Genomic DNA, 57,320 nt, shown 5'->3' on the forward strand with positions numbered 1-57,320 from the left:
GGCCGACAAAAACGGCCTGCTGGTGGCCACCGGCGACAACTACCTTCTTGTCCGGGAAATCCAGCCTGAGGGCAGAAAACGGATGAACATCCAGGCCCTGCTCTGCGGCACGGATCTGCCGGTGGGCAGCCAGTTCTCCTGAGCCATTGCCGATCATGCGTATCGGATATCTCGATTGTTTTTCCGGCATCAGCGGCGACATGCTGCTTGGGGCCCTGATCGGCGCCGGGTGGCCGGAAAGCGAGCTGCACCACTGCGTGGAAAGCCTTGGCCTGGAAGAAGTCCGGGTCCAGGTTTCACGGGAAACCATCCAGGGACTGGGAGCGGTGCGGGTCCGGGTGGAGAGCGACAGATCCCAGCCGCTGCGCCACCTGCCGCAGATCCGGAAGGTTCTCGAGCAGTCGACCCTCCCGCTCCGGGTGCAGCGCAGGACCATGGACGTCTTCCACAGGCTGGCCGAGGCCGAGGCAGTCGTGCACGGCTGCGCCGCCGACGAGGTTCATTTCCACGAGGTTGGGGCCGTGGACGCGCTGGTGGACGTAGCAGCGGCCATGGCCGGCCTGGACCGGCTCGGGATTGAGCATCTCACCTGTTCTCCCCTGCCCATGCCCACCGGCTTTGTCCGCTGCGCCCACGGTGAATTGCCCCTGCCGGCCCCGGCGGTGTGTGAACTCCTGCGCGGAGTACCGGTCTACGGCGTGAACCTGGACCAGGAACTGGTCACCCCCACCGGTGCGGCCCTGGTGCGGGAACTGGCCCGGGAGTTTGGTCCCCTGCCGCCCATGTGCCTGGAACAGACCGGTTACGGCGCCGGCACCATGCAGCGGCGGGACGGACGGCCCAATCTCCTGCGACTCATGGCCGGCAGCGGTTTTCCGGCCCGGGAAGCGCAGCGGGTAGAGGTGATCGAAACCCACCTGGACGACTGGAACGGGGAGCTGTGGCCCCATGTGAGCCAGCGGCTCATGGACAGCGGCGCCCTGGATGTGAGCCTGACTCCCATGCTGATGAAAAAGGGCCGCCCCGGCTACCTGCTCCGGGTACTGGTCGAACCGGCCCGTGGCCCGCAACTCAGGCAACTGATACTTACCGAGACCAGTGCCATCGGCCTGCGCAGCCGGATGGAGGAGCGCACGACCCTGCCCCGGCGGAGCGTCATCCTGGAGACGCCTTGGGGACCCGTCCAGGCCAAGGAGATCGACACGCCGTCCGGCCCGGTCATCACCCCGGAATACGAGGCATGCCGCCTCCTGGCCACAGAGCACGGAATCGCCCTGCAGACCGTGTACCGTACCATTACCGCCGCAGCCGCCACCGGCCGGAAATATGACAAGGAATAAGGACCCATGGATCGGTTGTTCATGTTCATAGCCACCGGCGCCTGGACCGGCTACCTGCCCAAGGCCCCCGGCACCTGGGGTTCGGCCCTCGGGGTGGCCATCTGGCTTCCCCTGCGGACCCTGGGGTTGCCCGCCTATCTCGGGGTGACCGGTTTGCTGCTCATCGCTGGCACCATTGCCGCCGGGGCGGCGGAGAAAATCGTTGACCGGGGCGACCCGGGCCTGGTGGTGATCGATGAAATCGTCGGCCAGCTCATCGCCCTGGCCATGGCCCCGGCCCATCCGCTGGCTGCCCTGGCCGGATTCGCCCTCTTCCGGTTTTTCGACATACTGAAACCCTTTCCCGTAAGCTGGCTGGACCAGCACATCCACGGCGGACTGGGAATCATGCTCGATGATGTGATGGCCGGAATCTATGCCTTGCTGGTCCTGCAGATCGGGTTGCGCCTGGTGTCTCTTTTCTGATTTTTTTCTTCAAGGAACCGAAGGCAGCCTATACAATGAGCTTGGCGGCACAATCCTTTCCCCACCAGGAGACATGACCGGTATCATCGATTTCCACACCCATGCCTTTCCCGACCAGGTGGCCACCAAAGCGCTCCCGGCCCTGGAAAAACGCAGCGGCGTCAAAGCCTATCACGACGGAACCGTCTGCGGCCTGCTGGCCTCCATGGACCGGGCCGGTATCGACACCTCGGTCATCTGCTCCATTGCCACCCGTCCCGAACAGTTCCAGGCCATCTTCGACTGGTCAGCCTCTATCCGCTCGGAAAAAATCATCCCGCTGCCCTCTGTCCATCCTGCCGATCCCGAGCTGAAAAAACATATCTGGACCATCGGTAAAAAGGGTTTCAAAGGGATCAAGATGCACCCCTTCTACCAGGAGTTCGTCATCGACGATCCGGCCCTGGACTCACTCTACGAGGCCCTGATACGGGAAAACCTGCTGCTGATCCTCCACACCGGCCAGGACATCGGCTTTCCCGACTCCGACTGCGCCTCGCCCCGGCGCATCCTCAACCTGGTCACCCGGTTCCCTGACCTGCGACTGGTCACCACCCACCTCGGCGGCTGGAACATGTGGGACGAGGTCCGGAGGCTGCTCACCGGCCGCCCCATCTACATGGAACTCTCCTTTTCTCTGGATTTCCTCGATCAGATCCGCCTGCGGGACATGATTACCTCCCATCCGCGCGGCTATATCCTCTTTGGCTCTGACTCACCCTGGTCCGACCAGGCCACCACCCTGAAAATGCTTCGACGGCTCGACCTGGACGAAGATCTCTTCCGGGAGATTGTCCGGGAAAACGGGCGGACGCTGCTGGGAATCTAGAAAACTTCTCAACTCAAACCGTATTTTTTCATCCGTTTCCACAGAGTTACCCGGCTGATACCGATTAACTCGGCCGCCTTTGTCCTGTTGCCGCCGGTGGCTTTCAGGGCTCGCTGGATTCGGCTTTTTTCATCGTCACCGGCGAGCCGGGCCGATGACTTCTGCAGACTGGCGCCGCAGGCGCTGCGAGGCCTGCCATAGAGATAGGCCGGCAGATGGGCCACATCGATCTCTTCGTCGTGGCAGAGGACAAAGGCGTACTCAAGCACATTTATCAACTCGCGAACATTCCCGGGCCAGGGATGGGAGAGCAGCAGATCCATGGCGTTCCTGGTGATGCCGGAGATGGGCTTGCCGGTCTTGAGTTCAAGGCGGCGTATCAGATGCTTGGTGATCACCGGGATGTCGTCGCACCGCTCCCGCAGGGGCGGCACATGGATGGGAATAACCGAGAGCCGGTAGTAGAGATCCTGGCGAAAGGTCTCCTTGTGCATCATCTCCTCCAGGTCGCGGTTGGTGGCCGCTATCACCCGGACATCGATGGTTATGGTCCGGTTGTCTCCCACCCGCTCCAACTCCTGCTCCTGCAGAACCCGCAGCAGCTTGGTCTGGGTCGAGAGCGGCATGTCGCCGATCTCGTCCAGGAAGATGCAGCCGGTGTGGGCAGCCTCGAACCGCCCCTTGCGGGAACGGTCGGCCCCGGTGAAGGCCCCCTTGACATGGCCGAAAAGCTCGCTTTCCAGCAGACTCTCGTTAAGGGCGGCGCAGTTGACCTTGACAAAGGGGCCCTGCCGGCGGGGACTGAGGTGGTAGAGGGCGTCGGCCACCAGCTCCTTGCCGGTGCCCGACTCGCCGTAGATGAGCACCGGCGCATCCGACAGGGCGGCGCTCTCGATGAGCTGATACATGTTCTGCATGACCGTCGACACCCCGATCATGCCGTGGAAGCTGTCCTCGATCTTGAGCTGGCGCCGCAGAGCCCGAATCTCGGCCTCCCGGGAGAGGACCGGGGTAATGTCGGTCAGATTCTCCACCCCGGCGACGATGTTGCCGTCCTCATCCCGCAGGACCGTGGCGTTCTTGTACACCTGCACCCGCCGGCCGTCCTTGCACTTGAAGGCGCAGCGCAGGTTGCGCACCTTGCCCCTGGTGAACAGGCCGCAATGCTTTTCCCCGTTGTTCCTGCTCTCGTCAAAACAGCTGCTGCAGGCAAGTATTTCACAGGTATTACCCACCAGCTCCTCCTGGGAATACTGCAGCAGTTCCTGCAGGGCCTTGTTCACGTAGAGGATGGTCCCGTCGGTATCGACAATCATGAGTCCCTCGGTCATGGTGTCGATCACGTGTTTCCAGTTCTCGCAGAAGTATTCGGTGATCACGACAGCTCCGTTCCTGGTTTTGAAAAGTTCATCGGCCGACCAACACAATGTAAAGGTTAACAAGAAACGTTAACCGAAACAATACCGAAACATACCTATTAACAGAAAAGACCGTCTCCCTGCAAAGGGCTCACCCTCTCCTGCCAGGTAACCACATGATATTCAAGATATTTTTCTGGCCACTGTCCTTGTCGCCTTCTGGCATCATCCTTGCTTCTTCAGGCAAGACGAGATTGAAGACAACACATTGTATCTTTTTATAGAATGCAACAAAGGAGGAAAAGATGAACAAGATGTACAGAACAACGCTTACCGTTTTTTCCGCAGCTCTGCTCATGGTTGGTGGCCAGGCCATGGCGGCGGAGGTGCCGGAAGATCACGCTGAAATCAGCGGCCCCTTTGCGACCCCCATGGACGTGACCCGGGCCTGTCTCGAGTGCCACGAGGACGCGGCCAGCGAGGTGATGCGGTCCTCGCACTGGACATGGGCCAGGGAGCAGGAACTCGAGGGCAAGGGCAAAGTGGTACGGGGTAAAAAGAACGCGATCAACAATTTCTGCATCTCCATCAAATCCAACTGGCCGCGATGCACGAGCTGCCATGTCGGATATGGATGGAAAGATGATACCTTTGACTTTACCGATGAGTCGCGGGTTGACTGTCTGGCCTGCCACGATACCACCGGCACCTACAACAAGGCCAAGGATGCGCCGGCCGGCGCCGGCATGCCCGCCGGATACACCGGCAATCCAAAATTTGACAAAAAACCGGTAGACCTGGTCAAGGTGGCGCAGAATGCCGGAAAACCGAGCCGCTTGAACTGTCTGATCTGCCATGCCAATGGCGGTGGCGGCAACAATGTCAAGCATGGAGACATCGACATGTCTCTGGTGAAGCCGAGCAAGGAGATCGATGTCCATATGGCTGCCGACGGAAACAACTTTGCCTGTCAGGAATGCCATGCCACCGAGCAGCATAATATCAAGGGCAATGCCCTGCTCGTTTCGCCCGGCGGTGACAATCCGGTCAACTGTACAGACTGCCATGACGCCGCACCGCATAAAAATTCACCGGTTCGCGGTACCCTGAACAAACATGCCAAGCGGGTGGCCTGCCAGACCTGCCATATCCCGTTCTTTGCCAAGAAAGATGCCACCAAGATGTCCTGGGACTGGTCCAAGGCGCAGGATCCCAAAACCCTGCCCAAGGATAAGCGGATTATCAAGGAACACGGCCACAAGGTCTATATCTTCAAGAAGGGCAAATTTGTCTACGAGCAGAAGGTTATGCCAACCTATGCCTGGTACAATGGTAAAGCCGGTGCGTATCAGCTGGGCGACAGGATTGACCCCACCGTCCCCACCAAGCTCAATTATCCGCTTGGCTCCAAGGATGATCCGGATGCCAAGCTCATGCCGTTCAAGGTACATAAGGGCAACCAGATCTATGACACCAGGAACAAGTACCTGATCGTGCCCAAGGTGTGGGGTCCCAAGGGAGATCCGGATGCCTACTGGGTGAATTTCGACTGGAAAAAGGCTGCTGCTGCAGGCATGAAGGCTGCCGGCCTTAAGTTCAGTGGCGAGTACGGTTTTGCCCCGACCCTGACCTACTGGCCCATCAACCATCAGGTATCTCCGGCCAAGGACGCCCTGCGCTGCAGGGATTGCCACGGTCCCGAAGGACGGATGGACTGGAAGGCGCTGGGTTACGAGATGGATCCCAAGGACGCCAAGCTGAAGCGTAAATAGGCAGGTCAGATTCTGCCGAAATACAACAGGCCCTGCTCCGCGATGCGGAACAGGGCCTGTTGTTGTTTGAACATGCAATTCGAGGCCGTCCTCCGGATACGGACGTCCCTGCAAACAGTCCTACGCCAATGCCTGCCGGATACGCTCCATGGCCCGGGCCACATTTTCATACGAGTTAAAGGCGGAAAGACGGATGTAGCCCTGGCCGCATTTACCAAAACCCGCACCCGGGGTGCATACCACACCGGCCTTGTTGAGCAGCAGGTCAAAGAACTCCCAGGAATCCCGATCTCCCCATATCCAGATGTAGGGTGAATTCTTACCACCCACATATTCAAATCCCAGCTCTCCAACAGCCTTGGCAATCAGATCGGCATTATTTAAATAATAGCCGACCAGCTCCCTGATCTGGGCCTTGCCCTCATCGCTGTACACCGCCTCTGCAGCCCGCTGCACCGGGTAGGAGACACCGTTGAACTTGGTGCAGTGCCGCCGGTTCCACAGCGGATGAATCGGCTGCCTGTTGCCCTGGCTGTCATAGGCCACGCATTCCCTGGGCACCACGGTATAGGCACAGCGGGTGCCGGTGAAGCCGGCATTCTTGGAAAAGGAACGGAACTCGACGGCCACCTCGCGCGCACCCTCGATCTCGTAAATGGAATGGGGCAGGGAGTCATCACGGATAAAGGCCTCGTAGGCGGCGTCAAAGAGAATCAGTGCCTTCTCCTCCCTGGCATAATCCACCCAGGTCTTGAGCTGCTCTTTAGTGATGGTCGAACCGGTCGGATTATTGGGAAAGCAGAGATAGATCAGATCCACCGGTTCGGAGGGCAGCTCCGGAACATAGTTGTTCTCTTTCGTGGAATCGAGATACACCACGCCCTCGTAGCGGCCATCACGGAACTCACCCGTACGGCCGGCCATGACATTGGTATCGAGATAGACCGGATACACCGGGTCGGGAATGGCCACCCGGGCGTCAGTGGAAAACAGCTCCTGAAAATTTCCGGTGTCGCACTTGGCACCATCCGAGACAAAGATCTCATCAGCCGAGATATCCGCCCCCCGGGCCTGGAAATCATGTTTTGCAATGGCCTCGCGCAGAAAGGCGTAGCCCTGTTCCGGGCCATAACCGTGGAACCCGGCGTCGGTGGCCATCTCATCCACCGCCTTGTGAAAGGCGGCCACGCAGGCCCCGGGCAGAGCCCGGGTCACGTCACCGATACCGAGTTTGATGATATCCATGTCCGGGTTGGCATCCTGGAAGGCTGCCACCCGCTTGGCGATATCGGAAAAAAGATAGGACGCCTGCAGTTTCAGGTAATGTTCGTTAATATGGAGCATAATCCCTTCCAATACATTGTTTTTTTCGGTTTCCGGCGGCATTTCTGACCCCGGGCGGAGAACCTCAGAAATCCACCACCACCCGGTCAGAAAAATCATACCAGCTCGCCACCAGGTCGTATTCCATCCGCCCGGCCCGAAGGGTGAAATCCGGGCTGGTTATCTCCACCTCCACCGGGCTGATCACCATCTTGGTGTCATCATAGTAGTGGAGCAGGTCAGTCAACATCTCTTCGCCGCGGGCCGGTTTCTGCAGGACCACATTGTCCTCCAGAATCAGATGACGCCGGGAGATATGATAGGTGCCCTTCCTGCTGGTTATTTCCATCTTCTCGCCGTCCCCACCGGTATAGACCGCCTGAACATCGACCATGAGGATCTCGTTTTCGTTTTTCCCGGTCCGGGCCCGGCTGGCATGGATAACCCAGTCCACCCGGCCCTGGCTGGCCAGGGTGATGGCCACGGAATCCATGGTGAAGTTCTGGCTCACCCCGGGGCCGGTTCCTTTGACCGGGGTGGCGGTCACCCGGGGCTTGAGAAAGGCAGTGACTGGCGGTTTCCACAGCGGAGCGGTCAAAAAGAGGACCAGCGGCAGCAGCCAGAGCAGGTTGCGTGGATTCCTGACCAGCCGGATCATATGTATTTCCTGAGGAACCGGGCCAGATCGCCACGGGCCTCGAGAATCAGGTCACAGACCTCGCGGACCGCCCCGTGACCGGCCGGCCGGTGGGTAACGTAATCAACCCGCTGGCGCACCTCGGGAACCGCTGTGGCCGGGGCGGCGGCAAAGCCGACCCGGGTCAGAAGCGGCAGATCCAGCCAGTCGTCTCCCATGTAGGCGGTCTGCTGGGGACGCAGGCCGGTGCGGGTCAGGATCTCCTCATACACCGTCTGCTTGTCCCCCCGACCCTGGTAGACATGGGCAAAGCCCAGGTCCCGGGCCCGCCGGCTCACGGCCTCGGAACTGCGGGCCGTGATCACCCCCACCTGGATGCCGGCGTCCTGCAGCATGCGCAGGCCAAAGCCATCCTGGGTATTGAACCCTTTGGATTCGCCGCCATCATGGGTATAGATGATGGTCCCGTCGGAGAGAACGCCATCCACATCCAGAAGCAGCAACTCCACCTGCCGGGCCCTGGGCAGGGCCTGTTGCCAGGCCTCGTCCCGCTCCACGGGCCGATTCTTTTCCCGGGCCCGCGCCAGCAGGGCCGCGGTCAGGTCGCAGTCCGAGTAGCCGCCGGGGCCGGTGGGGCAGGAACCATTATCCATTCTGATCCTCGTCAAGGGCCGCCCGGATGGCCAGCAGCTGCCGCAGGAGCGGCTCCACCTGATCCAGGGGCCAGCTGTTGGGCCCATCGCACAGGGCCTTGTCCGGATCCGGATGGACCTCCATGAACAGTCCGTCGATGCCGGCCGCCATGGCTGCCCGGGCCAGGGTGGGCACAAATTCCCGCTGGCCGCCGGAGCTGCCGCCGGTCCCGCCCGGGAGCTGGACCGAGTGGGTGGCATCAAAGACCACCGGACAGCCGAAGCCCCGCATGACCGGCAGGGAGCGCATGTCCACAACCAGGTTGTTGTAACCAAAGCTGGCGCCACGCTCGGTCAGAAGGATCCGGTCGCAACCGCCGTCACGGAGCTTGCCCACCGCGTGTTCCATGTCCCAGGGCGAGACGAACTGTCCTTTTTTCAGATTGACCGTCTTGCCGGATTTGGCCGCCGCCACCAGCAGGTCCGTCTGCCGGCATAGAAAGGCGGGAATCTGGATGATATCAAGCACCTCGGCCGCCATCTCCACCTGGCCCTGTTCGTGGACGTCGGAGACCACCGGCACCCCGACCTCCTCACGGATCCGCCCCAGCTGGCGCAACCCCTTTTCCAGGCCAGGCCCACGGAACGAACGCAGCGAGGTGCGATTGGCCTTGTCAAAGGAGCCCTTGAAGACGTACGAGATGCCGAGCCGGGCGCAGATATCCTTCATCTCCCGGGCTATCTCCCAGCCCAGTTCCCCGGACTCCAGGACACAGGGTCCGGCCAGGAGCAGCAGTGGCTGGCCCGGGCCAACCGTAATGGTCCTGCCTTCCGGCAGATTATTGAGGGTAATGGTCTGCATGAGTGGGTACCGATTCCTGCCAGGGCAGTGTCCTTACTTTTTCCTAAATTGAGCGATTTTCATTTGCAGATGGGTGAAACGCTCAATTTAGGTTTTTGTTTTCAAGCGAGGCCCGGATAAATTCCCGGAACAGCGGATGGGCCTTCATGGGTTTGGATTTGAACTCAGGATGGAACTGGCAGCCAAGGTACCAGGGATGATCCCGCAGTTCGACAATTTCCACCAGTTCGTCGTCGGGCGAGGTACCGCTGATCACCAGACCGGCCTCCTGGAGCTGATCGCGAAACTGGTTGTTGAACTCGTAGCGGTGCCGGTGGCGTTCGCTGATCTCGTCCTGCTGGTAGGCGTCATGGGCCAGGGTTCCCTTTCTCAGCTTGCAGGGATAGGCCCCCAGGCGCAGGGTCCCGCCCATGTCGGAGTTCTCGTCCCGGATCTCGGTCTTGCCGGTGCGGAAATCGTACCACTCCTTCATCAGATAGATGACCGGATAGGACGTCTCCCGGTCAAGCTCGGTGGAATGGGCCCCTTCCATGCCGGCGATGTTGCGGGCGAATTCGACCACCGCCAGCTGCATGCCCAGGCAGATGCCGAAAAAGGGAATCCTGTTTTCCCGCGCATAGGTGATGGCCCGGATCTTACCTTCCATACCGCGACTGCCGAAACCACCGGGCACCAGCAACCCGTCGCACTCCCTGAGCAGGGTCTCGGGATCGTCCTCCTCCAGGTCCTCGGCACTGATGTACTTGAGCTCCACCCTGGCGTCGTTGGCAATGCCGCCGTGGACCAGGGCCTCGTGCAGGCTCTTGTAGGACTCCTTGAGATCGACATATTTGCCGGTGATGCCGATGGTCACGGTGTGTCTGGGATTCTTGATCTTCTCGACCAGCTCCTCCCAGGGCTGAATATGCGGAGCCCCGGTCCAGATGCCGAGCTTTTCCAGGATCCGGTCGTCCAGGCCTTCCTCATGCAGCTTGAGGGGCACCTCGTAGATGGTGTCCACGTCAATGGCGGTGATGACCGACTCCGGCTCCACGTTACAGAACAGGGCGATCTTTTCCTTCAGCCCCTTGTCCAGCGGCACCTCGGTACGGCACATGAGGATATCGGGCTGGATTCCCGAGGCCAGCAGTTCCTTGACCGAATGCTGGGTGGGCTTGGTCTTGACCTCGCCGGCGGTCTTGATGTAGGGAACCAGGGTCAGATGGATGAACAGCGTGTATTCGCGGCCGAGATCACCCCGCAGCTGGCGGATGGCCTCGACAAAGGGCAGCCCTTCGATATCACCGATGGTGCCGCCGATCTCGATGATAGCCACGTCCACGGTGCCGTCGAGCTGGAGGACCGCCGCCTTGATCTCGTCAGTGATATGGGGGATGACCTGGACCGTGCCGCCCAGGTATTCACCCCTCCGCTCCTTCATGATAACCGAGTAGTAGATCCGGCCGGAGGTATAGTTGTTGATCTGGGCCATGACCGCGTTGGTGTAGCGCTCGTAATGCCCCATGTCAAGATCGGTCTCGGCGCCGTCGTCGGTGACATAGACTTCGCCATGCTGAAAGGGATTCATGGTGCCGGGGTCCACATTGATATAGGGATCCAGCTTCTGGAAGGTCACCGTCATTCCCCGGCTTTCCAGCAAGGCACCGATTGCGGCGGCGGCAAGCCCTTTTCCCAGCGAGGAAAGAACGCCACCGGTAATAAAAATAAACTTGGTTTTCTTGGTCGGTTGTACTTTCATGCCACCACCTGTACTGCTGGAAAAAGAAAATGGCAGCACCAAGCTGGTGCCGCCTCCCGGAAACCGGGTAAACTATACACCATCAAGTAGACCTTGACAACGAAATCCACAATCCCCTCCGGCTGGATTTCCCGGCAGGGACAGGCTATAGTGGGGCAACGATTCTGACCCTGTCACCCCGACATCTTACAGTGCGGTGACCCCGGAGAACCACCACCATGCCCGTACAGAAAAGAAAGACCAGGAACCTGGTCGGCCTGCTCGTCATGCTCTGCGGCCTGCCCCTGCTCTCATCCTGTGGACGGCAGGCCCACCCGCCCGCAACCCGCATCCCGAACCAGGCCCAGACGCCCCCACCGGCCGGGAGCGACGCCGCACCCCTGGCCACGATTCCACAGAAAACCATCGTGCCCGGGAGCAGAAAACATGCGGTACCTCCCCTGATCAGGCTCACGGCCACCAGGACCAAAAAAACAGTTTTCAGGGAGGCAAAGGAACCTTCGGCTGAAACAGTGGTGATCGATGGCAGAAGCTATGCGGTGCCCATCGCCTGGCTGGGACAGAAAATCGAGGAACCCGGCCCCGCACCGGCGGAACTGGCCCGGGTTCCGGCCCACCTCGTTCATGACGGCGGGACCATCTACCTGGCCAGGGCTGCCCGCGACGCCCTGGTGACCATGGCGGAAGCGGCCCGGAAGAACGACATCCTCCTGACCATCGATTCCGGCTATCGCTCCACCTGGTACCAGAAGAAAATCTTCGCCCGCCAGCTGGCAAAAGGCAAAACCTTTGCCGAGATTGCCCGGTTCGTCGCCCCACCCGGCTATTCCGAACACCGGCTCGGCACTGCGGTGGACTTCAGCCCCAGCAACTGGCGCTTTGCCGGAACCCCCCAGTACCAGTGGCTCCGCCGGCATGCCGCCTTCTTCGGCTTCACCGAAACCTACCCGGAAAACAATCCCCGCCACCCCTGGGAACCCTGGCACTGGCGATACAGGAGCCCAGCCGAAAATCCCGATATACAGACAGCGACAGCTCTGCAACGGCAAGAAGATATGCGCAAGGCCGGGAAGACACACCCCCCTCAAGAAAGGAGCAAGGATTGAAGTAACAGCGTCAGGCCGTTGACGACCTCCAGGCTGGTCCGCCACCCTGAGCCGCATGGCCTGATGGCGCTGCACATCCGGTGAAAAAGAAAAAGCCCGCTATCAGTGACCGATAGCGGGCTGCAAGGACCCGGACAAATTTTTCGTGTAAAAACTGGCGGAGGGACAGGGATTCGAACCCTGGGTGGGCGTAAACCCACAACGGTTTTCGAGACCGCCCCGTTCAACCACTCCGGCATCCCTCCGTATGCAGGCAAAAGGTACCCTCTCTTGCTTAGAACGTCAAGACAGACCTGTCCCATTGACAGCCGGCCTGCAGCTGTTTACAATCCAGGTTCCCTCACCACCCAGGAGAGTCCCACATGATCACCCCGCAACAACGTTATTTTTCCCGACACCTTTCCCTGGTTCTCGGCCTGGTGCTCCTGGCAGGATGCGCTGCCGTGCAGTCCGGACTGAGCACCCCCAAAGTCAGCCTGGCCGATCTCAGGATCCAGACCGTCCGCCCCCTGGAAACCGTTTTTCTTGTTGAGCTGCGGATCATGAACCCCAATGATTTTCCCCTGAGCATCGCCGGCATCACCTGTGATCTGGAGATCAACGGCCGCCATTTCGCCAGCGGCATCAGTGACGGCCAGATCCGGATTCCCGCCTTTGGCGCGGCAACGGTGCCGGTGACCGTGTACGCTTCCATGGTGGACGTCTTTTCCTCTGCCTTCAAAGCGCTCCAGGGTGTCAACCGCCCGGCACCCGAGGCCAGACCACTTCGGTATGTGCTCAAAGGCAAGGTGCGCCTGGCAGAAAGCCTGAACCTGTCCGTACCCTTCAGCACCGCAGGGGAAATCCCGCTGACCGATACCATGCACCGCCCCTGATCCACACCTCCGGGAGGTCGGGCCGGACACGGAGTGCAGGGCTGTGCCTCCGGATCAATTCAAGTCAAGTTGACACGGCAACATAAGGACATAATGTTTTTATCACCAGGGATACCTTATGATGACGGTAGCGGTTCAAAGCCGCCTCAACGGTGAAAAACCAACAGGGGAGGGCAAGCCATGCTGACAGAGAAACAGGGCCAGATCTTGCTGCGACTGGCCAGACAGACTATCATGGAGCGGCTCGGACTGCCGGTCCGGAAACCGGTGAGCGCGGATGAACTCAGTGATCCGGCCCTGCAGGAAAAACGCGGAGTCTTTGTCACCCTGAACAAACATGGTATGCTGCGGGGCTGTATCGGCAGCCTGGTGGGCACCGAACCCATTGTCGTGGGCGTGGAGCGTAATGCCATCAATGCGGCCTTTCATGATCCCCGATTTCCGCCGGTGACGGCCGACGAGGTGGATGAGCTGCAGATCGACATCTCGATCCTCTCCCAGCCCCGAGAACTGACCTATACCGACGGCAAGGACCTGATTCGCAAACTGCGGCCCGGCGTAGACGGGGTTATCATCCAGGGTGGGGGAGCCAGTGCCACGTTCCTGCCCCAGGTCTGGGAACAGCTGCCGGCCCCGGAGCTCTTTCTCACCCATCTCTGCCGCAAGGCAGGGCTGCCGGATAACGCCTGGATGAGTGGCGAGCTGACCGTGCTCACCTACCAGGTACAACATTTTGAAGAAAACCGGTAAGTACGGACCGGAACGGATCTGCTTATGAAGGAAATTTTTCTCCCGCCCGAACTCTCAAGTGAACTGGCCGATATCTACGCCAAAATGCAGGAAGGCTATGATGAAGTGGCCCGCCGCATAACCATGACCTGCACCGGTTGTCCGGACAACTGCTGCGATTCCTGGTTCCAGCACCACACCTACAGCGAGTGGGCCTACCTGTGGGAAGGCCTCCGGGCCGTGGACGATGACCTGCTGGAGCGTATCCTCAAACGGGCGGAGGAATACGTCCGGGAAAGCAAAAAAATCCTCGCCCGGGGCGAACGTCCCCAGCTCATGTGCCCGCTCAACGAAAATGGATTGTGCGCCCTCTACGATCACCGGATGCTGATCTGCCGCATGCACGGAATCCCGGCAACCATGACCCGGCCCGACGGACAGCTCCTGCGCTTCCCGGGATGTTTCCGCTGCCAGGAAATCGTCGAAAAGCGGTATGAGGACGAAAATGAGGCTCCGGCCATGGACCGCACCCCGCTGCTCAGGCGGCTGGCCGCCCTGGAAAACGAGCTGCTCGGCAACCGCCGCCACCTCTACCCCAGGGTCAAGAAGACCATTGCCGAGATGATCGTTGAAGGACCACCCCGGATTCCCAAATCCCACTGCGAAAAATAGTCCGAAAATGGCCCTGGCGACCTTGTCCCCCCCACCCGTGAGGAATGCGCATGCAGTCTCTTGTTGATATCCGTGAACAGCTGATCCACGGCCAGGAACTGGACCGGGAAACGGCCCGGCGCCTTGGCCACACTCCAGACCCGCAAGCCCTGCACCAGCTGGCCGATGATATACGCCGCCATTTCATGGGCAACCGGTTCCACCTCTGCTCCATCATCAACGCCCGCTCGGGCAACTGTTCCGAGGACTGCCGGTTCTGCGCCCAGTCGGCCCGCTACCGGACCGACATCCAGCGCTATGACGTGGTAGCCATGGACACGGCCATGGAAATGGCCCTGGACAACGATGCCCACGGCGTGCACCGCATCTCGCTGGTCACCAGCGGCCGGAGCGTCAACGACCCCGCCCTGGATCGGCTGGCCACCATCTACCAGGAGATGGCCCGCAGGACCTCCATGGACTTCTGCGCCTCCATGGGGCTCCTGGACAACCACAGGGCCCGCCGCCTGCGGGAAATGGGCGTAAGCCGCTACCACTGCAACCTGGAGGCGAACCGCGCCTTTTTCCCCACCGTCTGCACCACCCACAGCTGGGAAGAAAAGGTCGAAACCCTGCACCATGCCAGGGAGGCCGGCATGTCGCTGTGCTCCGGCGGTATCATCGGCATGGGCGAAACCATGGAAGACCGCATCGAGCTGGCCTTCGAGCTGCGCGAACTGGGGATCAAGTCCATTCCCATCAACATCCTGACACCCATTGCCGGCACCCCGTTCGCCAGCCTTGAGCCCCTGCCCCTTACAGAAGTGCTGACCACCATCGCTCTGTTCCGGCTGATCAACCCGAACGCGGTCATACGCATGGCCGGCGGCAGACAGCAGCTGGAGGAGGAACAGTACCGGTGCTTTACCGCCGGGGCCAACGGTGCCATTGTCGGCAACTACCTCACCACGGCCGGGCCCTCGATAAGCGACGACCTGGAGCGGCTCGAAGCGCTGGGATATACCTTTGCAGAGCCCGCACCCAGTCCCCGGTGATCGGCAGTCCATGAAAGTACTGACCGTTGCCGACCGGGAAATGCCCGAACTCCTGGAAAAACCTGAACTCACCCGGGGCGTCCGGCTGATCCTCTCCTGCGGCGACCTGGCCCCGGAATACCTGGCCCGGCTCCGGAGCTTCATCAATGCGGATCTCTACTACGTGCCCGGCAACCATGATATCCGCTACCAGCAGTCCCCGCCCATGGGCTGCACGGACCTGTCGTGCAAAATAATCACCACCCACGGGCTGGCAATCCTGGGCTTACCCGGCTCACGCTGGTACAATGGCGGTGTACATCAGTACCATGAAAGCGAAATGCGCAGCATGATCCGGCGGATCTTCATCTCTCCGGCCAATTATTTCGCCCGCTGGAGGAAACCGCTCGACATTGTCTTTGCCCATGCGCCGCCCCGGCACATCCACGATGCCGAGGATCGCTGCCACCGGGGCTTTCGCTGCTTCAACACACTGATAAAAAAATACCGGCCCAGATACTTCATCCATGGCCACATCCATGCCCTGTTCGGCCGCAACGCCGACAGGATAACCGATGTCGGACCCACCCGGGTCATCAACAGTTATGGTTACCATGTTTTCGAAATCGAGCCCGTCTCGCCTGAGCAGCCTGCTTGACTGCTTCAAAAAAGGGATAGGAGCCGGACAACCGTCCCGGGAAGCCACTGATGGCCCCAAACGGTTCAACGAGGTATGCGAGGCCGAACAGGCCCATGAGAGTGTGGATCGGGGCACCTCCCAGGTCGAGGTGGCCCGCATCGTGGGCACGGTAGGCCGCTACCAGGACTTTGATGCCACGTTCAAGCTCAAGGACCGCGACGGCAACGCCCGCTACCAGGCCATCCTCCGGGCCATGCGCGACGGCAAGCCCATGCCGCCGGTGGCCCTGTACCTGATCAAGGACGAGTACTACATCCTGGACGGGCACCACCGGGTCATGGCGGCCCGGGAACTGGGACGCGACCGGATCAGCGCCCGCATCGTCGAGCTCCTGCCCTCCAGCGAGACCATCGACAACAAGCTCTACCTGGAGAAGATAGAATTCCGGGACAAGGCCGGACTCATCGATTCCATCCAGCTCACCGAACCGGGCCAGTACCACCACCTGGAAAAGCAGATCTGCCGCCACCAGCAGTTTCTTATCCAGGAAAAGGGCCAGGAGTACACCTACCAGCAGGCTGCCGCCGACTGGTACCAGACCATTTACCAACCCCTGGCCGCCCTGATCAGAAAGAGCGGCCTGGCCAAGTCCTTTCCCGGCCGGACCGTGGACGATCTCTATCTCTACATCTCGGTCCAGCAATGGGAAAAAGGCGCGGCCCGACATTACGGCATCGGGATCGACAGACTGATCCCCCGTGACATGGAGGCATTCCGGAAAAAAATGGCTGACCTGAAAAAAAACGAATACCCGGACATGAAGTACAGGATCACCTTCTTCGTGCTCCTCAACGTGGATGGCAGACAGGAGCGGCGGATCATCGACCGGCTCATGGCCATCGACGAAGTGAGCGAAGTCCACTCGGTGCACGGCGCCATCGATCTCATCATCAAGGTGACCCTGGAACGGGACCTGCTCTCCTCGGATGCGGAACTGATCTCCCAGTTCACCCACACCAACATCCGCACCCTCAAGGGCGTCCACTCCTCCCAGACCCTGATCCCCGGCATCTCCAGAATCAAGGGCCAGGACACCCTGGCCCCATGACCTCCATGCCCTGCAGTCCGGTAGAAAGAATGGACCAGGAACAGCTGCTGGCGTTCGACCGTAACCATATCTGGCACCCCTACACCTCCATGACCGATCCACTGCCGGTTTACCCGGTCCGCTCGGCCTCCGGGGTCCGGCTGCGCCTGGCCGACGGCAGGGAACTGATCGACGGCATGTCGTCCTGGTGGGCCGCCATCCATGGCTACAGCCACCCGGTACTCATCCAGGCCCTCCGGGAGCAGGCCGACGAGATGGCCCACGTGATGTTCGGCGGCCTGACCCATGAACCGGCCGTGGCCCTGAGCGAGCGGTTGGTCCGGATCACCCCGGCCCCCCTGGACCGGGTCTTTCTCTGCGACTCCGGCTCGGTGAGCGTGGAGGTGGCCCTCAAGATGGCGCTCCAGTACCAGCATGGCCGCGGCTGCCCGGAAAAACACCGGATGCTGACCATCCGCGGCGGCTATCACGGTGACACCTTCCACGCCATGTCGGTCTGCGACCCGGTGACCGGCATGCACACCATCTTCTCCCATGCCCTGCCCCGCCAGCTCTTCGCCCCCCGGCCCATGTGCCGTTTCACCGACCCCTGGGACCCGGAGGACATCGTCGAGACCGTGCGCCTGGTGGAAACCCACCACCGGGAAATGGCGGCGGTGATCGTCGAGCCGGTGGTCCAGGGCGCGGGCGGAATGTGGTTCTATCATCCGCAGTATCTCAAAGAGCTGCGGGCCCTGTGCGATCAGTTCGATCTGTTGCTCATCTTCGATGAAATCGCCACCGGCTTTGGCCGGACCGGCAAACTCTTTGCCATGGAACACGCGGCCATCGTCCCGGACATCCTCTGCCTCGGCAAGGCCCTGACCGGCGGCACCATGACCCTGGCCGCAACCCTGACCACCGGTGAGGTGGCCGAGACCATCTCCAATGCCAGCCCCGGCGTGTTCATGCACGGCCCCACCTTCATGGGCAATCCCCTGGCCTGCCGGGTGGCCGCCGCCTCCATCGACCTGCTGCTCGATACCCCCTGGGAAGAGAAAATCCAGGCCATGGAAGAACAGATGCGAGCCGAACTGGCCCCGGCCGCTGATCTGCCCGGAGTCGCCGATGTCCGTGTCCTGGGCGGGATCGGGGTGGTGGAGATGGATGAGGCCGTGGACGTTGCCGTCCTCCAGAAGTTGTACGTGAAAGATGGAGTCTGGATCCGTCCCTTTGGCCGCCTCATCTACCTCATGCCGCCCTATATCATCGAGCCGGAGGACCTGCGACGCCTGACCACGGCCCTGGTCCGGAGCGTCGAATATCTTCACCACCGACAGGATGGGTGACCAATGAACCGAGAACTCGTCAACAAAACCGTACTCCTGGCCCTGGTTCTCACCATCTCCGGCCTCTTTCTCAACATGATCAGCCAGTTCCTGATGCCCATCTTCCTGGCCGGCCTGTTTTCCGCCCTGGCATCCCCCATGTACCACTGGCTGGAAGACCGGCTGGGCGGCCGCTCCAGGCTGGCCTCCATACTGACCATCCTCGGTATCGTCTGCCTGATCCTTCTGCCGCTGGGAGCGCTGCTCGGGGTGGTGGTCACCCAGGCCATCCACGTGGGCCAGTCGGTGACCCCGTGGGTCCAATCCTTCCTCCAGGAGCCCTCGGCGCTTTCCCACTACCTGGAACGCCTCCCCTATTACGAGGAATTTCTTCCCTACCGGGACCTGATCATCCAGAAAGGCGGCGAACTGGTGGGCCACGTGTCCACCTTTCTGGTCAACTCCCTGTCCTCGGCCACCCGGCTGACGGTCAACGCGGTGGTCATGACCATCATCATGCTCTATGTGATGTTCTACTTTTTAAGCGACGGCTACCTGCTGCTGGAAAAGATCCTCTATGCCCTGCCCCTGGAGGACCATGACGAAAAACGACTCCTTGAACGTTTCACCTCGGTGACCAGGGCCACCATCAAATCCACCATGATCATCGGCCTCATCCAGGGGGTCATCTGCGGCATTGGCTTTCACCTGGCCGGGATCCCCAGTCCAGTCTTCTGGGGCACGGTCATGGCTGTCCTGTCCATCATTCCGGCGGTGGGCACGTCCCTGGTCTGGGGTCCGGCGGTGGTCTTCCTGGGCCTGGCCGGCGACTGGACCGGGGTCGCCATCCTGGTCATTACCTGCGGCGTGGTCTCCGGCAACATCGACAACCTGCTCCGGCCAAGACTTGTGGGCAAGGACACAGAGATGCACGACCTGCTGGTCCTGTTCGGCACCCTTGGCGGAATCGCCATGTTCGGCCTGCTGGGCATTATCATCGGCCCGATTATTGCCGCGCTCTTTGTCACCATCTGGGAGATTTACGCCGACTCGTTCAAAGACTACCTGCCCGAGGTCAAATCCATCCTCGGCGAGCGAAAAGGCCGCCCCGGAGATGACGACCGCTGACATCCCGAAACCGCCCCCGCCAGGTCAGGTCCCCAGGGAACGCTGCTCTTTCGAGTTGTCCGTTTTCTCTCCCGCCGGCAACGATTATTGCACACTCCTGCCTGTTTTTGCGTTTTTTCCTAACCCGCATATTTCACAATGATCGTGGCGAAAGGCCTGAAAACGCAGTGAATGCAAGGAACAGCTTCAAAAAGAGCCGCAGACATATTGAAATATTTCGAGGACTCTTTTTGAAGCTGTGACGCAGCAGGCGAGGTGTTTTCAGGCCTTGCAGTAGATCGCTTGTGAAATATGCGGGCTAAACATTTCTCCTTGGCCATCCGATCAGATCGATAAGGAATATACCGTCACGGAGGACGGTTATTTCACAGGTTCACCGTTTCACCATTCGACCAGGGAGGGTCCGCCATGATCATCACCGATTCCGCTATTCTCATGTCCAGTTCCCGTACCGCTGTAGAGCGCGATAAAGAAGAGGAGTCCCTTGTGTACTGGAAAAAGGGACGGGATTCAGAGCGACTTCAGCATCATGGAGGGGAAGGAAAATTAAAAAAACTTGCCGAAAAAATTACTGAAAACGAGGCGGTCCAGGTAAAGATTTCCCAGGAGGCCAGGCATCGGAAAGCGGTCAGGGGCGAGGCCGGGTCGCTGGACCCTGAAGACCGGTCCATGTATGACCTCAAAACCCAGCTTCTCAAGGCCCTGATAGAACGGCTAACCGGTCGAGAAATCAAAATTTACGAGCCTGGCAACCTGGTATCTGAAGGTGAGGTTCCAGATGATGTCCCGGCTGCCGTGCCTGAAGAAGACGCGGCAATGGCGTCGGAAGGATGGGGCCTGGAATACCAGTACCTGCAGTCCCACTATGAATATGAATCCACCAGCTTCACTGCCTCCGGAACAATCAGGACCGCGGACGGCCAGGAAATCAGCTTTGATCTGAGCCTGAACATGAGCCGCGAGTTCTACAGTGAACAGTCCCTGTCCATCAAGGCAGGAGACGCGCTCAAGGATCCACTGGTAATCAACTTCAGCGGTACGGCAGCCCAGCTTACCCAGACCAGCTTCCAGTTTGATCTGGATATGGATGGCAGCGAGGACCAGCTCCGTTTTGTCGGCCCGGGATCCGGTTTTCTGGCGCTCGATCGCAACAATGACGGGATCATTACTGATGGATCGGAACTGTTTGGCGCCCGTACCGGCGATGGGTTTAACGAACTGGCCGCGTTTGATGAGGATGGCAACGGCTGGATTGATGAAAACGATGTCATCTACTCCCGCCTGCGTATCTGGAGTCAGACCATGTCCGGAGAGCGGCAGCTCTTTGCCCTGGGCGCAAAAAACATTGGCGCCATCTACCTTGGCCACGAGACTACTCCCTTTACCCTCAAGGACGAAAACAACGAGACCCAGGGTCAGATCAGAAGCACTGGTGTCTTTCTCGGCAATGACGGTCAGGTCGGAACCGTTCAGCAACTGGATATGAAAATCTGAGAACAGGCCCGAAGCGCCGCCCATCATCCGGGACACCGCCGGGAAGCGTAGAGCGGCCTGGTCCCGAAGCCAGGAACCTGAAACGCCCGGGCGTTCCCATGTTCAGCGGCTGCCGGGGAGATGCTACTGGCTGAGCTGTTTGAAATTTTCGTCGGTTATTTCCGGGACACCGAAGTTCTTGAAAACCACCCGGCCACTTTTGTCCGTGACGATGATGGTCGGTACGCCCTGTACCCCGTACTGTCTCGAAATCGTCCCCTGCTTGTCAAAGAGTACCGGGTAGTTCATACCGGTGGATTCCATGAAAGCACGGGCCCGTTCCGGGGAATCGTTGAACCCCACGTTTATCCCGAGAAAATACATTCCCCGGGACCCGTATTTCTCCTGGAGCTCGTTGACCCTGGGCACTTCCCGTTTGCAGTTGGGACACCAGGAGGCCCAGAATATCAGCATGATCGGCTGTTTGCCGATTACCTGGCCCAGATCCACCTGACGGCCGTTCATGTCGGTGCCGGTAAAGGGCGCAACGGTATCGCCCACCTTGATCGCCCCGCTGGCCGTCAATGGCAGCAACAGGAAACAGAGAGAAAGAAAAAGAAAAGGTATGGATCGTCTAAGCATCTGGTCCTCCGTTAGAAAAAAAAATATGTGATTACCATCAAAGCTCAGCTGTCACCGACAGGAGGGATAACATCGCTTCTTCTCTCTACCTGTGGAACAACTCGTGATCACCGCTTCCATGAGAAGGCTTGTCAAGAAAAGTTCGACGTGGCGAACCATTTTTTTTATAAATCCCTGTAACGTCAGGCTTCCATTCGCATTCATATAAAGAGCTCAGCCATAAGCTCGATGCATCGTACAATCCGTCGTGGAAGCTGCAACCTCCGCGGCGGTCTTTGAATATGTCACTGGCTGATGACGGACCGAGCGGTGTCACGCAGTCTTCCGGACGGGACGTTTTTTTGAGGGAGATATTAAAAACTCTCAACTGCCTTTGGAAACAGAAGGAAAAACATCCTTTTTTCCCTTTGTTCACTCTCTGGTTCAACCGGGTTTTCTACGCAGCCTTTGCCAGGGGGCGAGATTGCGGTTTGTAAAAAGGGTCATATATCTCACCGTGCTGCCAGAGGCGATGCATGAGTACCGCCAGTTTTCTGGCTACGGCAACCACGGCACGACGCTTTGCGTTTTTACCTCCCCTGGCTGCCAGGCGAAGACCAAATCTTCGTAAATTGCAATCCTCTCCAAAAGGTCCCAGGATGTACTGGGCCGAACCGACCAGTAACCTCCGCAGATAGGGGTTGCCCGCTTTGGTTATCCGAAGCTGCCTGTCGGTTTCTCCTGACTGGTCGCGGCGGGGAGTCAGGCCAAGAAAACATCCAACCTGTCTACTTTTGCCAAATCGTGCCGGGTCTTCCACGATTAATAGAAAGGCCAGGGCCGTCAGAGGACCAACTCCTTTTATGGCCCGCAATAATTCGGTCTCCGGGTATCGCTCCGCACTGATACGCTCTATTTCCCTGTCAAATTCTTTGATCTGGGACGTAATCTGGCCGATAATTGTCAATACAGGCTCCAGAGCGCCACGTAAGTCTTCAGGAAGATGTTCATCTGCCTGCCGGTGAAAACTGTCTGCGCTGCATCCCGGCAGGCGATATCCCAGCGCCTTGACACTGCCACGAACATGGTTGATCAGGCTGGAGCGGTTCCTCACCAGGACATCCCTGGCCTGCAATATCTCCAGATCAATCTGGGCCTGTTCGCCCCTGTGGTTGACCGGATAGAGCAGATCAGGATCCATCCGGGCTATGCGGGCCAGCATTTCAGCGTCTCTGGTATCTGATTTATCGTTGCTGTCCCAGATGGCGCGTAATTTACGAGGGTTGCCAACCAAAACATGGCAGCCCAGCCTGGATAACAGCCTGCTGATCCAGGCCGAATGGGTACCGGCTTCAAGGGCAACAGTTGCCCCTTTATGGGGTGAGAAAAACTCACTCAACGCCTCTCTGGTATTAGTAACCGTATCTCGACGCACGATTCGGCCTGCATGATCAACAATACAGATAACATGATTTTTATCGCCAAGGTCCATTCCGATTGTTACATTGTGCATGGCTGGTTCTCCCAGGTTGTGCAGCATTCGACTGCGGTTATTCTTGAGCGTGTTTATAACACAGCTCGCGGGGAATCAGCCTTCTCATTTTACCTCCGCGGTGTCACGCAGGTGACCGGGTAGCCGACGAAGTGGCGGCAGGCCATGCCCCGCTCTGCGGGGTAATGCCGGAAACAGGTGCCGGAGCAACTGGTCTCTGCGATGGTTGTCTGCGGGCCTTGCGAACCATGGGCCATCCCTGCCAGGTACATCAGGGTACCGCGGGAGCGGTACCTGGGGTGATGGAACGTTCACCGCAGGAGCGGAGGAACGAGAAGTCCGGGCGGTTTTTGTTGCTGCCCGGCTCCGTGGCTCGCAGGCGATGGTATCTCTTCTTCAAGCTGAGGTTCGGTGGTAATCACAAAAAAATAAGATTTTCTGGTGTCTGCATCATCATCTCAAAGAAACATCCTGCCGGCCTGGATCAGGAAATACTCAGCCAGGCCGATCATGAAAAAGCCCATCACCTTCTTGATCATCACCATCCAGGTCCCGGAACGGGGAATACTGGCCAGCACTCCGGAGAAGGTTCCCACCACCAGCAAAATGGCGCCCATTCCAAAGGAGAAGATAAAGAGCAGCGAGGCGCCGAGAATCAGGTTGCCGGTGGTGGCCACGTAGGCCAGCAGGGCCCCGAGCACCGGCGCGGTGCAGGGCCCGGCGATCAGGCCCGAAGCCATGCCGACAGCGAACACCCCTGGAACACCGTTGATCTTCGTGGTTATCCTTGGCGCAAAGGTCGGCAGCTGAAAGACATCGAGCATACCAAGGCCCAGAAGCAGAATAATGTTGCCGACCAGGAAAAAGGTCCAGGGACTGGTATTGATGGTGCCAAAGAACCTGCCGGTGGCAGCGGCAAAGAGCCCGAGAGCGGCATAGGTGCAGGCCATGCCCACCACATAGGCCATGGAAAGCAGGAACCCGCGCCCCCTGGAGCCACCCACATTGGCATTACCGATCACCCCGGCGGTGATGGGAATCATCGGGTAGACACAGGGGGTCAGGCTGGCCAGCAGGCCACCGACATAGGCCGCCACAAAGGCCAGCAGCATGGAACCCTGCAGGTAGCTGTCTATCTGGTTAAGAAACTGTTCCATAAAAGCCTGTATCGCAAACTCCAGGTTGTATGAAGAATTATCTGGTGCATCCTGTCCACAGGCCCTGGAATCGGCCCGCCTTTCGGCTTGACGGCCGGCCCGCCAAACATATGATCAGGTGTTCATACGCTAATACCATCAGCAGAAATTGCAACGTCCTTTTACCACTCCATGGTATCAGCTACCGGGCAAAAAGCCCTGCCAACCCATGGCAACGCCTCATTTTTTCGTAATTTTCCCGGCCAGGCACACAGCCTACACCTGCCCGGCCCTCTCCTCAGCCATTCCGCACCCGGCCTGGCCGCATTCTTTTTTCTGTTTGCCCGGTACGGTCCGGGAACGCAATAAAGGTCTGCGCAAAATATTGACAACAATGGCCCTGGTGTCAATTGTCTTCACTAAGAGCTACTACTCCCTGAATCCGTGAAGCTGGAGTTTCGTCTGTCTTCGGCACACTGCCGCATACGCAGGTAAGCGGAGACTCCGGGGAAGAGGCCCATTGACTGGAGTGACGCTCTGACAATCGTTGATGACGCAGCGGATGCGGTGAAAGTACAGCTTCACGGATTCAGGTACTCGCGAGACGGGCAGCTCAGGAACGACTTCTTTTACTACCAGGAACAGGAGGTACTGAAAATGGCAGAAGTTGAGATCAACAAAGTGATCATCCCGGTCGACTTTTCAAGCGTTACCAACAAGGTGGTCGACTATGCCACCGGTGTGGCGGAAAAGCTGGGCGCCCATGTTATCTTTTTCCATGTGGTCAGTGACTTCAAGGGATATGAGATGATGCTGGTCCACCCCTCTTTCAACCAGATGATCGAGGATCTGAAGAAGGCGAGCAAGGCAAAGATTGAGGCCCTGGTGGAAGATCACAAGGACCTCAAAAAAGGAGCGGAAGGCAGGGTCGCGGTCGGTGATGCGGTGGAGGAGATCATCGCCCTGGCCGAAGCGGAAAAGGCCGACATGATCATCATCGGCACCCATGGCACCAGGGGACTGGAGAAAATCCTCATGGGCAGCACCGCGGAAAAAGTGGTGAAGAAGGCACCGTGTCCGGTTCTCACCTTCAACCCGTTTAAATAACCCCGATATAACCCCGCCACCCAGCCCGTGGTTCACCATGAAAATCACCGCATCCGGTCGTCAGGGACGGATCGCAGCCGGGGGTTTTCATGATGAACCCTCCGGGTCTGATTGTTTTCCCCTTTGCCCCCTTTATTTCCGACTTCCTATTTTGGCGCATACTTGTAGAGCTTTCTCTGCAGGGTCCGGCGATGAATGCCGAGCTTCTTGGCCGCACAGCTGATATTGCCGTTGCAGTCCGCCAGGACCCGCTGGATGTGCTCCCACTCCACCCGGGCCAGGGACGGGGGCAGGATATCTTCCGGCGGCGTCTCCAGCTCCACCCCGCTGTCTCCGGAAAAAGCTTTCAGTATTTCATCGATATCAGCCGGTTTTGCCAGATAGGACACCGCACCGAGCCGGATGGCCTCGGTGGCCGTGGCAATGGAACCGTAGCCGGTAAGGACGACGATTTTCAGCTCGGGAAGCCGGGCCAGGGCATCCCGGACCAGCAGCAGACCGTTCTTTCCCGGCATCTTCAGGTCGATCACGGCCATGGTCGGTTCCTCCCGGCCGATGAGTTCCATGGCCTCGTCGTAACAGGAGGCCGTACAGGTGGCATACCCCCGCCGGACAAAGGCCCGGTTTAACCGGTCCCGGAAAAAATCCTCGTCATCAACCAGTAAAACTTTTTCCATCAGTCCTGCTCCGATCTATAAAAATACTTTTTTTGGTGTCGATTCAGGGCGCTGTCCCGCAGACAGGCCTGGTCCGGACTGGCCGCCCTGAAGAGGGCGAATAAAGGGATCCGTCAATTCTTCCGGATCTTTTCCAGGGCCAGGGTCAGCACCACCCGCGTTCCCTGCCCCTCAAGCGGCTCGATGGTCAGCCCGCCGCCAAACTGCTCAGCCATACTCCTGGCGAGAAAGAGCCCGAGTCCCAGGCCGGAGCCCTTGGTGGTAAAGAAAGGCTCGGTGACCAGGGAGGCCATCTGGCTGTCGATCCCGTCACCCTGGTCCCTGACCTCGACCCCGAGATGCCGGGTCGTGGTGAACCAGTACATGGTCACCGGCCGGGGGTACGGCGAGGCCTCGAGACCATTTTTCACCAGCCCCTTCACGGTCCGGCACAGGGAACGGAAGGGCATGGTGATCTTCAGGTTGCCAGGTTCGATGGTCACCACCACCCGCTCCTGTTGTTCCGCTGTCAGTTCGGCAAGAATCTGCTGCACCGCCTGCTCGATGGTAAACTCCCGGATTTCCTCCCCCAGGTGCTCTCCAGCCCCGGCAGCCATCTGGTAGAGGATCTCCTTGCAGTCCGCCACCTGCTTTCTGATCAGCCGGGCATCCTCGAGCAGTTCGCCATCCTCTCCCTGTTCTTCCAGGGCGTGGATCATCTCGCACGACACCACGGCCACCGTACTCAGCGGGGTGGAAAGCTCATGGGCCGCGCCGGCGGCAAAGGTGGCCAGCGAGGCCAGCCTTTCATTGCGTTCCCGCTCCTTTTCCAGGGCCTGGAGCTCGATCCGGTGCCGGGTGAGGGCCTTCTGGATCTTGCTGACAAAGAAGACGATAAACAGCGAGGTAACAATGAAGGCTCCACCCATCCCCTTGAGATGCAGCTGAAAGGAGCCGATCAGGCAGTCAATGCGCTGGATGTCCGCCGGATTGTCCATGTTGCGGGAAAGGGCCAGGGCGGTGATGAACGGGGAGGGAAAGTAGAACAGCAGGCTGTAGCAGAGCAGAGTGGTTGCGGTGATGAGCCAGGAACATCGCTCTCGGAGGATAATGGCCCCGGTGACGATATGAATCAGGTAGAGAAAAACAAAGGGATTGATGGCCCCGCCGGTGACATAGAGAAAACCGGTCAGAAGGAAGGTATCCAGCAGGAGAATGACCAGAATCATCAGGTTGGACACCTGGAAATTATGGTGATGACGGTAATGGAGGTAGAGGTTGGAGATCACTTCAAAGAAAATTATGGCGGAAACCGGCAGGATGGGGACCGCAAGCCCCATCACCAGCCACACCGCAACGATCAGGACGATCTGACACAGGACCTCCCCCCAGCGCAGCATCAGGAGCCAGGGCAGGGCCACATCCACCTGCTCTATGTGAACGTGACGAAACGGTGATCTGAGTCGGGAAAAAAACATGGGGCGTCTACTTGCTGTCAAGGGCAGGTCACAGGCATATCGGTCCCACCAGGAGGGAGTCCGAAGTGCTCTTTATGTTGCATGGCAGCATGCTATGCTATTTTTTAAAAAAAGTAAAATAAAATCTTGTAGTTACCAGCATACCCCTCCGTTCATCGGGAAAATTTTACCAACGTTTTTCACCAGATGCGACAATATGCCACATTGTGTGGCAACAAACTTTACGATATGTTCATACCGTCAATGAAGGTACATGTGGGGATCTGCCCTGGGCGATTCCCCAAAAAACGCACCAGCATGTGGAGGAGGAATATTATGGAAAGACCGGATAAAAACTGTCAGAGCCCTTCCCGTCGTCAGATGATGATCGGAACCGCCGGAGTCATTGCCGCAGGAACGGCCCTTACCCAACTCGAGGGACTGTTCAACTCGGCTCAGGCGAAAGGCGGACCCACTGAAAAGTGGCCGTGGCCCTATGAAAAGCTCGATCCGGCCAAAACCGCTGAAATCTGCTACAATGAATGGTACCGTGTTTTCTGCGGCTGCGCGGTGATCAACTCCATATTCAGCCAGCTCCGCGAAAAAATCGGCGAGCCTTATACCTCGTTCCCGGTTGACGCCTTTGTCTTCCTGGAAGGCGGTCAGGTAGGCTGGGGTACTATCTGTGGTTCTCCGGCCGGGGCCAATATCGTTGCCAACCTCATCATCGGTCCGCGGATCGCCGGTTCCCCCGTGGGTCACCAGATCTCCGCCGATATCATGCAATGGTACTCCGAAGCCGACATGCCGGTGTTCACCCCGGCCAAACCGCGGCTCAAGAAGAAGCTGGTCAAGACCGTCAGCGACTCGCCGCTTTGCCATATCTCTGTTGGCAAATGGATGAAGGCCTCGGGATATCCGCTCAAGAGTGCTGAGAGGAAAGACCGCTGCGCCCGGGTTGCCGCCAGCACCGCCTACCGCCTGGTGGAACTGCTCAACGACTGGAAGGACGGCAAATATGAGGAAACCTCAGATTTCTCCGCTCCGTCCGAGTTCGGCATCACCGGCCAGTACAACTGTGACGAGTGCCATACCGAAGTTCCAACTCCGCCCATGCCGAAAAGCTGAAAAGCCTCTCCATAACCGGGCTTTTTCAGGGATATCCCATTCCGTTGCCGGGACCTGCCCGCTCTGGGTAACAGAGCCGGGCTGCCCGGCCTCCCGGAACACGCAAAAGCCTGCCCGCAAAGGGTTGTTCTCCTCCGACACGTCCGTGCCTGGGGAGCAACCCTTTTTTCATGGCAGCCGGGAAGGAAACCTCATCCGCAGGCGGGATTCCCACAACGAGGTGTCTCGCCGTCGGCCAGGCTTTTACAAAAATGTCAAAAAGTCATTGACTTCCGACCCACACTCCGGTATTAGTTACCCTCATCTTACAAACCTATCCTTCCCATACAATTTCCATACAGTGATGCGCAAACATCCTGCAGACGTCTATAATAGTACCAGTTTTTCAGAGAGTTGCACTTGGAATCATCCCTTTCACAGCTTATAAAGTTTTTTGTGGTCACCGGGATTTTCCTGCTCATCGCCGCCCTGTTTCCCATCCAGCGGTTGATCAGGCAGCTGCCGGAGGGGGCCAGCCTCAAGCCCAAGTGGCAGGTTCTGAACGGCCTGATCATCTTCTTCATAATCGGCTACGCCGCCTATACCATCGCAAACTGGCAAAAAGAGATAAGTTCGGCCGACCTGGTAGTCCCGGCACTCTTTTTCGGCGGGGCCGTGTTTGTCCTTCTTGTGGGCAGACTGGCCTATCAGACCGCCTCGGACATGAAGAAAATGGCCCTGCTGGAATGCGAAAACATAACCGACCCGCTTATCGGCATCTATAATCGCCGCTACCTGGACCGGATCCTGGTCGAGGAGATCAAACGGGCCCACCGATACGGCTCCGACCTGTCGATCCTGCTGCTGGATGTGGACTTTTTCAAAAAAATTAATGACACTTATGGGCACAGCACCGGAGATATCGTCCTCAAACAGCTGGGCCAGATCATCCTTGATGAGGTGCGGGAAACAGATATGGTCGCCCGCTACGGCGGCGAGGAAATCGCCATCATTTTTCCCGAAACACCGGTGTCCAAAGCCCTGTCGCTGGCCGAAAGGCTCCGGCGCCAGGTTGCCAGAGCCGACTTTGTTCCACCCGACATCCACAGCGATCGCGAGATATCCCTGACCATCAGTATCGGGGTCGCCGGCCTGGACGACGAAACAACCAGTGCTTCGCTCCTCCTGGAAAAGGCCGACAAAGCCCTCTATGCCGCCAAGCAGGCCGGTCGCAACCGGGTGGTGGCCTGGCAGGAATTCATGGGACCTTCGTCACCGAATTCCTGAAACAGGCCAGCTCCCGTCCAGACATTTACGACTCTTTCTCCCTCTCCCTGCAGCAGGACTACGTTCCCTGATGGCAAAGAGAGTTCATCCCTGACGCTGCCCCGGCCTCGAAGAGAGAGCTTCCCGGGAAAAATATTGCAATGCGATATATTTGAAGATATATATCGAAACATGAAAGCACATCGAACCAGACGCAACAGCAAAGATTCGCTGGCGGACAAAGGATTGGCCTGCCGGGGCCGGATCTGGCTGCAGAAAAACGGGGCCACCTTTCTCGGTACCGGTCGGGTCGTCCTCCTGGAACGGATTCGTGAACACGGCTCCATTGCCAAGGCCGCCCGGTCCATGGAGATGTCCTACAAGCATGCCTGGGACCTGGTGGACTCCATGAACCGTCAGGCCGGTGAACCCATGGTGGTCACCAGCAAGGGCGGCCGGGGCGGCGGTGGCACCCGGCTGACCGAGTGCGGTGAGAAGGCCATCGCCGCCTTCTGGGCCCTGCAGGAACGCTTTCACCGATTCCTGGAGGCCGAAACCAGCGAACTGGACCTGTAACCTGATCCTGGTGATCCGAGTTATCCGGGAATGTATGCACATCGATATATCTTTTTAAATATATCGATGTGCATACATTCCCGGGCAGGGACAGGACATTTTTGCAGCAAACGGGACAAAAATGAAACCCCTCCCGTAGCCGAAGCCACGTTGTCCCACTGACGCAGAGACGAAACAGCCTCCTTCGGCGCCCCCGGTCAGACCATGGAACGGGCCTGGTGTTGGTCTCCGGCAGCCCTGGCTCTGTGCCAGGAGAGAATGGCAGACAAAAAGGGCACGTATCTTGCGATATCACGGGCAGGGGTGACCGGCCAAAAAGGACCGGTAACCGTTGCCTGAAACCAGGCAAACCATTCCCGACCCGTACCGTCAACGGACGGATTGCAGGTGAACCGCAAAAGGAATCAGCCATGAAAAGATCTATTCCAGTCCTGCTCATAACCATCTGGATGCTGTCCGTTGTCCTGGCGCCCGGCCGGGTCGGGGCTGCGACGGTCCGCCTGGCGGCGGCAGCCAGCATGACCGACGCGGTCCGGGAGCTGATCCAGGCCTTTACCGCCGCTCACCCCGGGGTCACCATCCAGCCCAACTTTGCCTCATCCGGTTCCCTGGCCAAACAGATCATTCAGGGCGCGCCAGTGGATCTCTACATCTCGGCCAATCAGCGCTGGATGAACTGGCTCGTTGAAAACAGGGCCATTGATCCCGGGACAGCCCGGATCCTGGCCCATAACGCGCTGGTGTTTATCGGTCCTTCGACCACCAGGGCCCGGACCATGCTGGACCTCACCTCCCTTGCCCGCATCGGTATCGGCAGCCCCAAAAGTGTCCCGGCCGGCCAGTATGCCGCACAGGCCATGGAAAACGCCGGGATCTACAGGCAGCTCCTGGAGGACCGGTGCCTGGTGATGGCCAAAGATGTCCGCCAGGCCCTGCTCTACGCCGACCGGGGGGAGGTGGACGGCGCCTTTGTCTACCGGACCGATGCCCGCCTGGCCAGGAAAAGCACGGTTCTCTTCACCGTCCCGCCGGAACTCCACGACCCCGTGTCCTATCCCATTGGCCTGACTCCTGAAGGCAGGCAAAACCCGGAGGCCCGGGCCTTCTACAGCTTTGCAACCGGCCCGCTGGCAGCCGGGATCCTGAAGAGCTACGGCTTCACCCCGCCGGAAGGAGAACAGAGATGACCCTGGCCCTCACTCCGGCGGACATCCAGGCCATCGGCCTGTCGCTCAAGGTGGCCACCGCCGCCACCATCCTGGCCCTGCCCTTTGGCTTCGGCGCTGCCTACCTCCTGGTCTTCAGCCGCATTCCCGGACGGGCCCTGCTCGAAGGGCTGGTCAACCTGCCGCTGGTCCTGCCGCCGGTGGTCATCGGCTACCTGTTGCTTCTGCTCTTTGGCCAGGCAGGAGCCTTTGGTCCCCTGCTCCGGTTCCTGGATATCCGCATCATCTTTACCCTCAAGGGGGCGATCATTGCCTCCACCGTGGTCGGCTTCCCCCTCCTGGTCCGCTCCATTCGCATCGGCATGGAGTCCATCGACGAGCAGTATCTCCAGGCGGCCCGGACCCTGGGCGCCCGCTGGTGGGATGGCCTGTTCACCATCATCGTCCCCCTTTCCGGCCGCGCCATTGTCGCCGGCATGACCCTGATGTTCGCCCGCAGTCTCGGCGAGTTCGGGGCCACCATTATCCTGGCCGGCAACATCCCCGGGGTTACCCAGACAATTCCCCTGGCCATCTACGAGTACACCAATACCCCGGGGGGAGACTCCATGGCCCTGTCCCTGTGCCTGGTCTCCATCGGTCTCTCCTTTCTGGTCCTCCTGGTCAGCGAGGCCTCGGCCAGGTCGCTGAAAAAGAGGTGAGCCGGTGCGACTTGTTGTGGATGTGACAAAACAGGTCGGCGACTTCACCCTGAGCGCCGATTTCACCCTTTCCCGGCAGCGGTGCGGAATATTCGGCCCCTCGGGCAGCGGCAAGTCCACCCTCATGCACATCCTGGCAGGGCTTCTCCGGCCGGACAGCGGCCGGATCACCCTGGACGGAAAAGTGCTTTTTGACCACGACCACAAAATCCACCTCCCTCCCCAGAAAAGGCGTATCGGGGTTGTGTTCCAGCATGCCCTTCTCTTTCCCCACATGAACGTGCGCCGCAACCTGCTCTATGGCTGGCGCCGCACCCCGATGGAGCAGCGATCGATCACGCCCGAGGCCATCATTGAGGTCCTCAACCTGGAACCACTGCTGGAACGGAGACCGACCAGTCTCTCCGGCGGTGAACGCCAACGGGTGGCCCTGGGCCGCACGGTGCTCTCGTGCCCCCGGTTGCTGCTCATGGACGAGCCCCTCACCGGCCTGGATCAGCTGCTGAAATTTCAGATCATCCCCTACCTGAGAAAGGTTCTGGATGAATTCCACATTCCCCTGCTCTTCATCAGCCACAGCCTGCAGGAGATCCGTCTGATGACCGACGAGGTGCTGGTCTTTGACAGGGGCGGCGTGCAACAGTCGGTACCCACCGAAGAGCTGGCCCGGCGATACCTGGTCTCGGACCACCGGGGCTACGCCAACCTGCTCCACCTCGAAAATCCCCGGCCCCATGGCGACCTGTTTCGCTACAACTGGGGCGGAACCGAGCTGATTCTCACCGAGCCGGGTGGCGAAGGTGACAACCTCTTTGAACTGGGCGCCAGGGACATCACCCTCTTTAAACAGAACCCGGTGGCCACCAGTGCCCGCAACCTGCTCTCCTGCCGGGTCACCGATGTGTTCGGCGACGGTAACCGGATCGGGGTGGAGCTGACCGTAAACGGCGGCCAGTTGATTTCCCAGATCGTCCCGGAATCGCTTCAGGAACTGGACATTGCCCCGGGAAGCGAAATCGTTGCCGTGATCAAGGCCTCTGCCTTTCGTAAACTCTACTGACCCTCCGAAAACCGGACCCCGCCCCACTACCGTTCCGGCAAGGTCTGGTCGCTGGAAGATGCTGTCAGGCTGATGATCTCTGTCCTGCTGGATACGGAACTCCTTGACAGATTCGGCCCTGGCGCGGTATGGCCAGTACCAGTCCGTAACATCCCCAACATCCCCCAGCAAACATCTGTCACAAGGAGTGCGACATGGCCGTCACCTTGCCGATGACCAGTGGCCGGGAAATCACCCTGCAGCCATCCAAGATCATAGCCCTGGGCCTCAACTACCTGGAACACATCAGGGAAAGCCAGTCCGTAAATGTCCAGAACTTCACCGACGCCATCCCCGGGGAGCCGGTGCTCTTTCCCAAGACCCCCAACGTCCTCATCGGCCCGGAACAGCCCATCGTCCTCCCCGCCCTGCTGCGGGAGTACGACTTTAAAGACTGCCGCACCGACTACGAGGGCGAGCTGGCCATCATCATCCGCGACCGGATCAAAAACGTCCCCGAGGATGAAGCCCTGGACCATGTCCTGGGCTTCACCTGTTTCAACGATGTCAGTCAGCGTAACTTCCAGCGCAGTGACAAGTCCGGCTGGTTCCGCGGCAAGTCGCTCGACACCTTCGGCCCCATCGGTCCCAGAATCGTCCCTCTGGAGGAGATCGGCGATCCCCAGAACCTTCGCATCCAGACCCGGCTCAACGGCAAGGTGGTGCAGGACTCCAACACCTGCCACATGATTTTCAAGCTGCCGGCCATCATCAGCTTCATCTCGAGAAACTTCACCATGGAGCCGGGCGATATCATCATCACCGGCACTCCCAGCGGCGTGGGGCCAATCCGGGCAGGAGACGTGGTCGAGGTGGAGATCGAGAACATCGGTATCCTGAAAAACCCGGTGATGGCCGAATAAAGCGGGCCAGTCCCTCTGGAGCGCCGTAACTGCCGGCCTCTGGGGAAAAACGACCTGCCCATCTCTTGCGCCCCGGAAAAATCAGCTTATATTTTTCTGATACCACCCTGTAAGCCTCCGGAGGGCAATTTCAGCGCAAGAGGGAGGGCGACACCATGGCCCAGACGGTTCACGACGATGCGCACCTGCAGGCCGCCAGTCAGGTCATCGGACATATAGCCGAGATAACCGAGGCCAACTTCTGCGTGGAACTCTGGAACGGTGAAATCATCCCCCTGGGCAGGAACGCCGATTCCCGATTCTGCATCACCATACGGGATCCCGGCGTGCTGGGCTGCATCCTCCGCCGGCCCACCCTGGAAACCCTGCTCATCCAGTACGCCACCGGTGGCATCAGCTATCGTGGCGGCGACCTGATCACCTTCTACGAAAAAGCCCTCCAGCTCGACAAACCCCTGCAGCGCCTGGTCTCCCGAAAACTGATCAAGCGGTTGAACAAGGGATTCATCCTCCGCAAGGGGCTGCCGCTCCTGCTGGCCTCCAGGAAGGAACGGAGGGTACCCTGCTACCAGGGAGACGAGACGCCGACCAGGAAGTCCCAGCGCGACGACCGGCGCCACATCCAGTTCCACTACGACCTGTCCAATGAGTTCTACGAACTCTTCCTCGACCCCGAAATGCAGTACTCCTGCGCCTACTTCACCGACTGGAACAACTCCCTGGAGCAGGCCCAGCGCGACAAGCTGGACATGATCTGCCGCAAGCTGCGCCTCCAGCCGGGCGACCGGTTTCTCGATATCGGCTGCGGCTGGGGCTCACTGCTGTGCCACGCGGCGAAAAAGTACAAGGTGCAGGCCCACGGGGTCACCCTGTCGGAAAACCAGTATCTCTATGCCAGAAACAAGGTGGAGCGCCTGGGGCTGCAGGACCGGGTGACGGTGGAACTGCGCCACTACCGGGAACTGGAAGGTCAGTACGACAAGATTGCCTCTATCGGCATGTACGAACATGTGGGCATCAGCAACTACCCGGCCTACTTTGGACATATCCACAACCTGCTCCGACCCCGGGCATCTTCCTCAACCACGGGATCACCAAACCGGCCAAACAGAGCAAACGGGAGTTCAACAAAGTATCGCCCGGACGAAAGATCATCCTCAAGTACGTCTTCCCGGGTTCGGACCTGGACCATATCGGCCATACGGTGGAAGTCATGGAGGCGTGCGGATTCGAGATCCACGATGTGGAATCCTGGCGGGAACATTACGGCCTGACCACCAGGATGTGGTGCCAGCGGCTGGAAAAAAACAGGGAGCGGGCCGTGGCCCTGGTGGGGGAGGAACGGTACAGGATGTGGCTGGCCTACCTGGCCGGGGTCTCCTTTGCCTTCTATTCCGGATCCCTTGGCATTTTCCAGACCGTGGCCACCAAACGCGGCGGCCTCAACCGCTCGGGCATGCCGCCCACCCGGGCCGACCTGTACCTACCGGACGAAGAATGATCCGGGACGATCAGGTACCCAGGTAAGCCTTGACGATATTCTCATCCTCGCGCAGGGTGGGCGCATCGCCCTCGATAACGATCTCGCCGGTTTCCAGCACATAGCCGTAGTCGGCCAGCTTCAGGGCCATCTTGGCGTTCTGTTCCACCAGCAGGATGGTCACCCCTTCGCTGTTGAGCCGTTCGACGATCCGCATGATCTCCCGGACCAGAAACGGGGCCAGTCCCATGGACGGCTCGTCGAGCAGCAGCAGCCGGGGACTGGTCATCAGGGCCCTCCCCATGGCCAGCATCTGCTGTTCACCGCCCGAAAGCAGGGCCGCGTCCCGGTGCTGGCGTTCGTGAAGCACGGGAAAGATCTCAAATACATGCTCCATGCGCCGGCGACGTTCGGTATCGTCCTTGAGGGTAAAGGAACCCAGCTCCAGGTTCTCACGGATACTCATTCCCTTGAAGATCCGCCGTCCCTCGGGCACATGGATCAACCCCCTGGCCACGATATCGTGGGACGGCATGCGGGTGATATCCTCGCCCATGAAACGTATCGTCCCGCCCGAAGCCTGGACCAGGCCGGAGATGGTCCGCAAGGTGGTGGACTTGCCGGCCCCGTTGGAGCCGAGCAGGGTCACTATCTGCCCGGCCTGGACAGAAAAGGAAATGGAGCGCAGGGCTTCGATCCGGCCGTAGCGCGCGGTTACATTTTCCAGTTCGAGGACCGTCTCGCTCATGCGGCCTCCTCTTCATCGCTACCCAGGTAGGCCTCGATGACCCGGGGATTATTCTGCACTTCCGCTGCTGTTCCCTCGGCGATCTTCTGGCCGTAATCGATCACCGTGATCTGCTCGGAAACCTTCATCACCAGCCCCATGTCATGCTCGATGAGGAGAATGGTCACGCCCAGCTCGTCGCGTATCCGGCGGATCATCCCCATAAGCTGCTGTTTCTCGTCGTGGTTCAGCCCGGCGGCAGGCTCGTCCAGCAGCAGCAGACGGGGCCTGGTCGCCAGGGCCCGGGCCCATTCCACCCGCCGCTGGTCGCCATAGGCCAGGTTGCTGGCCCTGCGGTCTTTCTTGTCCAGCAGGCCGACAAAATCCAGGCATTCCTCGCTGATGCGGCGGATCTCCTCTTCTTCCCGCCGCTGGGTCGGGGTGTGGAAAATCGCTCCCAGAGCCCCGGCCGAGGTTCGGCAATGCTGACCGGACATCACGTTTTCAAGCACCGACATGGATTTGAACAGACGCAGGTTCTGAAAGGTCCGGGCCATGCCCTTGCGGGTGATGCGGTGCGGCTTGAGGCCGGTTATCCTCCGGCCGTCAAAGATGATCCGGCCGGAGTCCGGCCGGTAAAAGCCGGTCAGGCAGTTGAAAACCGAGGTCTTTCCGGCGCCGTTGGGACCGATCAGACTGGCGATACTGCCCTTTTCCACCGAAAAGCTGAGACCACGGATGACCTGCAGCCCGGCAAAGCTCAGACAGAGATCAGTTACTTCAAGAAGTGCCATATCGTCGTTTCAGTGGGTTGAGTTACGCTCCGGGCGGACATCATCAGGACCTCTTTTCCGGCCAGATGCCCTCGGGCCGGTACAGCATGATCACCAGCATGACAATGGCAAAGACCAGCATCCGCATGGAACCGAGATCGCGAAACACCTCGGGAAAGAGCACCAGGGCAAAGGCGCCGACAATCACTCCCGGGATCTTGCCCATACCGCCCAGGACCACGCCGAGAAGTATCAGCACCGACTGGGTGAAGGTGAATGTTTCCGGAGAGATGGCGGTCATCTTGGCGGCAAAGAAACAGCCCGCCACCCCGCCGAACACCGCCCCGATCACATAGGCGTACAGCTTGACGGAAACCCGGCCGATACCCATGGCCTCGGCCGCGTCCTCATCCTCGCGCACGTACTGCCAGGCCCGGCCCAGGCGAGAGTTCTGCAGCCGGTAGCTGATGAAACAGGCCAGGATGGCCAGCAGAAGAAACACGTAGTAGAAGTGATGGATCCCGCTCAGTTCCATGCCGAAAAAATGGGGCCGTTCGATGCCGATCAGGCCGCTGGCTCCACCGGTGATCTTCAGGTTGCGGGCTACGATGCGGACGATCTCGCCAAAACCCAGCGTAACGATGGCCAGGTAATCGCTCCGCAGCCGCAGGGTGGGCCCGCCGATGACGATCCCGGCCAGCATGGAGCAGGCCACGGCCACCGGAATGGTCAGCCAGAAGTTGACCCCGAACTGCGAGGTCAGGATACCGGTGGTATAGGCCCCGACAGCAAAAAAAGCCGCATAGCCCAGGTCCAGCAGCCCGGCATAGCCGACCACGATATTGAGCCCGAGGCAGAGCACCGTATAGAACCAGGCATTGGTCAGCACCTCGAGCACGTAGTTGCTGGCCACAAGCGGGATCACCATGGCCACACCGGCCAGCACCATCAGCACCACCAGCCGGTTACGCTGCACCTGCAGCCAGCCCGGCCATCCTGTCATCACACCAGGCGTTGCCATGGGTCACATCCTCTCTATTTCGGTTTTACCAAGCAAACCGGTTGGCTTGAAGATAAGCAGCAGAATCAGGATGCCGAAGGAAAACACGTCTTTCCATTCCGTACCAATCGCCGGAATCTGGGTGCCGAAGGCCTCGAGCAGGCCCAGGACCAGCCCGCCGAGCATGGCCCCGGGAATGGAGCCGATGCCGCCGATCACCGCCGCGGTGAAGGCCTTGAGCCCGATCACAAACCCCATGGCAAAATGAATACTGCCGTAATAGACCCCGGCCATGACCCCGGCCGCCGTGGCCAGGGCCGAGCCGATGAAAAAGGTCAGGGCTATGACCCGGTTGACATTGATCCCCATGAGCCGGCAGGCATCCTGATCGATGGCAATGGCCCGCATGGCCTTGCCGTAGAGGGTTTTGTGGACAAAGAGATAGAGCACCACCATCAGAAAGGCGGCCGAGACCACCAGCACGATCTGGGTGTAGGTGACAAACACGTTGCCGATATCTACCCCGTCATAGCCGAGATCGGTGATAAAGGCCTTGTATTCGCCGTTGGTCAGAGCCATGACCGTGTTGGACAGCACCATGGAGACCGCCAGGGCGGTGATGAGAATGGACAACCGCGGGGCCGAGAGCATGGGCTGATAGGCCACCCGCTGAATGAGCACTCCGAGCAGCCCCACGGCCAGCATACTGAGGACCATGGAGCAGAGAATGGCCGCCCAGCTGTCCCCCAGGAGACCGGAGATGGCTGACAGGATCAGGAAGCCGACAAAAGAGCCGACCATGTACAGATCGCCATGGGCGAAATTCAGCAGCTTGATGATCCCGTAGACCATGGTGTAGCCCAGGGCCACCAGGGCGTAGAACGAACCGAGAATCAGGCCGTTGGCCAGCTGCTGCAGAAATATGTCAAGGTTGGACATGGGAGATCTTTGAATTCCGACACAGGGTAGCAGGGTAACAGGCCCCCTGCCCGGCACCTCACCGGACAGGGGACGACAGGTCAGGCTACTGATACAGGGTCCACTTGCCACCCTTGGCAACCAGAATCACAAAGTTGCTCTTGGCCAGGGTGTTCTTGTCGGTGAAGGAAATTGGCCCGGCAATACCCTGAAAATCCCTGGTCTCGGCCAGGGCCTTGATAATGGCCTTCTTGTCGGTGGTTCCGGCCCGGGTGATGGCATCGGCCATCAGCTTCATGCCGTCATAGGCCAGGGCGGCATAGGCATCGGGATTCTGCTTGAAGGTTTTGCGGTAGTTGTCGGCAAAGGTCTTGGCAGCCGGCAGATACTCCACCGTGGGGTTGGAGAAGCAGTAGACACCCTCGGCGGCCCGGCCGGCGATCTCAAGCAGTTTCGGCGAGTTGGAGCCATCGCCAACCGCGATGAGCTTGCGGTATCCGGCCTGGCGCAGCTGCTTGATAACCATGGCGCCGTCCGCGTAGTAGGCGGTCCAGAACACGGCGTCCGGCCGCTTGGACTTGATCCGGGTCACCAGGGCCGACTGATCCTGCTCACCCTTGTTCACCACCTCATAGGCCACAACCTCGTTCCCCATACCGGTCCATTTTTCCCTGGTCAGCCGGGCAAGGTCCTCGGAATAGCCGTCACCCTGGTGGATGATGGCCAGCCGCTTGACACCTTTTTTCTTGAACAGGTCCACGGCGGTATTCACCTGGTCGAAACCAGTGGAGTTGATCTGGAAAGCATTGCCGGGGTTGGCGGTGATCAGCTTGGTGGAGTTGGCCGCCGGGATGACCATGGGGATGCCGGCATCACCGTATATCTTCAGGGTGGGCAGGGTGGCGCCGGAGCAGTAGCCGCCGACAACCGCGGTCACATCGCTGGAAACCAGCTTGGAAGCAGCCGCGGTGGCCTGCTGCGGATCACAGGCATCATCACCGGTGATGGTGACGATCTGCATGCCGAGAACACCGCCCGCATCGTTGATTTCGGACACGGCCAGCTTCATGGCGTTTTCCATATCCTTGCCCGCGGTGGCCTCGGAGCCGGTGGTCGGCACCATGATTCCGATCTTCAGGTCTGCGGCCACACACGCCTGGCCCAGCATCAGCAAACCAGCCAGGGCTCCACCAATCGCTGCCAACATTGTTCTCTTCTTCACTGCGACCTCCTTTGCAAATAGAAATAGATCTCTTCTACTCTCTCTGTTTCTGTTTTCGCCAGCGCAAAAACACAACACAAAGCATTTCAAATGATGATCAGACGGGCATCGTCTGAACTCAAACCCTATAGCGTATAACAAATTTCGACGCATGGCAAAAGTACGTCTTTGCCTGGGGGAGAATAATTTTCAGGATGAACATGGGAAGAGGCAAACGAAACAGGTTTGTTTCCTGTACGAATCCCGGTATATAGGAGGAAACCAATGAAGGAATCGAACCCAGGGGAATCCCGGGAGTATTTTCCCCCGATGTACCTGTTTTCAGGAACTGACAGGCAAAGAACATGAAAAACCAGACCAGGGCATACCTGCTGACCACACTGGTCATTACCTTCTGGGCCACCGCGGCGTCGGCCTTCAAGATCGCCCTCCGGTACGTGACACCCTATACCCTGCTCCTGTACTCGATCCTCTTTTCCACCATGGCCCTGCTGGGTATCATGGTATGGCAGGGACGGCTTGGCCATCTCAGAACGATTCGGGGCAAAACCCTTGCCAAGGCGGCACTGCTCGGATTCCTGAACCCTTTCCTGTACTACGTGGTCCTGTTCAAGGCCTACGCCATCCTGCCCGGCCAGATCGCCATGTCCCTCAACTACGGCTGGCCCCTGGTCCTGACCATCCTCTCGGTGCCGATCCTCCGCCAGCATCTGAGCCGCAGCCAGCTCCTGGCCATCATTGTCAGTTTTCTCGGCGCAGTGATCATTGCCACCCGGGGAGAGTTCACCAGTTTCGGCGATGTCAGCCGGGCAGGCGTACTGCTGGCCGCCGGGAGCACCGTGATCTGGGCCACCTTCTGGCTCTTCAACGCCCGGGATGGCCTGGACCCGGTGAGCAAACTGTTCACCGGTTTCTGCTTCGGTCTCTTCTACACCGCCCTGTTCAGCCCGCTGGCCGGCACCATCGAGCTGCCCCCCACCCGGGCCTGGCTGCCGCTCATCTACGTCGGCCTCTTTGAAATGGGCATCACCTACGTCCTCTGGCTCACCGCCCTGCAGCTCACCACCACGGCGGCAAAAATCGGCAACCTGATCTACATCACCCCGTTTTTCTCCCTGGTCATCCTCAACCTGGTCGTGGGCGAAAAAATCCATCCCGCCACCTTCATCGGCCTCTTCCTCATCGTAAGCTCCATCATCTTCCAGAGCATGCAGACAAAGAAGCAGCAGGCCTGAAAAGGCACCTCACATCCTCAAGCACCGAAGCTGCCCCGGCACCCACAATGCCGGTTTCAATCCATGCCCCCGCGTGGGGGGCGACCATCTCTGTAGCAATCTTCCCCAACTCAGTAGCCGTTTCAATCCACGCCCCCGCGTGGGGGGCGACTTGTAGATGCCCACCCAGTCAACCAGGCCGGCGCCGTTTCAATCCACGCCCCGCGTGGGGGCGACTGGTGTGGGTTGGGTAAAACGAGATTTCAGACTTGTTTCAATCCACGCCCCGCGTGGGGGGCGACTTGTGGCGATCGTGACCGTGCTGGTCGTATCAAATGTTTCAATCCACGCCCCCGCGTGGGGGGCGACACTGTGTCACGTCCATCTATATATGTAATTTCACGTTTCAATCCACGCCCCCGCGTGGGGGGCGACGGTTGCTGAGATAGCAAAGGGTAGCAGGTTGAGAGTTTCAATCCACGCCCCCGCGTGGGGGGCGACCTGGTTTTTAATATACAGCGGTATTTTGTAGAAAGTTTCAATCCACGCCCCCGCGTGGGGGGCGACCGATTTTGTTGTCAAGCGGGTAGTGCCGCAGATGTTTCAATCCACGCCCCGCGTGGGGGGCGACCGGGCGGGCCGCCATCTTACGTGTCCCGTCTTCAAGTTTCAATCCACGCCCCCGCGTGGGGGCGACTTTACAGCTCTCGGGGCAAACAATATACCCTTCAGGTTTCAATCCACGCCCCCGCGTGGGGGGCGACGGGAGTAACCGTGCCGGGATTTGCTATGAGCAGAGTTTCAATCCACGCCCCCGCGTGGGGGGCGACTGCACTACATTGAACAAATGCGACGGCATCCGCAGTTTCAATCCACGCCCCCGCGTGGGGGGCGACGTCATCCACACTGGCTGCTGCGTAGTCCTGCATGTTTCAATCCACGCCCCCGCGTGGGGGGCGACGGGGCCACGGTGGGGCCAGGTGCCATGGCCTGGGGTTTCAATCCACGCCCCGCGTGGGGGGCGACGTACGGTACATCGGCCCGGGCTCCATACCCGGTGACGTTTCAATCCACGCCCCCGCGTGGGGGGCGACGTTTGAGTGTCACGAGCGCTTACATGGGCGGAAAGTTTCAATCCACGCCCCCGCGTGGGGGGCGACCATTCCGGGCTGATATTTTCTGACACATACCAGTGTTTCAATCCACGCCCCCGCGTGGGGGGCGACTTAGTTATTTTCTCAAGCGACCGGCTACCAAAATGTTTCAATCCACGCCCCCGCGTGGGGGCGACCATTTTAGACCCCTTTGCAAATCATCAATTGAATAGTTTCAATCCACGCCCCCGCGTGGGGGGCGACGTGACGATCCTGTTTATGCGGGATAATGACGAAGGGTTTCAATCCACGCCCCCGCGTGGGGGCGACGGTTGCTGAGATAGCAAAGGGTAGCAGGTTGAGAGTTTCAATCCACGCCCCCGCGTGGGGGCGACCTGGTTTTTAATATACAGCGGTATTTTGTAGAAAGTTTCAATCCACGCCCCGCGTGGGGGGCGACTTTTTGTGGCAACGCAGTTATTCATTCAGGCCTGGTTTCAATCCACGCCCCCGCGTGGGGGGCGACCTTCCATATACATTTCATAACTGCACGATAAACAGTTTCAATCCACGCCCCCGCGTGGGGGGCGACCGATTTTGTTGTCAAGCGGGTAGTGCCGCAGATGTTTCAATCCACGCCCCGCGTGGGGGCGACCGCTTTTACGACATCGAGCCGGATCCGCTCGGCATGTTTCAATCCACGCCCCCGCGTGGGGGGCGACCTTGTGATGCGCCTGTATCTTGTTGCCAGGACTATGTTTCAATCCACGCCCCCGCGTGGGGGGCGACTTAAAATAGCAGGTCCTAAGCCGCGTGAATTTAAGTTTCAATCCACGCCCCGCGTGGGGGGCGACATAAGGATTTTTTGAGGGGATGGTATACATGATGTTTCAATCCACGCCCCCGCGTGGGGGGCGACACAACCCCGCGTGGGGGCGACGCCTGGTAAAATGGTCACGCATTACTGATTTCTTGTTTCAATCCACGCCCCCGCGTGGGGGGCGACCTTGTAAACAAAAAAATGCATTATTTTGAAAAAGTTTCAATCCACGCCCCCGCGTGGGGGGCGACCACCGAGTACAACCCCGACCGATTCGCCGAAACGGTTTCAATCCACGCCCCCGCGTGGGGGGCGACGCAATTGACGGCTATGCTTTGGACTAGTGCAGCAGGTTTCAATCCACGCCCCCGCGTGGGGGGCGACTCAAGCTAAATGCTTGAAAGAGTGAAGTTTTCCAGTTTCAATCCACGCCCCCGCGTGGGGGGCGACGTATTAAAAGACGGTTTTTTGACATAGTGACAATGTTTCAATCCACGCCCCCGCGTGGGGGGCGACGGATTGCCAACCTTAAGCACGCTATCGATACCCAGTTTCAATCCACGCCCCCGCGTGGGGGGCGACGCCAAACGAACAACCTTAAAATCCCGCATATTGAGTTTCAATCCACGCCCCCGCGTGGGGGGCGACCCCGGTCTGTTAAGTCAACCATCTCTCGCCTTAAGTTTCAATCCACGCCCCCGCGTGGGGGGCGACGCTGTCTTGCCCTCATTCTCCGTACTCTTGTACGGTTTCAATCCACGCCCCCGCGTGGGGGGCGACGCTGAAAAAGAGTTCTCCCGGTCCTGGGAGCCTGAGTTTCAATCCACGCCCCCGCGTGGGGGGCGACTGTCAGCTTTTTCTGGCAGAGCTGACAAGGAGGAAAAGCATTTTTTTGCGAACCTCTCAAACTGCATGGCAACACTCTCTTAGCACATCCGCTCAAAAATAAAAAATATTGCAAATACAGAAAGATAATCAAAATGCGAACCTCTACGGGAAACCATGCCCACTAAGGGTTCGCAGTGCCATAAACATTTTTCAGATAATCCCCTCCTTATATGCTGTTATACCAGCAACAGTCCCTCCTGGTCCACTCCCGGTTTGGCACCCACATGCTCCACCCGCCGCTTCCAGTTGGAACCAAGATAGTAAAAACGCAGGCTGTCGGTCTCCGGATCGATCACATCAACCAACTGCTGGCGCATCACGGTCCATTGGGCCGGATCGACCAGGCATTCGAACACGGAAAACTGCACCCGCTGACCATAGTTCTTGCACACCTTGGCCACCCTGCGCAAACGCCGCCGACCTGCCTTGTCAATGGTTGACACATCATAGCTCACCAACACAAACATAAATACCTCACTGCCAGCAAAACACGGGATAGCCGTCCAGATCGCCCCGGACATGCCGGGCCAGAAGCAGGGCCTGGGTATGGAACAGCAGGCCGATGGGCATCTTTTCCTGCAAAAAGGGGTGGGTCACAACATCCTGCTTGCGCTTTTGATATGCCACCAGCACAGTCTTGCGGGTATCGTCATCCATGAGCACGGCCCCGGTCTCCGTCTGCCGGAAGCCCTTACTTTTGACCTGGCCAAGATTTATCAGGGACAGGGCCAGGCGGTCGGCAAGATAGGGCCTGAATTCTTCCATCAAGTCAAGGGCCAGACCAGGCCTGCCCGGCCGGTCCCGATGCAGAAACCCTACTGCCGTATCAAGCCCGGTGCATTCGAGGGCGGAGCGGACATCATGCATGAGCAGGGTGTACAGAAACGACAACAAACAGTTGACCCGATCAAGGGGTGGCCTACGGCTGCGCTCTTCGAAGAAAAACTCCTTCTTGCGGCTGAGAATCAAGTGGTCGAACACTCGAAAATAGACCATGGCACCCTCCCCTTCGTAGCCCCGCAGCCTGTCGAGCGAAGTGCCGACGCGGACATGCATGAGAATGGACTTCAGGCGGTCCATAGCCTGTTCTACAACAACGGTGTCCACCTTGTCCGGGTGATCACGCACCACTCGATGCAGCACTTTGCGGCTGTTGACAATCTTGCCGATGATCACGGCCCTGGCAATGGCGGCCGACCGCTCCGGATCATCCGCCCAGCGGTACTGCTCCCGGCGCAGCAGGACATTTCCAGAGACCGGGCCCTGAACCCTGGCCAGGAAACGGCCATTTTCGGTCAGAAAACTGATGCAAACATCCCGCTCCGCGCAAAACCCCATGAGAAAAGGGCTGCACGAAACCTGGCCGAAACAGACAATCCCGTCCAGGGTGTGAATGGGAAGCTGCAAGCGTACCTTGCCCCCAACCTTGACAGCCACGGTCTCGCCCTCTTTGGCAAGATAGGCTCCCTGGGTAGTCACAAACAGGGTGTTGAGATGTTTTTTCATCAGTCAGCCATCATCCGCTTGAGATACCGTTCCACCCGGTAAGGCTTTTCCAGGGTTTTCGGCAAACAGAATTCCTTCAAAGAGCAGGAATCGCATTTTTTGTCATACGAGGGTGGCGGGGTTCGGCCCAAGGCGATCAGCTCATGGAGACGGGCCGCTGTTTCTTCGGTCTCGGCCCGCAGGGATGAATCGAACACCACCGGCTGCCGTCGCCGATTCCTGCCATAAAACAGAGCCCCTTCCGGCACCTTGACTCCCAACGCCTCTTCGAGGCAGATCGCCTGGGCACAGAGTTGCACCCGGTCCCAGTTCTCCTTCTTGGGCCGGCCCCGCTTATGCTCCACCGGAAAGGGCAGCCACTCTCCCGACTCCTGCCGGTGAAACTCCACCACATCGGCCTTGCCGACCAGGCCCAGGCGCAGCGAACGCAGCGGCATGGCATACACCGTGCGGACATCGCCCCGGCTCTCGTGGCCGCCGCCATCCACCCGTTCATGCATCAACCGCCCCTGGGCGGTAAAAAGATTCTCCACCCAGAGCTGCTCCACATGAATCAGGGCGCACTGCCGCTCGCAGAAAAGGAGGTGCTGCAGGGCGGAGAGGGGCAGGAGATCGTCTTCAGCAAACATCACTACTCCCCGGTAATCAGATGGGTAATCAGCCGCACCAGGATCTCCTTCTGGCCCGGATCACTGGCCGCGATTAAAAGAGTCAGGGCCACCAGGGCATTATTGGAGAAGCGACGCTGGACTCCCAGACGGTTTTTCCGCAGAAAGAGCAGAAACAAAAAGGCCCCGATACGCTTGTTGCCATCACTGAACGGGTGATCCTTGATGACAAAGTAAAGAAGATGCGCCGCCTTCAGGGCCACACCTGGATAAAGATCGTGACCACCGAAGCTCTGGCCCACAGCACCAAGAATAGCGGCCAGCCCCTCGCCGCGCTCCTGGCCGAACAGGTCGGAGGCCTCGCCCTTGCTCAGCAGCTCGTTCTTGAGCTTGGCAATGGCCGCGCGCGCCTCGTAAGGATCAGGCACCACTGCATTGGCGTCCGGTTCGGCAGGAAGCGCCAGCCGGTCTTCGTCGTACTGCAACAGCAGGTTCCAGGTCGCCGCGTAAGCGGAGACGATCTCCAGCACGGCCCGACCTTCATCGTTTACCAAGCCGTGGGTTTCCAGGGTACTGGACAACAGGGAAAGAACCTCCTGTAACTCACTGGTGCCTTTCTCCGCCAGACGGCGTTCATTCAAGGTGTACCCCTTAACCAGATGATCTTTGAGCACAGAGGTGGCCCAGATGCGGAACCGGGTGCCTCGTTTTGAGTTAACTCGATATCCCACGGATATGATGGCATCAAGGTTGTACCAGTCCACCTGATAGGTTTTACCGTCAGCGGCAGTTGTTGCATTTTTTGCAACAACTGATTCTTTTACAAGTTCGCCCGTTTGGAAGATATTCCGCAAATGACGCGAAATAACCGACTTGTCCCGGCCAAACAGTTCCGCCATCTGGTTCAGAGTCAGCCAGACCGTTTCGTTCCTGAGCCGTACATCAACCAGGGAACTCCCGTCCTCTGCCTGATACAGGATAATCTCGCCCAATTCCGATTGCATGCCGCTTTCCCCTCTGATCGCCTGAAGCCCCTTTATTTTCGTTACCCAAAAAGGTCAGGACGGAACACGCCACTTAGATTATTTCGATCAATTCAACTCCGTCCGGAGCCACTCCCACGGTCACCGAATAATCGGCAAAGGAGCGCGGAGGAGCTTCGCCGCAGGTTTTCTCAACCGTTACCAGATCAAAGAGCTTACTTGCCGGGGCATTTCCGAGTTCGGAATCATGTTTGAAAACGATCAGCTTCCGGGCCGCCATCTCGCCCCGGGCGGCGGAGCGGTCATGATCGAACATGTTTTGCAGGGCGTCCCAAAAAAGTTGCAGGTCTTCTCCGGAAAACCCGGTCTGTTTTGCCAGGGGCGCGGAGATATAGCCGTGGACACGGTAGAGCCCATAGGGAACCGTGAATTTACGGCCCATGGTACGGTTGTCTCCGCCCTGGGACTCGGCCTCACCTTCCGTGGCCACCGCCATTCTGGTTATGCTATGTTCGCCGGTGAATACTCTGTCGATACTGCGACCGAAGGCGAACTGTACCGGTCCGCGAACCTGGCCGCAGTTGACCCCGGTGGACATGACCGCGCCAAAGGTGCGCACATCAAAAAAATTATCACATAACCATTGGCGGGCATCATCATTACTGCCTTTGCCTTTGGACTTCCAGTGCCCTTTCTTGTCCTGTTCAAGTTGATCTTCATGATTCGTGGCCTTGTAGGCCCGCACATGCTGCAAATTGAGAACAGCCTTTTCCTTGATATAAATTTCATAAGGAGGCTGCTCGCCATGTACCAGACCTACATAATTGCGCACCTTGCGCTTCAGGCAGACATCGGTGACCAGGCCGTGACCGGTCTCGGGATCGATACGCGGCAAGTTGCCGGCATCCGGGTCGCCATTGGGGTTGCCGTCTTTCACATCGAAAAGCAGGACAAATTCATAACGGTTTTTGATTGCCTCACTCATGATTATTCTCCTTCCTCGCTGTTTTTACTGGTGTTAAAAAAATCCTGCCTCTGGTGGTAGTAGCCCACCGCAAAACGGCCCTGATCCTCCAGGACAAGGGTGGCCGGTATTCCGGAAGCCGGAATTTTGCCCATCACCTCGCCCATAAGTTTGTCAAGCCACACCGTACTTTTACCTGAATTCCTGATCTTGGCCAGATGGTGAACGGCCAGTTCCTGCAAACGTTTGAAGATCACCAGCGGGCTGCTGGTGGCAGCGCTGAAATAGGTATCGCGTATGGTTTTGTTGAGCCCGGAATGGGCCTGTTCCTGGATGCGCTCCAGCACGGCGAACAAGCGGCCGAGCACATATCCGATATTGTCGTTTGATGTATCCAACATCTTGCCAACCTCCTTTATTTTTGATTTTCGAATTCGAGCTTCCCGAACCAGAAAGGCCTTTATTAACGCCGCACGAACTCGATTTACCTTTTGTTCCGCCTTACAACGGCGGATTGCGCCTGCAAGCAAGGTGCGGGGGTATACAGAGCCATTCAACACCGACCGGGCAACCTCGCCGCCGAGGTTGGGAGGAATGTTGTCAGCTTTTCCTTCCGCAGCCGTAGCAACAAGTAGCTGAAATAGAGAAAGAAACTCCCGGTCATGCGGAGCCCGGATAATATCCGTGTCCTCAAAATGTTGGGCGATCTTCTCTTTCAGGTCACGAACACTGCCCTCGTACCAGAAGCGGATGGCAATCCTGGAAGCGTTGGGAGCAAGGCCGAGTACATAAAATGGCGTCGTGTCCTCTCCAGGAGGGATTCCGGTTCGTACCGCCGAGAGCAGGGAGCGCAATGGACCGTAATCCGGTTCCCGGCCCTTGTCGGGTTCTCCAAGAAACAGGGAAAAATCATCTTCAAATTCATGTTGCTCCCGGGCCCAAAAGACCGTACTGGCATCCCCCACCTGAATTCGCTGTCTGGATCCTTTTGCCAAAAGGGTGTTTAATGCGGTGGTGTAGGCAAAGGTGGTTTTCTGCCCAACCGGTGCATTCAATCCTTTTTTCTTGCCGAAGGATCGGAAAGCGTCCAGGTTGAACGAGACAATGTTAGCCCCGGACGATTGAGCTCCCCATACCCCTTTTATAGATGGGTGCAACTCTGCCGGGATGTCTGCCTTGCCGGTAATAGAACACGGTTGTCCGGTTTCGCCCTTATCTTCAATTTCTCCAAGATGCTTCATAACCTGTGGCCGTTGTGGAACCAGACAGGTATCTCCCTCCAGCATGAAGGTGATATTGGCTTTTGTCTCCAGAATTTCTGGCCAGAGCTCATGGCCAAAAACCGGGGTGAAGTCTTTTGCCTGCAAAAATTTTCTTACCGCGCTGATTCCTTCATCATCTATATCATTAGGGAAAGTATCCGCGATTCTCTTCAGGAATTGCTCCTGGGAGTCCGCCGCCCTCTTTCGGTCTTTCTCCTTATCGCTTTTGGGAATGCCAAAGACATATTGGGGGGTATCCCATAGAAGATTGGCCTTGACCCCGGATGTCTTTTTTTCTCCTTGCGGGACAATGAAATCACGAGCTGTTTTTTTCTTGCCTTCCCCGGTCCGGGTGTCACGAATGTTGATAAATCGGCCATCTTTATCAAGTACAATAAGATACGGTATGGGTTTTCTCTCAAAGCCGGGAGGGGCCACACCGCTATCTGGATCATTGAGCAGCCGTTCGTAATACTCCGCCAATGCCTTCAAAATCATGACCGCACCTCCACATTTCGGAGATCCACCCGCCCGTGTTGCATGACAGCATGGAAAAACCGGGGCATGGGCTCCTTGCCGGTGTAATCCATGTCATACAACATCCAGCCGAGATCGCGGCTGTCCGGGATAGGTGCGGGGGGCTCGGCATCCCTGGGCAGAAATGCAAAGTCCACCGGGAATTCACGGCAGCCAAAATAGGGGCGGTGAAAACATTGCCCCCTGGAGGCCCGGCGAATAAACATCTGCTCAAATTTCGTGACATTATCATCAGACCCGGCCTTGTCGGTCATCTCGAAATCAGCATGGATGACATAGGCCACATCCCGCAAAAACAATCCGGCCCGCTGCTGGCGTTCCTTTTCCACGTACAGTCCGAGATTGCCGTTGCCCCTGTTCATGGCTGTCTGCACATTGCGGGCAGAGATCACCGCGCCCACCTCGTTACGGCGCACCGATTCCCAGCGGACAGGCTTCAACACATCAATCTGGAGGATCTTCCAGGCAATGGCCGGTTTCCATAAAATGGCTTCCAGAATTCCACGGGCCGCCGATGGGGTCATTATATCGTAACTCACCCGTTCCACTTTCATTTCCGGCCGGGTAAAACAGGCATTAGCGCCGCTCACCTTCAGCCGGAAAGGACTGCTTCTGCTCATAGACACCTCCTCTAAATCATGAATTGTTCCGGATCGATCTCCGTGTCCTCATCCGGGGGACGAAGCCGTACCTCTTGTCATACAGGGTGTTGTCAAGCAGGTAGAGACCGGGATAACCGATCTCCCTCACATATTCCCTGGCCGCCAGCGGCGCTAATAATTTTTGGGGAATACCTACAGAGTATCGGCCAAGCCGACGCAGCAGCATTCTCTGGTTCCAGGGTTCAGAGGTTAACCGTCCCAAGAGTTCGACCGCCTCGTCCCAGGGGGCAAGCACACTCACCTGCCAATCATCATCAATCAACCGGAACCGCTCGGCCGCTGTCCGATAGTAATAGTTCATTCTTCCGGCAAAGAGCGGCATAATACCCTTCCGGTCGAGGGCCTGTTCCCCCAGCAGCCAAAAACGCTGGCGGAAATAATTTTCGTAATTACCGGGAGAAAGCAAATTGTCAGGGCTATCCTTCAGGATTTCGGAAGCAATCCCGGCCGGCACTCGAACATAACCGGGCTGCTTTTCCGGCATAAAAACAACGGTCCGGCCAGAAGCGAGTTTCCCCTCCCGGTTGCAGCGGCCCGCCGCCTGGGCGATGGAATCCAGCCCGGACAGAGCCCGGTAAACCACTGGAAAATCGAGATCTACTCCCGCTTCCACCAGCGAGGTGCTGATCACCTTTATCCCTTCGCCGTCATTCAATCTCGTTCGGATATCATCCATGACCCCGAGACGATGGGCGGCGCACATATTGGTGGAAAGGTGCAGGGTGATGCCTTCCGGTAATAAACGGGCCAGATCGCGGGCGTCATCCCTGCGGTTGACGATACAGAGAAGCGCCTTTTTCTCGGCCTGTAGATCTTCTGCCAGTTCCGGAAGCGAAACCGGTGAAAACCCTTTCTCATGGATAACGACCTCTACCCGCTTCAGTCTGGCTGCCAGCTCATCCGGGTTGTCAACAATTTCCTGCGGCGGACTATCAAATCCCTCTCTGAACCTGAAATCGAAGGATTCTGTTTTGTTCAGCACCGGCTGGGTTGCGGTGCACAAGAGTGGCGTGACCCGGTAGTGCTTTTGCAGTTCACGGATAGCAAAGACCACCGGCCTCAGGTATTCAGGGGGCAGGCATTGGGCCTCGTCAAAAATAACTACCGAGTTTGCGATATTGTGCAGTTTCCGGCAACGGCTGGTGCGACAGGCATACAGAGACTCAAAAAACTGTACAGAGGTGGTGACAATGATGGGCGCATTCCAGTTTTCCGCAGACAGCCGGCTGCGGGCCGTCTCCCGGTCCTCGCCGGTTTCGGCAATATTGCAGTGATGTTCCACCACCGCCTTTTCAAAGCCGGGGATTTTGCCAAAAACTTTCGCGGTCTGTTCTATGATGCTGGTATAGGGGATCACATAGATGATTCTGCTTTTTTCATACTTGACTGCGTGACGTAGGGCAAAGGCCAATGACGCCAGGGTTTTGCCCCCGCCGGTGGGAACAGTCAAGGAAAATACAGACGGCTCTTGCTCGGCAACTTCACGGCACCGGGCCAGAATTTCCGCCCGAATGGTGTTGACCGGCGTCTGTCTGGCCTTTTTGCAAAGTAGATCCATATATGCGTCAAAATCTTCCAGTAAATCACCAGGCCCTGGATAGTCTTCTTTGCGTAACGCCGCCCTGGCCTGATCCATGAAGGCCTCGGTGTCAAGGAAATCAGCATCCACCAGGCAGGAGAAGAGCATCCGGATAAAGAAGGATGGGTCGGCGCCGTTTTGCAGTTTTTCAGGGGGAGGCGGTAAGGCCTGCGTCCTTATCCATTCCGGAATATTGGCCAATGTTTTTACCGAGCGGTCGGTGGCTGACATTTTGGGTGACAAGGCCTTGGCGCCAACGTATTCCGGTTCGTAATCGGTCAGCCCGGCGTGATGGCCCATAATGAGCCAGGAAAGCACCCGGTCAGCCCCCTTCCAGCCGTTAAGCGTAGCCAGATGACCACCCGCCTCAGAGTGAACAACCTTGCCCGGTTGGGTTTCGATATGACATTCAATGCCGTTGGCGTCATACAGCCTCTTCTGAAAACCATCCGAATACTTGCCCAGGTCATGCCAGAGCCCGGCCAGATACGCCCAGTCCTCTCCTCCGAACGGGCGGGCGAAGTCTGCCGCCATCTCAGCGACATTTTTCAAATGTTTGGAAAGCTCCTGCCAATTTCCCGGAGATTTGCCTTCCAGACTGTGAGCATAATATTTCATCTTTCAAATCCCCATACCGGCGAGCAGCGGTGAGGTGGCAACAGCCTTGCGGACCTCTCGCCGAAAAGCGGAATAGCGACTGAAGACCTGGTAATAGTATCCATGCAGCAGTTCCTTTGCCTCCTGCTTCGCTCCCTGCGCCACAAGCATCTCGGCCATGGCTTCCAGGGTGCAGGCAGCCCGGTTGTAGGCGTTGCGGTTTGTGCCAGCAGAATCTACACGTATTTCTTCTGTTTTCTTCCCTTGACACTCCCACCCTACCCCACCCACAGTCTCATATAGTGAGCACCCCCCTGATTTTTTCATTTTTTCTCAAATCGAATTATACGCAGAGAGGATGGTCTTTTATATAGGTATATTTACCTATTTTGAGGCAAATAATGACGATTTTTCATTGGATTGGCCTAAACAGACGGTTTGCAAATCAGGAAACGGGGCTTATATTGAATGAAAAATGTTTTCTGATTACCACCGAACCTCAGCTTGAAGAAGAGACACCATCACCTGCGTGCCACGGAGCCGGGCAGCTATAAAAACCGCCCGGACTTCTCGTTCCTCCGCTCCCGCGGTACCCTGATGTATCTGGCAGGAATGGCCCATGGTTCGCAAGGCCCGCAGACAACCACTGCCAAAACCAGTTGCTCCGACACCTGTTAGGGCGTCACCCCGCAGAGCGGGGCATGGCCTGCCGGCCACTTCGTCGGCTACCCGGTCACCTGCGTGACACCGCGGAGGTAAAATGAGAAGGCTGATTCCCCGCGAGCTGTGTTATAAACACGCTCAAGAATAACCGCAGTCGAATGCTGCACAACCTGGGAGAACCAGCCATGCACAATGTAACAATCGGAATGGACCTTGGCGATAAAAATCATGTTATCTGTATTGTTGATCATGCAGGCCGAATCGTGCGTCGAGATACGGTTACTAATACCAGAGAGGCGTTGAGTGAGTTTTTCTCACCCCATAAAGGGGCAACTGTTGCCCTTGAAGCCGGTACCCATTCGGCCTGGATCAGCAGGCTGTTATCCAGGCTGGGCTGCCATGTTTTGGTTGGCAACCCTCGTAAATTACGCGCCATCTGGGACAGCAACGATAAATCAGATACCAGAGACGCTGAAATGCTGGCCCGCATAGCCCGGATGGATCCTGATCTGCTCTATCCGGTCAACCACAGGGGCGAACAGGCCCAGATTGATCTGGAGATATTGCAGGCCAGGGATGTCCTGGTGAGGAACCGCTCCAGCCTGATCAACCATGTTCGTGGCAGTGTCAAGGCGCTGGGATATCGCCTGCCGGGATGCAGCGCAGACAGTTTTCACCGGCAGGCAGATGAACATCTTCCTGAAGACTTACGTGGCGCTCTGGAGCCTGTATTGACAATTATCGGCCAGATTACGTCCCAGATCAAAGAATTTGACAGGGAAATAGAGCGTATCAGTGCGGAGCGATACCCGGAGACCGAATTATTGCGGGCCATAAAAGGAGTTGGTCCTCTGACGGCCCTGGCCTTTCTATTAATCGTGGAAGACCCGGCACGATTTGGCAAAAGTAGACAGGTTGGATGTTTTCTTGGCCTGACTCCCCGCCGCGACCAGTCAGGAGAAACCGACAGGCAGCTTCGGATAACCAAAGCGGGCAACCCCTATCTGCGGAGGTTACTGGTCGGTTCGGCCCAGTACATCCTGGGACCTTTTGGAGAGGATTGCAATTTACGAAGATTTGGTCTTCGCCTGGCAGCCAGGGGAGGTAAAAACGCAAAGCGTCGTGCCGTGGTTGCCGTAGCCAGAAAACTGGCGGTACTCATGCATCGCCTCTGGCAGCACGGTGAGATATATGACCCTTTTTACAAACCGCAATCTCGCCCCCTGGCAAAGGCTGCGTAGAAAACCCGGTTGAACCAGAGAGTGAACAAAGGGAAAAAAGGATGTTTTTCCTTCTGTTTCCAAAGGCAGTTGAGAGTTTTTAATATCTCCCTCAAAAAAACGTCCCGTCCGGAAGACTGCGTGACACCGCTCGGTCCGTCATCAGCCAGTGACATATTCAAAGACCGCCGCGGAGGTTGCAGCTTCCACGACGGATTGTACGATGCATCGAGCTTATGGCTGAGCTCTTTATATGAATGCGAATGGAAGCCTGACGTTACAGGGATTTATAAAAAAAATGGTTCGCCACGTCGAACTTTTCTTGACAAGCCTTCTCATGGAAGCGGTGATCACGAGTTTTTCTCCAGGTAGAGAGAAAAAGCGATGTTATCCCTCGGATGGGTGAGAGCTGAGCTTTGGTGATAATCAGAAAATGTTTTGATAGCGCAATGCACATATAAGAGGGAGGAACAATAAATGAAAAAGAAACTAAAGAACAAGAAGGTGACCGCCCGGGACTGGGGCGTGGTGGCCCTGATCAACCGGGCTGGCGGCAAGGGGCGTCACCGGTCAAAGAAACACCGGCCCAGATGCACTGAAAAAGTGGCGCTTAAAAAAAGCCTCATGCGAAACGATTCGCATGGGGCTTTTTTCATGTTTTCTTCAAATTAACGAATCAAACTCCTGCCGGATTGATACCTCACCTCGACAATGGGCAACTCCCAGCAGGTTCCGTAACATTTTTCCCTGAAGGCCGGGTCTGCAACATCGTCGAGATAGCGGCGGACCATTGCAACCACCTGCATGGAATGGATGGTGGCGAGCCTTGATTGCCAGCGGGCCTGACCCTTTTTTGACAGCCTGGCAATCGGGACGTTCTGGTTGTTTTTCAGGACTATCAATCCGTTTTCCCTGCAACAACTGATCAGGTCACCGGTTTCCAGTCCACTGACGGCCATGCGTACAGGATGATTTTCCCTGCGAATACCGGCAAAATCGAGAAAGAGGTCCTTCATTCCCAGCAAATCCACCATGTCCCATGGGGGCGGGGTTCCTGTCTTGCTGCCTGACACCTCACGCTCAATAAAACAGTCGCCGTGCAATCCGTGCAGATGGGGATGTCGATGGCCCTGGACCTGAAAAAGGCTCAGGCTGACACGTGCTCTGGTCATCCCGACATAGAAGAGTCTTCGTTCCTCCTCCAGCGTTTCTGGCTTCCCTCCGGGCCAGTTTGTACCAAGCAGCAGAACATGCTCAAACTCCAGGCCCTTGACAGAGTGAACCGTGGAGAGAAAGACGCCCGAACCGAGACTTCTGCTCCGGGCCTGCTCCCCAAGCCCTTCATAAAGATACTCCTCAATCCTGGAAACAGCCAGATTCACATCGCCGGCCTCCTGCTTCAGGTCGTGCAGCAGTCGGCGCAGGTTGGCCTGCCAGAAGTTGTCTTCCGCTTCCCTGTCGGGCAGGAAAGAAAAAAGCTCCTGAACCCGCAGACTCCTGTTCCGGTTTTCCCGCAGGAACTCCAGCAGTTGTGCATTTTCCCTGATTCGGCTCAAACGTGGAAAGGAACTCCCGCCTCCCCAGTTGACATCAACAGGAATCCTGGCCGCCTCCAACGCGGCCCGGACCGGTGACAGACTGCGCCAGTCGCGTGCCAGCACAGCGCACCCGGACCAGTCAAACCCATCACCAAGGGTTCTCAGCCGCTGCAGTTCCTCAACCACTGCGCTCCCCTGGATCTCTTCTCCCTTGACCTTGAGTATCTGCACTCTGCCACGGGCAAGGGGATCACGATCTGCCAACTGCCCGCCCGGAGGCAGCATGGCACGGGCTTCGTTTACCCGGATCGGGTGGTCGCTCTTCATTCTGTCGCGATTCTTCTCTATAAGCAGGTTTGCAGCATTGATGATATGACCGGTGGAACGAAAGTTTTCAGTGAGATGATAGACCGTTGCCTGATAGTCCTCCCTGAACCTGCGGATAAACTCAATATTGGCCCCGCGAAACCGGTAGATGTTCTGGTCATCGTCGCCCACTGCCAGAATCGACATCTTCTGATCCTGCTCATCCAGACTCTTGCCGACAAGCAGGGAAATCAGTTCGTATTGATCCGCGTCAATATCCTGGTACTCGTCAACCAGCAGATGGCTGAATCGTCCTACCAGAACATCCCGCTCCATCCCTTCCTGAAAGCCAAGCGACACCTTATCTCCCCTGAGCAGACGATTGGCATCCCGGATCAGTTCCGCAAAATCAATATCCTCCCCTCTCTCCTTTTCCGCAACCGCAAGAGAGCGGCCGGTCAGCCTC

53 protein-coding genes, 1 tRNA gene, 1 pseudogene and 3 CRISPR repeat arrays (2 of these 58 cut by a window edge) are annotated in these 57,320 nt (G+C 58.1%); of the genes and pseudogenes, 27 read left to right on the top strand and 28 right to left on the bottom strand.

The genetic code is table 11. The features are described 5' to 3' along the window. From fmt to GF1_RS14070, 4 genes are all read left to right on the top strand, one after another. A protein-coding gene (fmt, locus tag GF1_RS14055) for a methionyl-tRNA formyltransferase (RefSeq protein ID WP_267927181.1) crosses the window boundary here: on the top strand, positions 1–142 show its 3' portion. The gene continues 827 nt to the left of window position 1, outside the view; only the last 142 of its 969 coding nucleotides appear in the window; the start codon falls outside the window, past its left edge; it ends in the stop codon at positions 140–142. Between the two features lie 13 nt (positions 143–155). Continuing rightward, positions 156–1,340, top strand: coding sequence for a nickel pincer cofactor biosynthesis protein LarC (larC, locus tag GF1_RS14060; protein WP_267927182.1), 1,185 nt, complete (start codon positions 156–158; stop codon positions 1,338–1,340). A gap of 6 nt (positions 1,341–1,346) precedes the next feature. Further along, positions 1,347–1,805, top strand: a complete 459-nt coding sequence (locus GF1_RS14065; RefSeq protein ID WP_267927183.1) for a phosphatidylglycerophosphatase A family protein — start codon at positions 1,347–1,349, stop codon at positions 1,803–1,805. Between the two features lie 73 nt (positions 1,806–1,878). Continuing rightward, positions 1,879–2,673 (top strand): amidohydrolase family protein, encoded by a 795-nt coding sequence (locus GF1_RS14070; protein WP_267927184.1) that lies wholly within the window; start codon positions 1,879–1,881, stop codon positions 2,671–2,673. Between the two features lie 8 nt (positions 2,674–2,681). Here GF1_RS14070 and GF1_RS14075 read toward each other — a convergent pair whose 3' ends face one another. Then, on the bottom strand, positions 2,682–4,052 hold the full coding sequence (locus tag GF1_RS14075; protein ID WP_267927185.1) for a sigma-54 interaction domain-containing protein: 1,371 nt from the start codon (positions 4,050–4,052) through the stop codon (positions 2,682–2,684). A 284-nt stretch (positions 4,053–4,336) separates the two neighbouring features. On the opposite strand from GF1_RS14075, the gene GF1_RS14080 reads away from it, so the two are divergent. Further along, a complete protein-coding gene (locus tag GF1_RS14080) occupies positions 4,337–5,803 on the top strand; it encodes a tetrathionate reductase family octaheme c-type cytochrome (protein ID WP_267927186.1) in 1,467 nt (488 codons plus the stop codon). A 120-nt stretch (positions 5,804–5,923) separates the two neighbouring features. Here the strand turns inward: GF1_RS14080 and GF1_RS14085 are convergent, their stop codons facing one another. The 5 genes from GF1_RS14085 to pyrG all read right to left on the bottom strand — a co-directional run bounded on the left by GF1_RS14085 (position 5,924) and on the right by pyrG (position 10,995). After that, on the bottom strand, positions 5,924–7,147 hold the full coding sequence (locus GF1_RS14085; protein WP_267927187.1) for an LL-diaminopimelate aminotransferase: 1,224 nt from the start codon (positions 7,145–7,147) through the stop codon (positions 5,924–5,926). Between the two features lie 64 nt (positions 7,148–7,211). Then, positions 7,212–7,784 (bottom strand): LPS export ABC transporter periplasmic protein LptC, encoded by a 573-nt coding sequence (lptC, locus tag GF1_RS14090; RefSeq protein ID WP_267927188.1) that lies wholly within the window; start codon positions 7,782–7,784, stop codon positions 7,212–7,214. Further along, a complete protein-coding gene (locus tag GF1_RS14095; protein ID WP_267927189.1) occupies positions 7,781–8,416 on the bottom strand; it encodes a KdsC family phosphatase in 636 nt (211 codons plus the stop codon). Before GF1_RS14095 ends, lptC begins: the two co-directional genes overlap by 4 nt. Continuing rightward, entirely contained in the window at positions 8,409–9,257 is an 849-nt protein-coding gene (gene kdsA / locus GF1_RS14100) for a 3-deoxy-8-phosphooctulonate synthase (protein ID WP_267927190.1), read from the bottom strand. Before kdsA ends, GF1_RS14095 begins: the two co-directional genes overlap by 8 nt. 82 nt (positions 9,258–9,339) lie before the next feature. Beyond that, a complete protein-coding gene (pyrG, locus tag GF1_RS14105) occupies positions 9,340–10,995 on the bottom strand; it encodes a CTP synthase (protein ID WP_267927191.1) in 1,656 nt (551 codons plus the stop codon). A 218-nt stretch (positions 10,996–11,213) separates the two neighbouring features. Here pyrG and GF1_RS14110 point away from each other — a divergent pair, with 218 nt between their 5' ends. Then, the gene (locus GF1_RS14110; RefSeq protein WP_267927192.1) at positions 11,214–12,101 is read left to right on the top strand and encodes a M15 family metallopeptidase; all 888 of its coding nucleotides are present in this window, start codon (positions 11,214–11,216) and stop codon (positions 12,099–12,101) included. 155 nt (positions 12,102–12,256) lie between these two features. Here GF1_RS14110 and GF1_RS14115 read toward each other — a convergent pair. After that, positions 12,257–12,346 (bottom strand) — tRNA-Ser (locus GF1_RS14115). A gap of 117 nt (positions 12,347–12,463) precedes the next feature. On the opposite strand from GF1_RS14115, the gene GF1_RS14120 reads away from it, so the two are divergent. From GF1_RS14120 to GF1_RS14160, 9 genes are all read left to right on the top strand, one after another. After that, positions 12,464–12,976 carry an LEA/WHy family protein gene (locus GF1_RS14120; protein WP_267927193.1) on the top strand — a complete coding sequence of 171 codons (513 nt, stop codon included), beginning with the start codon at positions 12,464–12,466 and terminating at the stop codon, positions 12,974–12,976. Positions 12,977–13,156: 180 nt separating this feature from the next. Then, positions 13,157–13,726 (top strand): AmmeMemoRadiSam system protein A, encoded by a 570-nt coding sequence (amrA, locus tag GF1_RS14125; protein ID WP_267927194.1) that lies wholly within the window; start codon positions 13,157–13,159, stop codon positions 13,724–13,726. Positions 13,727–13,750: 24 nt separating this feature from the next. Next, a complete protein-coding gene (locus tag GF1_RS14130; RefSeq protein WP_267927195.1) occupies positions 13,751–14,377 on the top strand; it encodes a hypothetical protein in 627 nt (208 codons plus the stop codon). 50 nt (positions 14,378–14,427) lie between these two features. Further along, the gene (bioB, locus tag GF1_RS14135) at positions 14,428–15,411 is read left to right on the top strand and encodes a biotin synthase BioB (protein ID WP_267927196.1); all 984 of its coding nucleotides are present in this window, start codon (positions 14,428–14,430) and stop codon (positions 15,409–15,411) included. A 10-nt stretch (positions 15,412–15,421) separates the two neighbouring features. Further along, complete coding sequence (locus GF1_RS14140) at positions 15,422–16,048, top strand: metallophosphoesterase family protein (RefSeq protein WP_267927197.1); 627 nt, start codon at positions 15,422–15,424, stop codon at positions 16,046–16,048. Further along, the gene (locus GF1_RS14145; RefSeq protein WP_267927198.1) at positions 16,005–17,138 is read left to right on the top strand and encodes an Lrp/AsnC ligand binding domain-containing protein; all 1,134 of its coding nucleotides are present in this window, start codon (positions 16,005–16,007) and stop codon (positions 17,136–17,138) included. The genes GF1_RS14140 and GF1_RS14145 overlap by 44 nt, the downstream gene beginning before the upstream one ends. A gap of 29 nt (positions 17,139–17,167) precedes the next feature. Next, on the top strand, positions 17,168–18,466 hold the full coding sequence (gene bioA / locus GF1_RS14150) for an adenosylmethionine--8-amino-7-oxononanoate transaminase (RefSeq protein ID WP_435051713.1): 1,299 nt from the start codon (positions 17,168–17,170) through the stop codon (positions 18,464–18,466). A 3-nt stretch (positions 18,467–18,469) separates the two neighbouring features. After that, a complete protein-coding gene (locus tag GF1_RS14155) occupies positions 18,470–19,573 on the top strand; it encodes an AI-2E family transporter (RefSeq protein ID WP_267927200.1) in 1,104 nt (367 codons plus the stop codon). Between the two features lie 408 nt (positions 19,574–19,981). After that, positions 19,982–21,067, top strand: a complete 1,086-nt coding sequence (locus tag GF1_RS14160) for an SPM autocatalytic domain-containing protein (protein ID WP_267927201.1) — start codon at positions 19,982–19,984, stop codon at positions 21,065–21,067. A gap of 123 nt (positions 21,068–21,190) precedes the next feature. Here GF1_RS14160 and GF1_RS14165 read toward each other — a convergent pair whose 3' ends face one another. The 4 genes from GF1_RS14165 to GF1_RS14180 form a co-directional block, all read right to left on the bottom strand. Further along, on the bottom strand, positions 21,191–21,688 hold the full coding sequence (locus GF1_RS14165) for a TlpA family protein disulfide reductase (protein ID WP_267927202.1): 498 nt from the start codon (positions 21,686–21,688) through the stop codon (positions 21,191–21,193). Between the two features lie 436 nt (positions 21,689–22,124). Beyond that, complete coding sequence (locus GF1_RS14170; protein WP_267926464.1) at positions 22,125–23,180, bottom strand: IS110 family RNA-guided transposase; 1,056 nt, start codon at positions 23,178–23,180, stop codon at positions 22,125–22,127. Between the two features lie 437 nt (positions 23,181–23,617). Then, positions 23,618–24,316 carry a cytochrome c biogenesis protein CcdA gene (locus GF1_RS14175; RefSeq protein ID WP_267927203.1) on the bottom strand — a complete coding sequence of 233 codons (699 nt, stop codon included), beginning with the start codon at positions 24,314–24,316 and terminating at the stop codon, positions 23,618–23,620. A gap of 255 nt (positions 24,317–24,571) precedes the next feature. After that, positions 24,572–24,715 carry a hypothetical protein gene (locus GF1_RS14180; protein ID WP_267927204.1) on the bottom strand — a complete coding sequence of 48 codons (144 nt, stop codon included), beginning with the start codon at positions 24,713–24,715 and terminating at the stop codon, positions 24,572–24,574. A gap of 237 nt (positions 24,716–24,952) precedes the next feature. Here GF1_RS14180 and GF1_RS14185 point away from each other — a divergent pair, with 237 nt between their 5' ends. Then, on the top strand, positions 24,953–25,402 hold the full coding sequence (locus GF1_RS14185) for a universal stress protein (RefSeq protein ID WP_267927205.1): 450 nt from the start codon (positions 24,953–24,955) through the stop codon (positions 25,400–25,402). Between the two features lie 146 nt (positions 25,403–25,548). Here the strand turns inward: GF1_RS14185 and GF1_RS14190 are convergent, their stop codons facing one another. Together GF1_RS14190 and GF1_RS14195 are read right to left on the bottom strand one after the other, a co-directional pair. Then, positions 25,549–26,079: a response regulator transcription factor gene (locus GF1_RS14190; RefSeq protein WP_267927206.1), complete on the bottom strand. Its 531-nt coding sequence runs from the start codon at positions 26,077–26,079 to the stop codon at positions 25,549–25,551. Positions 26,080–26,192: 113 nt separating this feature from the next. Next, positions 26,193–27,536, bottom strand: coding sequence for an ATP-binding protein (locus GF1_RS14195; RefSeq protein ID WP_267927207.1), 1,344 nt, complete (start codon positions 27,534–27,536; stop codon positions 26,193–26,195). Positions 27,537–27,851: 315 nt separating this feature from the next. On the opposite strand from GF1_RS14195, the gene GF1_RS14200 reads away from it, so the two are divergent. The 8 genes and pseudogenes from GF1_RS14200 (at position 27,852) to GF1_RS14235 (ending at position 35,794) form a co-directional block, all read left to right on the top strand. Continuing rightward, positions 27,852–28,643 carry a C-GCAxxG-C-C family (seleno)protein gene (locus GF1_RS14200; RefSeq protein ID WP_267927208.1) on the top strand — a complete coding sequence of 264 codons (792 nt, stop codon included), beginning with the start codon at positions 27,852–27,854 and terminating at the stop codon, positions 28,641–28,643. 399 nt (positions 28,644–29,042) lie between these two features. Beyond that, entirely contained in the window at positions 29,043–29,909 is an 867-nt protein-coding gene (locus GF1_RS14205) for a GGDEF domain-containing protein (RefSeq protein WP_267927209.1), read from the top strand. A gap of 171 nt (positions 29,910–30,080) precedes the next feature. Next, on the top strand, positions 30,081–30,464 hold the full coding sequence (locus GF1_RS14210; RefSeq protein ID WP_267927211.1) for a winged helix-turn-helix domain-containing protein: 384 nt from the start codon (positions 30,081–30,083) through the stop codon (positions 30,462–30,464). Between the two features lie 410 nt (positions 30,465–30,874). Further along, positions 30,875–31,651 (top strand): molybdate ABC transporter substrate-binding protein, encoded by a 777-nt coding sequence (gene modA, locus GF1_RS14215; protein WP_267927212.1) that lies wholly within the window; start codon positions 30,875–30,877, stop codon positions 31,649–31,651. Next, on the top strand, positions 31,648–32,331 hold the full coding sequence (gene modB / locus GF1_RS14220) for a molybdate ABC transporter permease subunit (protein WP_267927213.1): 684 nt from the start codon (positions 31,648–31,650) through the stop codon (positions 32,329–32,331). The genes modA and modB overlap by 4 nt, the downstream gene beginning before the upstream one ends. Before the next feature lie 4 nt (positions 32,332–32,335). Beyond that, positions 32,336–33,391, top strand: coding sequence for a molybdenum ABC transporter ATP-binding protein (modC, locus tag GF1_RS14225; RefSeq protein ID WP_267927214.1), 1,056 nt, complete (start codon positions 32,336–32,338; stop codon positions 33,389–33,391). A 194-nt stretch (positions 33,392–33,585) separates the two neighbouring features. Further along, a complete protein-coding gene (locus GF1_RS14230; protein ID WP_267927215.1) occupies positions 33,586–34,293 on the top strand; it encodes a fumarylacetoacetate hydrolase family protein in 708 nt (235 codons plus the stop codon). A gap of 155 nt (positions 34,294–34,448) precedes the next feature. Next, positions 34,449–35,794, top strand: a pseudogene (locus tag GF1_RS14235) (class I SAM-dependent methyltransferase). 10 nt (positions 35,795–35,804) lie between these two features. Here GF1_RS14235 and GF1_RS14245 read toward each other — a convergent pair. The 5 genes from GF1_RS14245 to GF1_RS14265 form a co-directional block, all read right to left on the bottom strand. Then, on the bottom strand, positions 35,805–36,521 hold the full coding sequence (locus GF1_RS14245; RefSeq protein WP_267927218.1) for an ABC transporter ATP-binding protein: 717 nt from the start codon (positions 36,519–36,521) through the stop codon (positions 35,805–35,807). Further along, positions 36,518–37,294: an ABC transporter ATP-binding protein gene (locus GF1_RS14250; RefSeq protein WP_267927219.1), complete on the bottom strand. Its 777-nt coding sequence runs from the start codon at positions 37,292–37,294 to the stop codon at positions 36,518–36,520. Before GF1_RS14250 ends, GF1_RS14245 begins: the two co-directional genes overlap by 4 nt. Before the next feature lie 43 nt (positions 37,295–37,337). Continuing rightward, positions 37,338–38,222 (bottom strand): branched-chain amino acid ABC transporter permease, encoded by an 885-nt coding sequence (locus GF1_RS14255; protein WP_435051714.1) that lies wholly within the window; start codon positions 38,220–38,222, stop codon positions 37,338–37,340. Between the two features lie 75 nt (positions 38,223–38,297). After that, a complete protein-coding gene (locus tag GF1_RS14260) occupies positions 38,298–39,212 on the bottom strand; it encodes a branched-chain amino acid ABC transporter permease (protein ID WP_267927221.1) in 915 nt (304 codons plus the stop codon). Between the two features lie 85 nt (positions 39,213–39,297). After that, the gene (locus tag GF1_RS14265; RefSeq protein ID WP_267927222.1) at positions 39,298–40,413 is read right to left on the bottom strand and encodes a branched-chain amino acid ABC transporter substrate-binding protein; all 1,116 of its coding nucleotides are present in this window, start codon (positions 40,411–40,413) and stop codon (positions 39,298–39,300) included. 344 nt (positions 40,414–40,757) lie between these two features. Between GF1_RS14265 and GF1_RS14270 the strand changes: the two genes are divergently transcribed. Further along, on the top strand, positions 40,758–41,648 hold the full coding sequence (locus GF1_RS14270) for a DMT family transporter (RefSeq protein WP_267927223.1): 891 nt from the start codon (positions 40,758–40,760) through the stop codon (positions 41,646–41,648). 645 nt (positions 41,649–42,293) lie between these two features. Further along, a CRISPR array of direct repeats spans positions 42,294–42,589; the repeat unit is 32 nt; unit sequence GTTTCAATCCACGCCCCCGCGTGGGGGGCGAC. Between the two features lie 100 nt (positions 42,590–42,689). Continuing rightward, positions 42,690–43,118: direct repeats of the CRISPR family, unit length 32 nt; unit sequence GTTTCAATCCACGCCCCCGCGTGGGGGGCGAC. A gap of 490 nt (positions 43,119–43,608) precedes the next feature. Then, a CRISPR array of direct repeats spans positions 43,609–44,388; the repeat unit is 32 nt; unit sequence GTTTCAATCCACGCCCCCGCGTGGGGGGCGAC. Between the two features lie 217 nt (positions 44,389–44,605). Here the strand turns inward: GF1_RS14270 and cas2 are convergent. The 9 genes from cas2 to GF1_RS14315 all read right to left on the bottom strand — a co-directional run bounded on the left by cas2 (position 44,606) and on the right by GF1_RS14315 (position 53,307). After that, positions 44,606–44,896, bottom strand: coding sequence for a CRISPR-associated endonuclease Cas2 (gene cas2 / locus GF1_RS14275; protein WP_267927224.1), 291 nt, complete (start codon positions 44,894–44,896; stop codon positions 44,606–44,608). A 7-nt stretch (positions 44,897–44,903) separates the two neighbouring features. Further along, complete coding sequence (gene cas1c, locus GF1_RS14280; RefSeq protein ID WP_267927225.1) at positions 44,904–45,935, bottom strand: type I-C CRISPR-associated endonuclease Cas1c; 1,032 nt, start codon at positions 45,933–45,935, stop codon at positions 44,904–44,906. After that, positions 45,935–46,564 carry a CRISPR-associated protein Cas4 gene (cas4, locus tag GF1_RS14285; RefSeq protein WP_267927226.1) on the bottom strand — a complete coding sequence of 210 codons (630 nt, stop codon included), beginning with the start codon at positions 46,562–46,564 and terminating at the stop codon, positions 45,935–45,937. Before cas4 ends, cas1c begins: the two co-directional genes overlap by 1 nt. A 2-nt stretch (positions 46,565–46,566) precedes the next feature. Then, complete coding sequence (locus GF1_RS14290) at positions 46,567–47,442, bottom strand: virulence RhuM family protein/type II toxin-antitoxin system death-on-curing family toxin (RefSeq protein WP_267927227.1); 876 nt, start codon at positions 47,440–47,442, stop codon at positions 46,567–46,569. Between the two features lie 178 nt (positions 47,443–47,620). Then, positions 47,621–48,511 (bottom strand): type I-C CRISPR-associated protein Cas7/Csd2, encoded by an 891-nt coding sequence (gene cas7c / locus GF1_RS14295; protein ID WP_267927228.1) that lies wholly within the window; start codon positions 48,509–48,511, stop codon positions 47,621–47,623. A 2-nt stretch (positions 48,512–48,513) separates the two neighbouring features. Further along, positions 48,514–50,250, bottom strand: a complete 1,737-nt coding sequence (gene cas8c / locus GF1_RS14300) for a type I-C CRISPR-associated protein Cas8c/Csd1 (protein WP_267927229.1) — start codon at positions 50,248–50,250, stop codon at positions 48,514–48,516. Continuing rightward, positions 50,247–50,909, bottom strand: a complete 663-nt coding sequence (cas5c, locus tag GF1_RS14305) for a type I-C CRISPR-associated protein Cas5c (protein ID WP_267927230.1) — start codon at positions 50,907–50,909, stop codon at positions 50,247–50,249. Before cas5c ends, cas8c begins: the two co-directional genes overlap by 4 nt. Positions 50,910–50,925: 16 nt before the next feature. Next, on the bottom strand, positions 50,926–53,082 hold the full coding sequence (locus tag GF1_RS14310) for a CRISPR-associated endonuclease Cas3'' (RefSeq protein ID WP_267927231.1): 2,157 nt from the start codon (positions 53,080–53,082) through the stop codon (positions 50,926–50,928). Positions 53,083–53,151: 69 nt separating this feature from the next. Next, the gene (locus tag GF1_RS14315; protein WP_267927232.1) at positions 53,152–53,307 is read right to left on the bottom strand and encodes a hypothetical protein; all 156 of its coding nucleotides are present in this window, start codon (positions 53,305–53,307) and stop codon (positions 53,152–53,154) included. Between the two features lie 668 nt (positions 53,308–53,975). Here GF1_RS14315 and GF1_RS14320 point away from each other — a divergent pair. Together GF1_RS14320 and GF1_RS14325 are read left to right on the top strand one after the other, a co-directional pair. Next, entirely contained in the window at positions 53,976–55,031 is a 1,056-nt protein-coding gene (locus tag GF1_RS14320; protein WP_267926464.1) for an IS110 family RNA-guided transposase, read from the top strand. A gap of 456 nt (positions 55,032–55,487) precedes the next feature. Next, a complete protein-coding gene (locus GF1_RS14325; protein WP_267927233.1) occupies positions 55,488–55,682 on the top strand; it encodes a hypothetical protein in 195 nt (64 codons plus the stop codon). Here the strand turns inward: GF1_RS14325 and GF1_RS14330 are convergent. Beyond that, on the bottom strand, positions 55,679–57,320 hold the 3' portion of the coding sequence (locus tag GF1_RS14330) for a RecQ family ATP-dependent DNA helicase (RefSeq protein WP_267927234.1). Its footprint extends 3,602 nt past the window's final position; only the last 1,642 of its 5,244 coding nucleotides appear in the window; its start codon lies beyond the right edge, outside the window — the gene reads right to left on this strand; it ends in the stop codon at positions 55,679–55,681. The genes GF1_RS14325 and GF1_RS14330 overlap by 4 nt on opposite strands.

The sequence above is a fragment of the Desulfolithobacter dissulfuricans genome (genome assembly GCF_025998535.1).
In the GTDB taxonomy this organism is placed as follows: domain Bacteria; phylum Desulfobacterota; class Desulfobulbia; order Desulfobulbales; family Desulfobulbaceae; genus Desulfolithobacter; species Desulfolithobacter dissulfuricans.

Bases quoted from the DNA above. Each gene is read 5' to 3' on its own strand.
- GF1_RS14130 (WP_267927195.1), top strand. From the start codon at position 13,751: ATGAAGGAAATTTTTCTCCCGCCCGAACTCTCAAGTGAACTGGCCGAT.
- cas2 (WP_267927224.1), bottom strand. From the start codon at position 44,896: ATGTTTGTGTTGGTGAGCTATGATGTGTCAACCATTGACAAGGCAGGT.
- GF1_RS14155 (WP_267927200.1), top strand. From the start codon at position 18,470: ATGAACCGAGAACTCGTCAACAAAACCGTACTCCTGGCCCTGGTTCTC.
- lptC (WP_267927188.1), bottom strand. From the start codon at position 7,784: ATGATCCGGCTGGTCAGGAATCCACGCAACCTGCTCTGGCTGCTGCCG.
- GF1_RS14320 (WP_267926464.1), top strand. From the start codon at position 53,976: ATGCACAATGTAACAATCGGAATGGACCTTGGCGATAAAAATCATGTT.
- cas1c (WP_267927225.1), bottom strand. From the start codon at position 45,935: ATGAAAAAACATCTCAACACCCTGTTTGTGACTACCCAGGGAGCCTAT.
- cas8c (WP_267927229.1), bottom strand. From the start codon at position 50,250: ATGATTTTGAAGGCATTGGCGGAGTATTACGAACGGCTGCTCAATGAT.
- GF1_RS14190 (WP_267927206.1), bottom strand. From the start codon at position 26,079: ATGGAAAAAGTTTTACTGGTTGATGACGAGGATTTTTTCCGGGACCGG.
- GF1_RS14080 (WP_267927186.1), top strand. From the start codon at position 4,337: ATGAACAAGATGTACAGAACAACGCTTACCGTTTTTTCCGCAGCTCTG.
- bioB (WP_267927196.1), top strand. From the start codon at position 14,428: ATGCAGTCTCTTGTTGATATCCGTGAACAGCTGATCCACGGCCAGGAA.
- GF1_RS14175 (WP_267927203.1), bottom strand. From the start codon at position 24,316: ATGGAACAGTTTCTTAACCAGATAGACAGCTACCTGCAGGGTTCCATG.
- larC (WP_267927182.1), top strand. From the start codon at position 156: ATGCGTATCGGATATCTCGATTGTTTTTCCGGCATCAGCGGCGACATG.
- GF1_RS14160 (WP_267927201.1), top strand. From the start codon at position 19,982: ATGATCATCACCGATTCCGCTATTCTCATGTCCAGTTCCCGTACCGCT.
- GF1_RS14085 (WP_267927187.1), bottom strand. From the start codon at position 7,147: ATGCTCCATATTAACGAACATTACCTGAAACTGCAGGCGTCCTATCTT.
- GF1_RS14260 (WP_267927221.1), bottom strand. From the start codon at position 39,212: ATGTCCAACCTTGACATATTTCTGCAGCAGCTGGCCAACGGCCTGATT.
- GF1_RS14250 (WP_267927219.1), bottom strand. From the start codon at position 37,294: ATGGCACTTCTTGAAGTAACTGATCTCTGTCTGAGCTTTGCCGGGCTG.
- GF1_RS14255 (WP_435051714.1), bottom strand. From the start codon at position 38,222: ATGGTGCTGGCCGGTGTGGCCATGGTGATCCCGCTTGTGGCCAGCAAC.
- GF1_RS14165 (WP_267927202.1), bottom strand. From the start codon at position 21,688: ATGCTTAGACGATCCATACCTTTTCTTTTTCTTTCTCTCTGTTTCCTG.
- GF1_RS14315 (WP_267927232.1), bottom strand. From the start codon at position 53,307: ATGGCCGAGATGCTTGTGGCGCAGGGAGCGAAGCAGGAGGCAAAGGAA.
- GF1_RS14290 (WP_267927227.1), bottom strand. From the start codon at position 47,442: ATGGCGGAACTGTTTGGCCGGGACAAGTCGGTTATTTCGCGTCATTTG.
- GF1_RS14170 (WP_267926464.1), bottom strand. From the start codon at position 23,180: ATGCACAATGTAACAATCGGAATGGACCTTGGCGATAAAAATCATGTT.
- cas5c (WP_267927230.1), bottom strand. From the start codon at position 50,909: ATGAGCAGAAGCAGTCCTTTCCGGCTGAAGGTGAGCGGCGCTAATGCC.
- bioA (WP_435051713.1), top strand. From the start codon at position 17,168: ATGGACCAGGAACAGCTGCTGGCGTTCGACCGTAACCATATCTGGCAC.
- GF1_RS14140 (WP_267927197.1), top strand. From the start codon at position 15,422: ATGAAAGTACTGACCGTTGCCGACCGGGAAATGCCCGAACTCCTGGAA.
- GF1_RS14245 (WP_267927218.1), bottom strand. From the start codon at position 36,521: ATGAGCGAGACGGTCCTCGAACTGGAAAATGTAACCGCGCGCTACGGC.
- GF1_RS14325 (WP_267927233.1), top strand. From the start codon at position 55,488: ATGAAAAAGAAACTAAAGAACAAGAAGGTGACCGCCCGGGACTGGGGC.
- GF1_RS14200 (WP_267927208.1), top strand. From the start codon at position 27,852: ATGGAAAGACCGGATAAAAACTGTCAGAGCCCTTCCCGTCGTCAGATG.
- GF1_RS14195 (WP_267927207.1), bottom strand. From the start codon at position 27,536: ATGTTTTTTTCCCGACTCAGATCACCGTTTCGTCACGTTCACATAGAG.
- GF1_RS14095 (WP_267927189.1), bottom strand. From the start codon at position 8,416: ATGGATAATGGTTCCTGCCCCACCGGCCCCGGCGGCTACTCGGACTGC.
- GF1_RS14120 (WP_267927193.1), top strand. From the start codon at position 12,464: ATGATCACCCCGCAACAACGTTATTTTTCCCGACACCTTTCCCTGGTT.
- GF1_RS14230 (WP_267927215.1), top strand. From the start codon at position 33,586: ATGGCCGTCACCTTGCCGATGACCAGTGGCCGGGAAATCACCCTGCAG.
- GF1_RS14210 (WP_267927211.1), top strand. From the start codon at position 30,081: ATGAAAGCACATCGAACCAGACGCAACAGCAAAGATTCGCTGGCGGAC.
- GF1_RS14070 (WP_267927184.1), top strand. From the start codon at position 1,879: ATGACCGGTATCATCGATTTCCACACCCATGCCTTTCCCGACCAGGTG.
- GF1_RS14270 (WP_267927223.1), top strand. From the start codon at position 40,758: ATGAAAAACCAGACCAGGGCATACCTGCTGACCACACTGGTCATTACC.
- modB (WP_267927213.1), top strand. From the start codon at position 31,648: ATGACCCTGGCCCTCACTCCGGCGGACATCCAGGCCATCGGCCTGTCG.
- pyrG (WP_267927191.1), bottom strand. From the start codon at position 10,995: ATGAAAGTACAACCGACCAAGAAAACCAAGTTTATTTTTATTACCGGT.
- GF1_RS14110 (WP_267927192.1), top strand. From the start codon at position 11,214: ATGCCCGTACAGAAAAGAAAGACCAGGAACCTGGTCGGCCTGCTCGTC.
- GF1_RS14185 (WP_267927205.1), top strand. From the start codon at position 24,953: ATGGCAGAAGTTGAGATCAACAAAGTGATCATCCCGGTCGACTTTTCA.
- cas4 (WP_267927226.1), bottom strand. From the start codon at position 46,564: ATGTTTGCTGAAGACGATCTCCTGCCCCTCTCCGCCCTGCAGCACCTC.
- GF1_RS14065 (WP_267927183.1), top strand. From the start codon at position 1,347: ATGGATCGGTTGTTCATGTTCATAGCCACCGGCGCCTGGACCGGCTAC.
- amrA (WP_267927194.1), top strand. From the start codon at position 13,157: ATGCTGACAGAGAAACAGGGCCAGATCTTGCTGCGACTGGCCAGACAG.
- modA (WP_267927212.1), top strand. From the start codon at position 30,875: ATGAAAAGATCTATTCCAGTCCTGCTCATAACCATCTGGATGCTGTCC.
- kdsA (WP_267927190.1), bottom strand. From the start codon at position 9,257: ATGCAGACCATTACCCTCAATAATCTGCCGGAAGGCAGGACCATTACG.
- cas7c (WP_267927228.1), bottom strand. From the start codon at position 48,511: ATGAGTGAGGCAATCAAAAACCGTTATGAATTTGTCCTGCTTTTCGAT.
- GF1_RS14145 (WP_267927198.1), top strand. From the start codon at position 16,005: ATGTTTTCGAAATCGAGCCCGTCTCGCCTGAGCAGCCTGCTTGACTGC.